We start from the raw sequence: 55,599 nt of genomic DNA on the forward strand, positions 1-55,599 counted from the left end.
GTGTGGAAGCGGGCGCCATCGAAGGCGGCGATGCCGCAGGCTTCCTGGCCGCGGTGCTGCAGGGCGTGCAGGCCCAGGGCCGCGATGGCCGCCGCGTCGCGCGTGCCGAACACGCCGAAGACGCCGCACTCCAGGCGCAGCGTATCGTCCTCGGGATCACGGACAGGCGAAGAGGAATAGCGGTCGGTCGATTGGCCCAGGAAGGTCATCGCGATTTCTCCACCAGGTCGTCGAGCTTACGACGCTGGTCATCATTATAGCCTTTTCCGGACGACTTCTCGCCGGACGTATTGTCGCCGCCCTCATGGACGGCCTCTTTGATCGCTGGGGCCAGCTTGCCGGCCAGGGCCTTGCCCTTCGGGGCGAAGACCTTGAGCACCGTGCCGCTGGCTTCCGAGAGCGGATAGAACATCGAATCCTCGACCCAGCGCGGCATGCGGTCCGGCGGCGTGGCCAGGTGCAGCAGCAGGTTGAAGACCCCCAGGATCACGCAGGCGCGGATCACGCCGAACGTCGCGCCGACCGCGCGGTCCAGCACGCCAGCTGAGGTCTCGTGCAGGCTGGCCGTCAGCCGGCCGCCAACCAGGCGGAAGATCAGGAAGAAGATCACGAACACCACCAGTACGGCGCACGCGGTGGCGGCCCAGTCGGGGTCCATGAGCTTGCGGAAGATCGGGCCGCTGATGCGCAGGCCGAAGAGGGCGATGGCGGCGGCGAAGATGAACGACAGCGCCGAGGTCAGCTCGCGCGAGGCGCCGCGAATCCAGCCCGTGACGCCGGACACCAGAAGCAGGAGACCGGCGATGATGTCGAAAGGCGTCACGTCAGGCTCGTCCAGATCTCGTCGCCGATGCGGCGCACGGCGTCGGCCACACGGGCGACCCCCGCGACCGGCAAGGCTCCGCCGCCCTCAGGAAGGCCGGTGAGCGGTCCTAGCGCCCGGCCAAATCCCAGTTTCGCGGCTTCCTTCAAACGCGACTCCATTCGACTGATCGGCCTGACCTCGCCTGAGAGGCTGAGCTCACCGAACACGACGCAGTCCTGGGGCAGGGCCACATCGAGAGCGGAGGAGGCCAGGGCCGCCGCCGCCGCGAGATCCGCCGCCGGTTCCGTGATGCGCAGGCCGCCAGCGACGTTCAGATAGACGTCCTTGTCGCCAAAACCAAGGCCGCATCGGGATTCAAGAATGGCCAGGACCATGGCCATGCGGCCGGAATCCCATCCGACCACGGCGCGTCTGGGTGTTCCGTACGCGGAGGGCGAGACCAGGGCCTGGAACTCCACCAGGACGGGCCGGGAGCCTTCGATGCCGGCGAAGACCGCCGCGCCTGCCGCGCGTTCGCCGCCCTCGTTCAGGAACAGGGCCGAGGGGTTCTTGACCTCGCGCAGGCCGATGTCGCCCATCTCGAAGACGCCGATCTCGTCGGTGGCCCCGAAGCGGTTCTTGGCGCCGCGCAGGATGCGGAACGGATAACCGCGCTCGCCCTCGAAGCTGAGGACGGCGTCGACCAGGTGTTCGACCACGCGCGGGCCGGCGATCTGGCCGTCCTTGGTGACGTGGCCGACCAGCAGAATCGCCACGCCCCTCTTCTTGGCCAGGCGGACCAGTTCGGTGGCGCAGGCGCGGACCTGGGTGACCGTGCCGGGGCCAGCCTCGTGGGCGTCGCTCCACATCGTCTGGATCGAGTCGATGACGACGAGGTCGAAGTTGTCGCGTTTCAGCCCGTCCAGGATGTCGCGCAGCGAACTCTCGGCCGCCAGGCTGACATTGGCCTTCGACAAGCCCATGCGCTCGGCGCGGCCCCGGATCTGCTCGACGGCCTCTTCGCCAGAGATGTAGGCACAGGACACGCCGCGCAGGGCGGCGCTGGCGCAGACCTGCAGCAGCAGGGTGGATTTGCCCACGCCCGGGTCGCCGCCGATCAGGATGGCCGAGCCGGGCACCACGCCGCCGCCGCAGACGCGGTCGAACTCGTCGACGCCGGTCATGATCCGGGGCGGCGGAGCGCTCTCGCTTTCAAGGCCGGTGAACTGCAGGCCACGCACGCGGGTGGCCTTGGTCGACGACAGCGCGCCGGGTGGCCTGGCCCCGACCTCTTCGGCCAGGGTGTTCCAGCTCTGGCAGGCGGGGCACTGGCCGGACCACTTGGTCTGGACCGCGCCGCAGGACTGGCAGGCGTAAACGGCGCCGTCGCGGGCCATGGGGGCTCCTGATTCTCGAATGTCTGGAGACTACAGGTTGGCGGCCCGGTGCGCCAAAGCCGGACGCAGCCAAGCCGCGTAACAGGCGTTAGGGTGGCAAGATCGCTGTGGAGGGTTTCATGGCCGGGAGCAAAGCGTGGCGTTGGGGCGTGGCGATCGCCGTTGTGGCGGTGCTGGCCGGGTGTGGTCGCGAGGGTGAACGCAAATCCTCCGGCCCGGTCGAGGTCAACGGCAAGTCGGTCGACCTGCGCCAGCTGGAACGTGAGTCCGAGCGCGCCGAGATAGCCGCCCAGACGGGGACGCGCGCCTTGAACCCTGCAGGTTTGAGGGACCTACTGCCCGCCAGCGTTGGCGGTTTCGCGCGGGGTCCTGTGGCCACCGCGACAGGGCCCGAGCCCAACCAGACCAAGGCCAGCGCCCGTTACGGGAAGGGGACGTCCGCCTTCCTGCTGGAAGTCACCGACCTGGGCGCGATCGGCAGCATCGGGGCTTCGGATGACGCCCAGGGCGCGGCCAGCACGCGGCGCACGGCCAGCGGCTACGAGACCATCACCACGGCTGGCGGGCGGATGGTGACCGAGACTTGGGATACGACGTCGAAGTCGGGCCGCTACAGCATCGTGGCGGCGGACCGCTTCGCGATCTCGGCCGAGGGTTCGGCGGATAATGTCGATGTGCTGAAGGCGGCCGTCGAGACGGTCAATGCCGCGCGGCTGCGGGCGCTGGCGGGCTAGCCGCCGACGACCACGGTGCGGGCGCGCGGCGCGATGCGGGTCAGGAGCTCATACGCGCTGGTGCCAGCGGCGTTGGCGGCGTCGTCGATCGGCAGGTTCGGACCGAACAGCTCGACCATCGCGCCGGGACGGGCGGCGTCGCAGTCGGTGATCTCGACGGCGATCAGGTCCATCGAGACGCGACCCAGTAGCCGGCGGCGCGCGCCGTCGAACCAGACCTGGCCGTTGGGATGGGTGGAGCGCAGCACGCCGTCGGCATAGCCGGCCGCGACGATCGCCACGCGGGTGGTGTCGGGCGCGGTCCAGCCTGCGCCATAGCCGACGCTCTCGCCGCGCGGCACGACGCGGACCTGCAGGATCGGCGCTTCCACCGTGGCGACGGCGCGGATCTCGGGATGCGGTACGCCTTCCGGCCCGCCGCCATAGAGGCTGACGCCGGGCCGGGCCTGATCGAAGCGGTAGGCGTCGCCCAGGAACAGGCCGGCGGAATTGGCGAGGCTGCGGCGCGCGTTCGGCAGCAGGGCCGTCGTTTCCTGGAAGCGCTCCAGCTGGAGCGCATTCAGCGGATGGGACGGGGTGTCGGCGCAGGCCAGGTGGCTGATGACCAGTTCGATGTCGAGGCGCTTGAGGCGGTCGAACGCCCCGACCAGCACCTTCACTTCTTCGGGGCGCAGGCCCAGGCGGTTCATGCCGGTGTCGACGTGCAGCGCGGCCTTCAGCCGGCCCGAGCGCGCCTGGGCGTTCCAGGCCTCGATCTGCGGCAGGCTGTTGAGCACGGGGGTGAGCCCCGCGCCCTCCAGCGTGTCGCCCGAGCCGGGCGTGGCGCCGTCCAGGACGTAGATGGTCGCGTCGCGATCGCCCAGCGCCTGGCGCAGGGCCACGCCCTCGGACAGGCGGGCGACATAAAAGGTCCGAGCGCCCTCGGCCCACAGGCGGTCGGCGATCACGGGCGCGCCCAGGCCGTAGCCGTCGGCCTTGACCGCCGGGGCCAGCTCCACGCCGCCCGCGCGTTTGCGCAAGGCCGCGAAGTTGGCGGCCAGGGCGTCGAGGTCGAGGGTGAGGCGGCTTTCGGTCACGGGCTCCGCGTAGCGGACGCGGCCTTCTGGTTCAACGGTTTAACCGTGGTGCGTGCTCATGAACTTGCCCACCAGGCTTTCGGCGCCCGAGGCGATGATCTGGACGCCGATGCACAGCAGCAGGAAGGCGACCAGCCGCGACAGCACGCGAGCGCCGGACGGACCCAAGAGGCGCATAACGCGGCCCGAGGCGCTGTAGAACAGCCAGACCATCACCGCCACCACGGCGGCTGCCAGGCCCGCGCCGATGAAGAACGGCGCCACGGCCGCGCCTTCGGTCGGGCGCTGGGACGACAGGGCGATGGCCACCGAGATCGAGCCGGGGCCGGTCGTGAACGGCATGGTCAGCGGGAAGAAGGCCACGTCCTCGTGGCTCTGGACCGGCTCGGTCTGGCTGGTCTTGCGGTCCTCGTGCTCCTGCGGGTCCATCAAGAGGCCCCAGGCCCGGATCGCCACGACCAGGCCGCCGGCCACCCGCAGGGCGCCCAGGCTGACGCCGAAGAAGTTCAGGATATAGCCGCCCAGCAGCAGCGAGCCCAGCAACACGAGGAAGGCGTAGAAGCCGATCTGCCCCGCCAGCTTGCGCCGCTCGCTGCGGCTGCGGCCGCCCATCGCCTGGTCGAAGATCAGCGAGGCCCCGACCGGATTGACGATCGAAAACAGCGCCGGGAACGCGAGCAGGAAGGCGCCGACCAGGCTGGAGGTGGGCAGGGGGCTGAAGTCCATGTGACTCGTCGGCTGGCGCGGCGGGAGGCCGACCCTGGCCCGACGAGTCCCGGTTCGTCAAACTGCCGCTTACTCTTCCGACGGAATGTTCCGCGCCTGGGCGAAGTAGTGGTCCTTGGCCAGGTTGCCGAAGCGGGTGGTGTCGCTGTTGAACGACAGGCGCACGGTGCCGATAGGGCCGTGACGCTGCTTGGCGATGATCACCTCGGCCAGGCCGTGCAGACGGTCCATGTCTTCCTGCCAGGTCAGGTGCTCGGGTGTGCCTTCGCGCGGCTCGGCGCGGCCCACATAATAGGCCTCGCGGTACACGAACCACACCATGTCGGCGTCCTGTTCGATCGAGCCCGATTCCCGAAGGTCGGAGAGCTGGGGCCGCTTGTCGTCGCGCTGTTCGACCTGACGCGACAGCTGCGAGAGGGCGATGACGGGGCAGGCCAGCTCCTTGGCCAGGGCCTTGAGGCCCATGGTGATCTGCGAGACTTCCTGCACGCGGCTGGCGTTGGACGACAGGTCCGAGCCGGTGACCAGCTGGAGGTAGTCCACCACGACCAGGTCCAGGCCGTGCTGGCGCTTCAGGCGACGGGCGCGGGCTGTCAGCTTGGCGATCGAGATACCACCGGTGGCGTCGATGAACAGCGGCGCTTCCTGCAGCTCCATGGCCGCGTCGCGGACGCGCCCGAACTCCGAAGCGTCGATCTCGCCCTTACGCAGCTTGTCGCCCGACACGCCGGACGCGTCGGCCAGCATACGCAGGGCCAGCTGTTCGGCGCTCATTTCCAGCGAGTAGAAGGCCACAACACCGCCCTGGACCGTCTTCTTGGTGCCGTCGGGCTGGATCTCGTAGGCGTACTTCTTGGCGATGTTGAAGGCGATGTTGGTCGCCAGCGCGGTCTTACCCATCGACGGACGACCGGCCAGGACGATCAAGTCGGAGGGGTGCAGGCCACCGATCTTCTGGTCGAGGTCGATCAGGTCGGTCGAGACGCCCGACATGCCGCCTTCGCGGCTGTAGGCCTCGGCGGTCATCTCGACGGCGCCGCGCAGGGCGTCGCCGAACGAGACGAAGCCCGACGAGGCGGTGCCGCTTTCGGCCAGGCTGTACAGCTGCTGTTCGGCCAGCTCGATCTGGTCGCGGGCGGGCTTCTTTTCCTCGTCCTTGCCGAGGCCGCTGTGCGCGGTCGTGGCGATGTCGCCGCCGATGCGGATCAACTCGCGACGCAGCGACAGGTCGAAGATCACCCGGGCGTAGTCGCCGGCATTGGCCGCCGGCGGGGCGCGGTCCACCAGGTCGGCCAGGTAGCGCAGCCCGCCCAGCTCCTCGAACGCGGCGTCCTTCTTGAACTCGTCCGACAGCAGGATCGGCTCGGCCAGCTGGCCCTTGCGGACGTGGGTCTCGATCGACTGGAACAGCCGCTGGTGGAAGGGCTCGTAGAAGCAGCGCGCCTGCAGGCTATCCGTCAGGCGCTCGTAGGCGGCGTTGTCATACAGCAGGATCCCGAGCAGCGCCTGCTCGGCCTCCATGTTGTGCGGGGCCACATTGATCACGGGCTCGGGAAGGACCGAGGGAAGCAGGTCGAGCGCTGGTACGAGGGACATCGGCGGATATTAACGGAAGGCGATTTTGGAAGCCCGTTCCGATGCCCGAAGAGGGCCAGATGAACGGGGATATTCTGTGTATGTTCCGGGCGCAAAAAAGTGCAAGAGCACGCGCCTCGGGTGGCGTCCGCTTCTGACGCCGGGCAAAAATAAGGGCCCGGAGATCGCTCTCCGGGCCCAAACGTTTGCGCGGTTTTCAGCCTACCAGTTGATGGCCAGGCGCGCGTAGACGAAGCGGCCGTTGAAGCCGAACGGCGAGAAGCTGGAGAACGGGTTCCCGCCGCTGGTGTTCAGGTTCGGCGGCACTTGGGCGGGGTACTGGTCGAACAGGTTGTCCGCGCCGACCGAGACGGTGGCGTGCTCGCCGAAGCGGTAGCGGCCTTCCAGGTCCACGATGCCCTGGTTGCCCGTGTACCAGTCGCCGCTGCCGTCGGCGGCGGTGCCGGGCGACAGGACGTTGCCATAGAAGGTGCTCCGCAGGGTCGCGCCCCACGGGCCCTTGCTCCAGTCGCCTTGCAGCGAGACCTTGGTGCGCGGCGTGCCCTTTTCGAAGCGCAGGGTGGCCTGGCGGGCGAACAGGGTGACCGGCGTCGGCAGGACGGTGGTGGTCGGGGTCCGCAGGACGTTGAAGTCGTTGACGTTGGCCGCGGCCGTCAGGTCGAAGGTGCCGGCCTGCTCGTCGACGATCCGGTAGCGGGCCACCACGTCGACGCCCTTGGTCTTGGTGTCGACGCCATTGGTGAAGTAGCGGGCCGCCGATGCGCCGTAAGGGGCCAGCAGGTCGAAGATCACTCGGGCATTGGTGCCGACCGCCGCCGTGGCCGTGCCCGTCAGGGTCTCGGTCAGGACGATGCGGTTGTCGACATCGATCTGATAGGCGTCGATCGTCAGCTCGAAGGCGCCCTTGTGATAGACCGCGCCCAGCGAGAAGTTCTTCGACTTCTCCGGCTCCAGCGGCTTGCCGCCCAGGGCCGTGCCGACCGGGCTCAGCGACGGATAGGTGCCGGTCTCGAACGGCACCGCCGTCGTCACGCCGCCGACGTTCTGGTTGATGTACAGGATCGAGGTCGAGGTGAAGTACTGCTGCTGCAGGCTCGGAGCCCGGAATCCGGTCGAGGCCGCGCCGCGGATGGCGAAGTTGTCGGTGAAGTCGTAGCGGGCCGACAGCTTCCAGCTCGTATTGGTGCCGAAGTCCGAATAGTCCTCGTAGCGGACGGCGGCCGAGCCGGTCAGCTTCTCGGTGATCTTGCCTTCCAGGTCGAGGTACACGCCGACGGCGTCACGATCGACATCGACCGCGTTGCTGGGCGTGAAGCCGGTGAAGCCGCGCGAGCCGAACGACAGGGTGGGGGACACCGTGCCGCGAGCGTACGAGGCCACTTCGCCGGCGTTGATCTTGTAGGTCTCGCGGCGGGCTTCGACGCCGAAGGCGACGTTCAGCGGGCCGGCCAGGCCGACCTCGAACTCCTGGCTGGCGTCCAGGCCGAACACCACCTGGTCATAGGTCAGGCCGCCGGCCTTGAAGCTGGTCGGCGAACCCGCGCCATACGACGGGTTGATGGTGTTCTTGACCCCGAAGTCGAGGTCGTTCTTGCCGTAGACCAGGTTGGTGTCCAGCTTCCAGCCGGCCAGCTCGCCGCGCAGGCCGACGGCGGCGGTGACGTCCTCGGTGTTGGTCGTGATCAGCGGCAGATAGCCGTTGGGATAGACGCTGGGGATGTTCTGGCTGGCGTCGGTGGGCAGGCGGTAGGTGGCCGAGGCCTCGGCGTCGCGCTGCTGATAGCCGTACCAGCCATAGGCCTCCCAATTGTCGCCGATGGGCTTGCCGGCGTTGGCGTAGAAGCTGACCTGCTCGACTTCGGGATCGCCAAAGCGCGAGGTCACGCGCTGCGGGGTCACGCGAGTGTCGGTGTCCGAACGGTTGGTGAAGTCGCGGTCGACATATTCGGCCGACAGCGTCAGGAAGCCGTCCGAGCCCAGTTTCAGGCCCTGCCAGCCGGCGACCGTCTTGGTCAGGCCGTCGCGGCGCTTCTGCTTCTGGCCGGTCTGCAGGCCGTCGAAGCTGGTGATGTACTTGCCGGTCGTGACCGTGACGCCGCCGCCGTGGTCGGCTTCGCGCAGGCGCAGGTTGACGACGCCGGCGATGGCGTCCGAGCCGTACTGGGCCGCGGCGCCGTCACGCAGGACTTCGATGCGGTCCAGGGCGACGGACGGGATGGCGTTCAGGTCGACGGCGGCCGAGCCGCGGCCCACCGAGCCGTTCAGGTTGACCAGCGCCGTGGCGTGGCGGCGGGTGCCGTTGACCAGCACCAGGGTCTGGTCGGGGCCTTGGCCGCGCAGGACGGCGGGGCGGACCGAGTCGGTGCCGTCGGTGTTGGACGGGCGCGGGAAGTTGATCGACGGCACCGTGGCGGCCAGGGCGGCGGCCAGTTCGGTGCTGCCACGCTGTTGCAGCGTCTTGGCGGTGACCACGTCGACCGGCGCCAGGCTGTCCAGGCGCGAGCGGCCGGCGGTGCGGGTGCCGGTGACGATGATCTCTTCGACATTGGTGTTGGCGTCTTCGCCGCCAGCAGGGGCGGCGGTCTGGGCGTGGGCCGTGGCGGCGAAGGCCGTCAGCGAAGCGGCGGCCAGCAGCAGGCTTCTGTAGCGCATGTGAGATATCCCCTCTCATTTTTGTCGGGGATGCCGGCCATTCGGCCTTACGCCCCCGAAGGGGTTTCAACCCCTACCGCGAACATGGGATTTGACACTTCTGCGAACAAGCTAAGCATTTCTGGAGCAAAGTGCAGAAAAAAACGGCGCGGATTGCTCCGCGCCGTTTCTCGATAAAACCTGTTATCCCGGAAGGGATTAGGCTTCGTAGTGGTCGCCTTCGAACGAACCGGCGCCGCCTTCCGCCATGTCTTGGGCGGCTTCGGCTTCGGCCGCGCGATCTTCCTCGAATTGCGAGTTGATCACGTTTTCGCCGCGCGCTTGGCGCTCGGCTTCGTCTTGGCTGCGCGCGATGTTGAGGGTGACCGTGATGGTCACTTCAGCGTGCAGGATCACCTTCACTTCGTGGACGCCCAGCGTCTTGATCGGCTTGTCCAGCACGACCATCGAGCGGTCGACCTTGCCGCCTTCGGCCTTGATGGCGTCGGCGACGTCGCGGCCCGCGACCGAACCGTACAGCTGACCGCTTTCGCCAGCCTGACGGATCAGGATGTATTGCGTGCCGTCGAGCTCTTCGCCGTTCTTGGCGGCGGATTCGCGGTTCTTCACGTTGCGGGCTTCGATCTCAGCGCGCTGAGCTTCGAAGGTGGCCAGGTTCGCCTTGGTGGCGCGCAGGGCCTTGCCGCGGGGCAGCAGGAAGTTGCGGGCGAAGCCGTCCTTCACGGTGACTTCGTCACCCAGGACGCCGGTGCCTTCAACGCGTTCGAGCAGAATGACTTTCATCGTGGTGTCTCCCTTACTTCACGACGTAGGGGAGCAGAGCCAGGAAGCGGGCGCGCTTGATGGCCTTGGCCAGTTCGCGTTGCTTCTTGGCCGACACCGCGGTGATGCGCGACGGAACGATCTTGCCGCGTTCCGAGACGTAACGCTGCAGCAGCTTCACGTCCTTGTAGTCGATCTTCGGCGCGTTGGCGCCCGAGAACGGGCAAACCTTGCGGCGACGGAAGAACGGGCGGCGAGCGCCGCCAGCGGCGGCGGCCGGAGCGCCGGCTTCGGGAGCAGTCGTATCGGTCATGATCTTTTTCTCCCTTACGCTTGGGCTTGCGCTTGCGGCGCGAAGTCTTCGCGCGGGCGCTCGGCGCGATCAGGACGATCACGACGGGCCAGAACCGGCGACAGTTCCAGGTCCAGCTCTTCGACGCGGATCGTCATGAAGCGCAGAACGTCTTCATTGATCAGCAGCTGGCGCTCCATTTCCTTCACGGCCGGCGCCGGGGCGTCGATCGCGAGCAGGGAATAGTGGCCCTTGCGGTTCTTCTTGATGCGGTAGGTGAGGTTGCGAAGGCCCCAGTACTCGATCTTGGCGATGTGGCCGCCATTCTCTTCGATGAGGGTCTTCAGTTGCTCGTTCAGAGCTTCGGCCTGTTGCGGCGAGATGTCCTGCCGCGCGATGACCACGTGTTCGTAGAACGCCATGTTTTCCTTCTTCCGTTGTGGAAGGCGGCGCGGTCGACGACGGAAGTCCGTCAACCACGATGGATCCGACACGCCGAGCGGGGTAAACCCCGGTCCCGGATGGGTGCGTGCAAGACCGCTCTTCCGTGAGAACGCGCGCTATTACAGAAGATGGGCGCGAAAGGCAAGCGCAGGGGCGCCGCCGAAGCAGGCATGCGGGAAATGTCGGGCTTTCGACGCCGAGCGGTCTTCATCCGCGCAAAGGCCTATGCTAGCAGGCGAACATGGAGATCGGACATCGCTTCATGATCGTGCTCGCCGCCGGCTTTGCCGTCGCCGCGCCCGCGCATGCCGAACTGATCCAGAAGCCCGTCACCTCGGTCTCGGCCCATGAAGGCCGTTTCGCCGGCTATTCGGCGGCCTTGCCGCTGGATCTGTCGACCGACACCGAGAAGGTCGCCCTGACGGTCAAGTCGTCGGGCATGCTGGACAATCCGACCTACGACTTCGACCTGAACCTGTCGAAGAAGCCCGATAGCGACCGCGTCGGCGAACGCTCGATGGCCCTGGGCGCGTCCTGGAACCAGAGCGAAGCCCGGCTGCGCTCTTCGATGTCCAAGCTGTTCGGCTTTGGCCTGCTGCCGCGCGCCAACTATGTCCGCGTCTCGATGGACATGGACGCCAGCCAGGCCATCGCCGTGCCGGGCAAAATCCCGGTGGCCCGCGCCAATATCCGCTCGTCCCTGACCCTGGACGGTCGCCCGGTCGGCTCGATCGCTTTCGGCGGCGGCTCGCAGGGCGAAGAGGGCGTCGACCTCAGCGTCATGCGCCCGTTCGACATCCCCGCCGAACTGACCGTCAGCGTGCGGGGCGTCAACAACCAGCGCGAGGCCTGGCGGCTGCAGGATGCCCGCGCCATGGTCAAGCTGGTGAAGGTCGGCTGGTAGCGTCCAGCGACTTGTCCTTGCGCGCCGTCACGGCCGCGAACCGCTTAAGATACTCCGGGTGCTCGGTGCCCATCAGCTTGTCCCACCAGGTGAAATAGAGCCCGTAGTTCCAGCCCGCCTGGGCGTGGTGCAGGTCGTGGTGGGTCACGGTCGTCAGGAACGGGATCAGCGGCCGGCCGTCCTTGCGGGCGGGGAACAGCTCGTAGCCCGAGTGGCCGATCGTGTTGCGCACGATCTGGTGCAGCATGAACAGCCCCACCACCGGCCACTGGGTCGGGATCAGGATCACCCACAGCGGCACGAAGACGCCATTGATGAAAGCCTCGCCCAGATCGAAGCTATAGGCCGTGAACGGCGAGGGATTGTTCGACCGGTGATGCCGGCGGTGGAAGCGCCGGAACAGCCGCCGGTCGTGGATCAACCGGTGCGTCCAGTAGAACCAGGCGTCGTGGGCGACGATCATCAGCACCAGGCTGCTCCAGAACCAGACCGGTCCCCAGCCCTTGGCGATGTAGGGGCCGGGCAGCCAGCCGGCGCGGAACAGGCCGAAGGTCAGCAGGCCCAGGGTCGAGAAGATCATGATGGAGCGGATCGAGGTCGCGAACTCGATCAGCAGCTGGCGCGCGGCAGGGCGGCTGTCGCGGATCTTGCGGCCGGCCAGCGGGATGGCCAGCACGACCCACAGCGCCAGCCAGACGCTGACGGAAAAGACCACATAGCGGGTGACGTCGACCTGCATCGAGGCCAGCCAGTTGCGAGCGAAGGGGAGGAGGGCGTCGAGCACGTCTTTGGGCTCCAGGACGGTGAGAGACGCCCTCAGGGAAGCGGCCAGTGCTCCGACCGTCGCGCCGAACTTGAAATCAGGCCCGTTTGTCGCCTTTCGGCGCGCCTTCGCCGGTTTCGACCAGCCGCAGATGTGGATGGGCGGGCGTGACGTCCTGGCGCCAGGCGGTCGGGGTGACGCCGGTGGCGGCCCGGAAGGCGCGGTTGAACGGCCCCAGCGAGGCGAAGCCCAGTTCGTAGGCGATGGTCGAGACCGACTTCAGCGCCTGTTCGGGATCAGACAGCGCGATCTTGGCGGCCTCGATCCGGCGGCCATTGACGTAGTCGGCGAAGTTGCGGTGCCCCAGCGTGCCGTTGATCAGCTTGCGCAGGCGGTGCTCGGGCGCGCCGACCAGGGCCGCCAGCGTGCCGATCGACAGGTCCTCGCCGCGCCAGACCTCGTTCTGGTTCATGGCCTTGTCCAGGCGCGCCAGCACCAGGCGGTCGGCCGGGGTGAGATCCAGGGTCTCGGCCGGCTTGACCACTGGAGGCTCGCCGGCGGCCGGCGAGGCCTGGACCAGCACCGGCTCGGCGCGCAGCAGGGCCAGGGCCGAGCCGACGCCCAGGGCGGCCAGGGCCACGGTCTGGACCATGCCGGGCAGCATCGGGCCATTGCCGAAGCTGAAATCGCACAGGGTCTGGATGAACATGTAGCCCGTGGCCGCCGCCGCGATCGGCGCCCGCAGGTGACGGCGGCGCTCGACGAGGTCGATCCGCCAGCCACGCCAGGCCATCAGCAGGATATGGGTATGCAGGACCACCGAATAGGCCGCGAACGACCACCAGACAGCGGCGCGGACTGGTGATGGCGGCAGAAACGCGCCGATGAGCCAGAAGGTGAAAGCCGCACCGGGAATGGCGTAGCGCCAGGGCGGAATTTTCGGCTCGTCCTCGAACAGCACCGAGCAGAACAGCCAGAAGACGCCCGCCGCCGAGGCCGCCAGCGCCCAGGTCACCGGGCTGAAATGCCGGCCTTCGGTGTAGTAGAAGTGGCTCTCGACGACGTGGGCGATCGAACAGATCATCACCAGCACGCCAACCCAGCGCGTCGGCGTCATCTTGCGACTGGCCGCCAGGGAAACGCCGGTGGCGGCGAAGGCGCCGACGGTCACGCCGCGAATGGCCAGTTCAAGCTGGGCGAGATCGGTCATGACCGAACATGGGCGCCAGCGCGCGCGGGGTTCAACCCGCGCGGCTGGTCGGAACCGCAAAAGGCTGGCTACTTCTTCTTATAAGCCTTCACCGCGTCCATCGTCTGGGTGACGTGGCCGGCGAAGTTGCCGTCCGTATAGGACATCAGGATCTTGCCGTTCGGGGCGATCACGTACGAGGTGCGGTTCGACCATTCGGGCTTCTGCGACAGCACCACGTCGTACTTCTTGACCAGGTCCGCGTTGGCGGCGGCGACCGCGAACTTGTCGCGGCAGTGCTCCTTGGAGAAGTCCTTGATGCGGTCGACGTTACCGGCCGTGACGCCGATCACCGTGGCGCCCAGCTTCTCGAACTCGGGCGTGGCCTCGGCGAACTCGTGGGCTTCGGCGGTGCAGCCGGCGGTGTAGGCGGCGGGGAAGAAGTACAGCACCACCGGACCCTTCTTCAGGGCCTTGGCCAGCTTGAAGTCGAAGTCCTTGCCGGCCAGGGCGGCCTTGGCGTCGAAGTCCGGCGCCTTGTCGCCGACCTTCAGGGCGGCCAGGGCGGGGGAAGCGGCGGCCACAGCGAGGGCGGCGGCGGCGATACCGGCGAGCAGACGGGACATCGGAAGCTCCAGGAGCAGGGCTGTTAACGGTCACGCCTTGGATAACCCCATTCCGCCATCTTCCAAACCGCTACCTTCGTCGTTACGTCGGTTGGGCGGATGGGGAGAAAGACATGGCGGACAACGTCCCGACCTTGGCGGAGTGGGCCGGTGGCCCCGAGCGGTTCAAGACGCTGTTCGAGACCTTCTACGCCTGTGTGCCGAACGATCCGGTGCTGGCCCCTGTGTTCGCGGGGATGGACCCGCATCACGCCCAGCACGTGGCGGCCTTCGTCGGTGAAGTGTTCGGCGGACCCAAGACCTATACCGAGGCCGGCGGCGGTCACGCGGCGATGATCCGCAAGCACATGGGGCGGCATCTGACCCAAGAGCAGCGCCGGGCCTGGGTGGCGTTGATGGTCGACACGGCCGACCAGGTGGGGATGCCCGACGACCCGGAGTTCCGCGCCGCCTTCGTTGGCTATCTGGAATGGGGCACGCGGCTGGCGGTGATCAACTCGGCCGAGGGCGTTCCCGAGCCCGAGGGCGAGCCGCCGATGCCAGTGTGGGGTTGGGGACCGCCTGGAGGCCCTTGGCTCGGGTAACAGGATTTGGGCTGACTTGCCGCCCGGCCGCCTTTGGCCTAACCCTCCCGGCCTTGAATCTACTTGAGACGGAGCGGGCCGCCATGAGCATCGCCTTCATTTTCCCGGGCCAGGGCAGCCAGTCGGTCGGCATGGGCGCCGATCTCGCCGAGGCCTTTGCCAGCGCCCGCGAGGTCTTCCAGGAAGTCGACGACGCCCTGGGCCAGAAGCTGTTTTCGCTGATGAAGGAAGGTCCCGAAGGCGACCTGACCCTGACCGAGAACGCTCAGCCGGCCCTGATGGCCGTCTCGCTGGCCGTGACCCGCACGCTGGAGAAGGAATTCGGCGTCGGCATCGATCGCGCCGCCTTCGTCGCCGGTCACAGCCTGGGTGAGTACTCGGCCCTGGCCGCCGCCGGCGCCATCAGCCTGGCCGACACCGCGCGCCTGCTGAAGCTGCGCGGTCAGGCCATGCAGCGCGCCGTGCCGGTGGGCGAGGGCGCTATGGCCTCGCTGATCGGTCCGAAGACGGATCTGGCCCTGGCCGAAGCGGCCGCCGCGGCCGGCTCGGAAGTCGGCGTCTGCGTCGTGGCCAACGACAACAACAACGGCAATGTCGTGATCTCGGGTTCGAAAGCCGCCGTCGACAAGGCCATCGAGAAGGCCAAGGAGCTGGGCGCGCGCGCCATTCCGCTGAACGTCTCGGCCCCGTTCCACTGCCCGCTGATGCAGCCGGCCGCCGACGAGATGGCCGAGGCGCTGGCTCGCACGACCATCATCGCTCCGCGCACCCCGCTGGTCGCCAACATCACCGCCGCCCCGGTCCATGACCCGGACGTCATCCGCAAGCTGCTGGTCGAGCAAGTCACCGGCCGCGTCCGCTGGCGCGAGAGCATGACCTGGCTGGCCACGGACGGCGGCGTCACGCGTTTCGCCGAAGCCGGCGCCGGCAAGGTGCTGTCGGGCATGGCCAAGCGCATCGCCCCGGACGCCGAGGCGACCCCGCTGAACACGCCTGCTGATCTCGAAGCCTTCGCGGCCTCGCTCTAATCCAAAGGAAGACCGACACATGTTCGATCTGACCGGCAAGACCGCTCTCGTCACCGGCGCCACGGGCGGCATCGGCGGCGCCATCGCCAAGGCTCTGCATGCACAGGGCGCCCACGTCGTCCTCTCGGGCACCCGCGAATCGGCTCTGCAGGAGCTGGCCGCCCAGTTCGGCGAGCGCGTCTCGTTCGTGGCCGCGAATCTCTCGGACGCCGCCGCCGTCGACGGCCTGGTCGCCAAGGCCGAGGAAGCCGCCGGCGCGCCTCTGGACATCGTGATCGCCAATGCCGGCGTCACCCGCGACGGCCTGATCGTCCGCATGAAGGACGAGGACTGGGAGACCGTGATCAAGGTCAACCTGGAAGGCTATTTCCGCCTGGCCCGCGCGGCCGCCAAGGGCATGATGAAGCGCCGAGCCGGCCGCATCATCGGCATCACCTCGGTCGTGGGCGTGACCGGCAACCCCGGCCAGACCAACTACGCGGCCTCCAAGGCCGGTATGATCGGCTTTTCCAAGGCTTTGGCTCAAGAACTGGCCAGCCGTGGCGTGACGGTCAACTGCGTGGCCCCCGGCTTCATCGCCAGCCCGATGACCGACGCGCTGAACGAAACCCAGAAGGCCGGCATCCTGTCGACGATTCCCGCCGGCAAGCTGGGCGAGGGGAGCGATATCGCCGCGGCGTGCGTTTTCCTGGCCAGCGATCAGGCCGGTTACGTCACCGGTCAGACCTTGCACGTCAACGGCGGCATGGCCATGATCTAAAACCGCTGTTCCTAAGTCGGTCTGCCGCTAGCAAGCCGAAAAGGAACGTGATAGGCGGAGCCCGACAATTCCTGCGAATAGCTTGGTTTTCGCCTGGCTGTTCATGGGCCGAAATTTTCTCAACGAGGGACTAACAGAATGTCCGACATTCTCGAGCGCGTGCGTAAGATCGTCATCGAACACCTGGATGCCGATCCCGAGAAGGTCACCGAGAAGGCTTCCTTCATCGACGACCTGGGCGCCGACAGCCTCGACAACGTCGAGCTGGTGATGGCGTTCGAAGAAGAGTTCGACATCGAAATCCCGGACGACGCCGCCGAGCACATCCAGACGGTTGGCGACGCCGTGAAGTTCATCACGGAAAAGACCGCCTAATAGGCGGTCGAGTTCGCTAGTCGAACCTGACCATTTCCGCCGCGTCGCACGGGCTCTTGCCATCGTGCGCGCGGCGGTTTTCGTTTGAGGCCAAGATTCGCGGCTGGCGCGCGTGGGGATAACTCCCCAAATGCTGCGTCCCGCATCGAAGGTTTGGGAGTGATCCATGCGTAGAGTTGTCGTCACGGGTATCGGCCTGCTGACCCCTCTGGGCCACGGTGTTGACGTGACCTGGAAGAACATCCTCGCCGGCAAGTCCGGCGCCAACCGCATCACGGCCTTCGATCCGACCGACTATGCCTGCAAGGTCGCTTGCGAGGTTCCGCGCGTCGATGGACGCGGCGGCGGCGGCCCGGACGTCGAAGGTAGCTTCGACCCCGACCAGACCATGAGCCCGCGCGACCAGAAGCGCGTGGACGACTTCATTCTCTACGGCATCGCCGCCGCGGACGAAGCCATCAAGGATTCGGGCTGGGTCCCGGAGACCGACGAGGACAAGTGGCGCACCGGCGTCATCCTGGGCTCGGGCATCGGCGGCCTGTCGACGATCGCCGACACCGCGCTTGAGCTGGAGGCCAAGGGCCCCCGCCGCGTCAGCCCGTTCTTCATCTCCTCGGCCCTGATCAACCTGATCTCGGGTCAGGTCTCGATCAAGTACGGCTTCAAGGGCCCCAACCACGCGGTCGTGACGGCCTGCGCCACCGGCGCCCACGCCATCGGCGACGCCATGCGCCTGATCAAGTACGGCGACGCCGACGTGATGATCGCCGGCGGCGCCGAAGCGGCCGTCTGCAAGGTCGGCGTGGCCGGCTTCATCGCCTGCCGCGCCATGTCCACCGAGTGGAACGACACCCCGGAAAAGGCCTCGCGTCCGTATGACAAGGACCGCGACGGCTTCGTCATGGGCGAGGGCGCCGGCGCCCTGGTCCTGGAAGAGTACGAGCACGCCAAGGCGCGCGGGGCCAAGATCTACGCCGAAGTGGTCGGTTACGGCCTGTCGGGCGACGCGCACCACATCACCGCCCCGTCGGAAGACGGCGAAGGCGGTGGCCGCGCCCTGGCGGCGGCGATGAAGGACGCGGGCCTCCAGCCCTCGGACATCGACTACGTCAACGCCCACGGCACCTCGACCATGGCCGACGGCCTGGAAGCCGGCGCCGTCGAACGCTTCCTGGGCGACCACGCCAAGAACGTCGTCATGTCGTCGACCAAGTCGATGACCGGCCACCTGCTGGGCGCGGCCGGCGCGATCGAAGGGATCTTCTCGATCCTGGCGATCCGCGACCAGATCGCCCCGCCGACGATCAACCTCGACAATCCGGACGTGAACGTCGCCATGAACCTGGCGCCGAACAAGGCCGTGCCGATGAAGATCGACGTGGCCGTGTCCAACAGCTTTGGCTTCGGCGGCACCAACGCCACCGTCGTGTTCAAGAAGGTCTCGTGAGCAAAAAGCCGTCGCCCCCCCGCAAAGCCCCCGCGCGCTCCGGCCGCCGGGAAACCGCCTCGGTGGGGCGACGGCTGATCCGCGCCCTGTTCGGCGCGTTCACGACCCTGGTCGTGATCGGGATGGTCGCCATCCTGGGTGTCGCCTTCGTCTATAACGGTCCCGGCCCGGCCGCGAAGATCGGCGACAAGACGACCGTCATCCTGCGCAAGGGCGCCAGCCTGCCCGAGATCGCCTCGGCGCTGGAGCAGGGCGGCGTGATCCGCTCCAACTCGATCTTCATGACCGCCGCCAAGCTCACGGGCGCGGCCCGCAGCCTGAAAGCCGGCGAGTACGAATTCGCCGACCGCGCCTCGATGGCCCAGGTGCTGGACGCCATCCGCCACGGCCGCATTGTGCGCCACTGGATCACCATCCCCGAGGGCCTGACCTCGGACATGGTCATGGACATTCTCAACAAGTCCGACCTGCTGGTCGGCGACGCCGCGACCCCGCCCGAAGGCGCGATCCTGCCCGAGACCTATGAGGTCCAGCGCGGCGAAGACCGCGCCGTGGTGCTCAAGCACATGATGGACGACCGCGACCAGCTGCTGAACAAGCTGTGGGCCACGCGCCAGTCGGGCCTGCCGTACCAGTCGAAGGAAGAGGCCGCGATCATGGCCTCGATCGTCGAGAAGGAGACGGGCGTGAAGGGCGAGCGTCCGCAGGTGGCGGCCGTGTTCGTCAACCGCCTGCGCACCGGCATGCGCCTGGATACCGACCCGACCGTGATCTACGGCATCACCCGTGGTCGTCCGCTGGGCCGCGGCCTGCGCCGGTCGGAACTGGACGCGTTCACGCCCTACAACACCTACAAGATCACCGGCCTGCCGCCGACGCCGATCGCCAATCCGGGCCGCGCAGCCCTGTCGGCGGCGCTGAACCCGGCCAAGACCAACGACCTCTATTTCGTCGCCGACGGCACGGGCGGCCACGTGTTCGCCTCCACCCTGGAGCAGCACAACGCCAACGTCGCCAAGTGGCGCCAGATCGAGCGTGACCGCGCGGGTGACGACAGCGTTCCGGTCGTGCCGGCCAAGCCGGCGGGGAACTAGGGCCATGCCGATCTCGGGGATGACGGGCTTCGCCCGGGTCGAAGGCGCTCACGGGGCCTGGACCTGGGCGGTCGAGGCGCGCAGCGTCAACGGCCGCAACCTCGAGACCCGCTTCCGGGGCCCGCCCGGCTTCGAGAGCCTGGAACGCGCCGCCCGCGAAGGTTCGCAAGGCCGCTTCCAGCGTGGCCAGTTGACCGTCAACGTCCAGGCCAAGCGCGCCGAGACCTCGGGCGAGACCCAGGTCAATGTCCAGGCCTTGGAGCGCTACCTGAAGGCCGGCGACCCCTATGTGGCCACCGGCATGGTCGCCAAGCCCACCCTGGACGGCCTGCTGGCCCTGAAGGGCGTCATCGAGGCCCGCGAGGACGAGGACGACGCCGAGACCCGCGCCGCCGTCGAAACGGCCATGGCTGCCTCAATCGCCCAGGCGCTGGACGGCCTGAAGACCGCCAGGCAGGAGGAGGGCGCGGCCCTCGACCCCGTCCTGAACGGCCTGGTCGACCGCATCGAAGGCCTGACCGCCGACGCCGAGCGTGAGGCCGCTGGCCAACCGGCTGTGCTGAAGGAGCGCTTTTCCCGTCGCATGGCCGAGCTGGTCGGCGAGGCCGCCAGCGAAGAACGCATCGTCCAGGAAGCCGCCGCCCAGGCCGTGAAGGCCGACGTGCGCGAGGAGCTGGACCGCCTGGCCAGCCACGTCGTGGCCGCGCGCGGTCTGCTGTCGGGCGAGGGCGCGTCGGGCCGCCGGCTCGACTTCCTCTCCCAGGAATTCATGCGAGAATCCAATACCCTCTGCTCGAAATCGGCCCTGACCGCCCTGACCGCGATCGGTCTGGAGCTGAAGGCCGTGATCGAGCAGTTCCGCGAGCAGGTCCAGAACGTTGAATAAGCCCCACCATAACACCCGCGGCCTGCTCTTGATGGTCGTCGCCCCCTCGGGCGTCGGCAAGACCTCGCTGACCCGCCGCCTGGTGGCCGACCACAACGACCTGCACCTGTCGATCAGCTACACGACGCGTGAGCCGCGTCCGGGCGAGCATCACGGCCGCGACTATCACTTCACGACGCGTGAGGAATTCCAGGCGCTGATCGACCAGGACGCCTTCCTGGAGTGGGCCGAGGTCTACGGGAACTTCTACGGCAGCCCCAAGCCGCCGATCATGGCCGCGCTGGAGCGCGGCGAGAGCGCGCTGTTCGACATCGACTTCCAGGGCGCCATGAAGGTGCACGCCCAGGCTCAGCAGGACAGCGTGCTGGTCTACATCCTGCCGCCGTCGCTGGCCGAGATGAGTCGCCGCCTGCACGCGCGCAGCCAGGACAGCGAAGAGGTGATTCACCGCCGCCTGTCGCGCGCCAAGGACGAGGTCGCTGCCTGGGAGCAGTTCGACTACGTCATTCTGAATGATGATTTCGACCGCGCCTACGCGGACCTGGCCCACATCTATCATGCCGAACGTCTGAAGCGGGCGCGTAACCCGTGGATCGGCAACCTGGTGGGCGATCTCTTGAAAGAAGAGACCTGAAGAGCAGCGGGACCGAAAACCTCGTCCTTCGACAAGCTCAGGATGAGGTTTTCTAGTGCCGCGCTCCAGTAAGTCCTCATCCTGAGCTTGTCGAAGGACGAGGACGGGCCCTCAGCGCCTTAAAGCGCGCGACGGCCGAAGATCAGGTGGTACAGCGCCAGGATGACGACGGCGCCGATGGTGGCCACCAGCAGGCTGTAGAGATTGAAGCCGGACACGCCGCTGTTACCGAACTGGTTGAACAGCCAGCCGCCGACGAACGCGCCGACGATGCCGAGCACGATATCCAGCAGCACGCCGCTGCCAGAGCGGTTGACGAGCTTGCTGGCGATGAAGCCGGCGATCAGGCCCAGAAGAAGCCAGGCGAGAATGGACATCGTAGGGACTCCATGAGCGATGGGCCGCCCTGCGCGGCCTTGCCCAATCAAGTCCCAAATAGTCCAGTTAGTTCCCGCGCATACGTTCCTGGACGTAGGCGATCAGCTTCTCGGCCGGCGGACGGCCGAACGCGATGAACAGGCCCGAGCCCAGAACGGCTCCGATCAGGAAGGTCAAATCCATCACGCAAATCCCCTAAGACGCTGATGGAGCTATTGCAGATGCTTCGTGGCCGAGCCAAGGCGACACGGGGGCGCTGCGACGATCGGTCTTGGCCTCGCCTGCTTAGGCGGCGCCGCGCGACGGTGCCAGTAGCGCCAGGGTGCAGGTCAGGCCCTCGGGCGCGTAGTCGAAGTCGGCCGCGCCGGCCAGGTCGCCCTTCAAGCTGGAGGCGATTAGGCGCGAGCCGAAGCCTGTGCGAGTAGGCGGCTTCACGAGCGGGCCGCCGCGCTCCTTCCACTCGACCACCAGCTTGGTGCGGCCGTCCAGGCGCCAGTCCACCGTGACGCGGCCGGTGTCCTGGGCCAGGGCGCCGTACTTCGAGGCGTTGGTCGCCAGTTCGTGGAAGATCATCGCCAGGGCCACAGCGACATTGGGCGCCAGGGGTACGGGCGGGCCGTCCAGGCGGACCTGGGTGGAGTAGGGCTGCAGCGCCTCGGCCAGCAGTTCGCCCAGATCGGCGCCCTCCCAGCTGCGGCGGGTGAGGAGGTCGTGGGCTTGGGCCAGGGCGTAGATGCGGTCGTTGAACTGGGCCAGGCCCTGCGGGCCGCCTTCGCGCAGGCTGTGGCGGGCCAGGGACTGGACGACCACCAGGGTGTTCTTCACCCGATGGTTCAGCTCGTTGATCATCAGCTGCTGCCGCTCGGCCGCTGCCTGGGCCTCTTCCTCGCGAGCGCGCAGGATGTCGGCGGCGGCCTGCAGCGAGCCGCGCACCTCGGCGATCTCCTGCAGGTGCGAGGGGGCGGGGTCCAGCGGCGCGCCGGCGGCCAGGGCCTCGGCCTCGGCGACCAGGCCGCGCACGTCGCGCGAGATGGGGCGGGCGAAGGCCAGGGCGGCTGTGACGCCCAGGGCGATCAGCAGGGCGGCCCCAGCGACCGCCGGACCCAGCGAGGTCATGACGGCGCGGTTCAGCTCCTCGCGCGGCACGCCGACGATGAAGGTCCAGCCATAGGTCGGCGAGCGGCTGAAGGCCGACAGGGTCTGGACGCCGTCCAGGGTGTGGGTGCGCACGACGCCGTCATTGGCGCGGGCCATGGCCTTCTGCATGTCCTTGCTGGCGTGCTTGCCCAGCATCTTGTCCTGGTCGCGCGAGCGGGCCACCAGGGCGGCGTTGCGGTCGACGATGCTGGCGGTCCAGCTGTCGGGGAAGGCCTGGCCGGTCATCAGGGCGTGGAAGGCGGCCGGATGCTGCATGTAGGCCAGCACCAGCAGCTTGCCTTTGACCAGCACCGGCACGTTGGTGCCAATCAGCGGGCTGAGCCCGTGGCGCGGAATCAGGTTGCTGACGTTTGACTTGCCCGTGGTCATCTCGGCCCAGGACTGAGGCGTGACCGGCGCGTACGGCGTCGGGACACCCGGCGGGATGCGGGTGTTGATCAGCTGACGATCCATGGTCATCAGCACGATCCAGCCTTCGCGGCCCTTCACGGCCTGGCGGGCCTGCGTCTCGAAGGTCGCCAGGTCGCCCTCGGCCAGGGCGGGGGACACGGCCAGGCCCTGCAGCACGCTCTGGCCCTGGCCGATCTGGCGGTCGGTCGCCAGGGACAGGGCGCGGGTCATGGCGACCAGCTGGGTCGAGAACCGCCGCTGGCCCTCGCCATACTGCATGGCCACCAGCGCGCCCATCAGCAGGATCGCCGGCGCCGCCAGGGTCAAGGCCATGAAAAGAAGGCGTCGGGCGACCGTCGAGGGCGCCTTCGCCGCACTAGTGGTGGTCACATTCGCCCCGCTCAGCCCTTGGTTAGGCTGGAGGGGGGCAGGCTTAGCGTCAATAGCCTTTCACGCAAGGGGTTACGCGTGTGGGCTCGCCAACATCCACAGGCCCATGGCGACCATGAAAAGGTTCTCGGTCAGGGACACGAAACCCAGCGGCACATTGCTGTCGCCGCCGACGCAGGCGCACTTGAGGTCACGCTTGTCGACATAGACCGCCTTGAACACCGACACCGCCCCGATGCCGCCGATGACGAGGCCCAAGGGCGCGGCGAACCAGGTCAGGACGCCCGCCGCCATCAGCACCCCGGCCGCCAGCTCGGCGAACGGATAGATGTAGCCGTACGGGACCCAGCGGCGGGCCAGGAGGTCGTAGTTCAGGAACATGGTCGAGAAGGTCTCGACGTCGCGCAGCTTCAGCATGGCCAGCAGGCTCATGGAAAAGGCCACGAACCATTCGGCCGCCTGGACCGTCAGGGGCGTGTGGAAGGCCGCCTGAGAGGCCGCCAGGGCCATCAGGGCGGCCACGGCGAAGACGGCGATCACCGGCGTGTAGGTCCGGGCCTTGGGATCGCGCGCGCCGAAGTGGAGGCGCAGGTCGCTGTAGCCGCCGATCCGCTGGCCATTGATGAAGACCTGGGGCGTGGTCTTGACGTCGTGCTCTGCCTTGAAGGCGTCGGTCTCGGCGCGGGTCTTCAGCCAATGGTCCTCGACCGCATAGCCCTTGGCCTTCAGCAGGTGCAGCGCCTTCAGGCCGGACGGGCACAGGTGCTCGGGCATGACCATGCGGTACAGCACGGCGGTCTTGTTGGGACGCATCGCTTGAACTCCTTGGCTCGCGATCGGACCCTCCCCATGTAGGTTCCGTACCATGGTACGGAGTCAAGGCATGGCCAATACGATCGCGAACTTGGCCCGCGAGGGCGGCGTCGGCGTCGAGACGGTGCGTTACTACCAGCGTCGCGGACTGCTTCGAACGCCCGACAAGTCCGGTGGTTCGGCGATCTCGGGCGGGGTGCGGCGCTACGAGGCCGAGGACGTCCGCCGCCTGAAGTTCATCCGCCAGGCCCAGGTGGCCGGCTTCACCCTGGAACAGATCAGCGAGCTCCTGGAGCTCGACGCCGGCCAGGACCGGGCGCGGGCCAGGGCGCTGGCGCGGGAGCGCATCACGGCGCTGGATGCGAAGATCGCCGAGCTGCAGACGGCGCGGGCTTCGCTAGCCAAGCTGGCGCATGCGTGCGCGGCCTCGGACAACGGCCCGTGCCCGATCATCGAGGCGTTCGAGGCCTAGTCCTGGGCGCCCCGCTTGCGCAGTGCGCGGGCAAAGGTTTCGCCGGTCTGCTCGAAGCCCGTGGCGAGGCCGAAGGCGCGCAGATCGTTGGCCTCCGCGGGTGCTTCGAGGATCAGTTCGCCACATCCCGCCGACCGCGCCGCTTGCGAGGCGGCCTTCAGCAGCAGGCGGGCAATGCCGTTGCGGCGTCGCTCGGGATCGACCAGCAGGGCCGAGATCGTCCCGACCTTCAGATCGGCCGTCAGCACGGCATGCCAGTGCACGGCGATGACGCCCGAGGGCGGTCCCCATTCGTCGGCGATCAGCAGGGCGCCGGGCTGCTCCAGGAGGGCGGCGAGGCGGTGCGCCAGCCGATCCTTGCCGACGATCTCGCCTGCGGTGGACAGCAGTTCGGCCAGGCCCTCCGCATCACTGATCTGGGCGGCTCTGATCGAGAGGCCGTAACGGTTCGACATGCGCTCAGGAGGTGGGCGCGTTCGTCAGGTCTCGCAACAGCGCGAGGGAGAATTCCGCGAAGCTGGGCGCGATCACCGTGTCGTCGGCTTCCAGGTCGACGCCGGGAAAATGCAGCAGGATCTGTCCGTGGGCGCCGTTGCGGCCAGGATGCAGGTCCAGGATCAGCCGAGGACTGCCGTCGAAGGCCGCGAACGGGACCCAGAGCCTGTCCCACAGCACCGGCTGGATCCGATTCTCGGCAATGTGCGCGACGGGTTCCTCGTCGCCGAAGAGGTCCTCCATCAGATCCATCGTCTCGAGGATCTCGTCGATGGGCAGGAAGCGGTTGTCTTCGAAGAGCGCGTGCTCGGCGCCCAGATCGTTCTGGCCATTGGCGATGGCGAGGTACTGCTTGAAGGCTTCCGGCAGGGGCGCGCCGACGCGCTGCTCGAGGACGGCGATCTCCTCGGGCGAGGCCGCAGGATTAAGGGTGGGAAAGACGTCCGGTGACCGCGCCGCGATCCGCTCGATGATCTCTGCCCACATGGCGGTCTCTCCTAGTCCAGCGTGGCCCGCGCCAAGGCCAGGAACCCCGCCAGGTCGATGACCTCGGCGCGGGCGTCGGGGCTGATGCCGGCCTTTTCGCACAGCTCGCCGCCGCCCAGGGCCTTGAGGCTGGAGCGCAGCATCTTGCGGCGCTGGCCGAAGGCGGCGGCGGTGACGCGTTCCAGGGCGGTGATCACTTCGACAGGCGGCGGATCGGCCTTCGGGACCAGGCGCACCACGGCCGATGCGACCTTGGGCGGCGGCGTGAAGGCCTTGGCCGGCAGGTCCATGACCGTCTTGGCGTCGCACAGCACCTGCGAGATCACGGCCAGGCGGCCGTAGGCGTCGTCGTCGGTCGTGGCGACGATGCGGTCGGCGACTTCCTTCTGGAACATCAGGGTCATCGACAGCGGCTTGAAGGGACCCGTTAGCCAGTTGATCAGCAGCTGGGTGCCGACATTGTAGGGCAGGTTGGAGACCACGTGCGCCGGGACATTACCGGCGGCCTTGGCGCCGTCGACCTTCAGGGCGTCGCCCTCGACCAGTTCCAGGCGACCGTCGGCGGCCTCGGACAGTTCGGCCAGCAGGGGCAGGAAGCGGCTGTCCTTCTCGATGGCCACGACGCGGGCGCCGGTCTCGAGCAGGGCGCGGGTCAGGCCGCCGGGACCGGGACCGACCTCGACCACGGTGTCACCCTCATGGACGTCGGCCAGCCGGGCGATCTTCCGCGTGATGTTCAGGTCCAGCAGGAAGTGCTGGCCAAAGCTCTTGCGCGCCATCAGGTCGTGGCGCTCCAGGGCCTCGCGCAGGGGCGGCAGGTCGGCCAGGCTCATCGTATGTTCTCTCAGGCGCCGCGACGGGCGGCGATGTCGGCCGCCAGCTTGATGGCGGCGATCAGGCTATCGGGACGAGCAATGCCGCGTCCAGCGATGTCGAAGCCGGTGCCGTGGTCGGGCGAGGTGCGCACGATCGGCAGGCCCAGGGTGATGTTCACCCCGCCCCAGAAGTCCAGCATCTTGACCGGGATCAGGGCCTGGTCGTGATACATGCACAGCACCCCGTCGTAACGGACGCGGGCTTCCGGGTGGAACAGGGTGTCGGCCGGAGCAGGGCCGAAGCAGTCGACGCCCAGATCCTGCAAGGCGCGGACGGCCGGGGTGATGATCTCGATCTCTTCGCGGCCCAGCGCCCCGCCTTCGCCAGCGTGCGGGTTCAGGGCGGCGATGGCCAGGCGCGGGGACGCGATCCCGAAGTCGCGGCGCAGGGCCTGGGCGGTGACGAGGCCGCTATTGACGATGCTCTCGACATCTAGGGCGCCCGGGACCTTGGCGATGGACGTGTGGATGGTGACGAGCGTGGCGCGCAGGTCGGCGGCGGCCAGCATCATCACCGGCCCGCGCGCGCCTTCGAAGCGCTCGGCGGCGGTCAGTTCGGCCAGGAACTCGGTGTGGCCGGGAAACTTGAAGCCGGCCTCGTACAGCGGGGCCTTGGCGATCGGGGCGGTGACCAGTCCCGACACGCCGCCCGATAGCGCCAGGCCGACGCCGGTCTCGATCCAGCGGATCACCTGCGGCGCATAGGCCGGCGACGGCTGGCCCGCGACGACGGGCGAGAGCAGGGGGATGTCGATGACGGGCAGGGCGTCGGGAAAGACGCCCGCCACGTCCTGCGGCCGGGTCACGGTGCGGACCTTCACCCCGCCGCCGGCCGAGGCCAGCAGCTGGGCGTCGCCGATCACGACGAAGGGCGGGCCGTCCTGGCGCAGCGCGGCCCAAGCCTTGGCGATGATCTCCGCGCCGACGCCGGCGGGATCACCGGCGCTGAGGGCGAGGGGACGCATACGCCTATCGGGTCTCGATGGTGGCCTGGTTGCGCAGGTCGCGCAGGTAGCGCTTGGCGATCAGCGCCAGTTGCTGGCCGCGCAGGCGGTTCTCGATCTGGTCGTGGCTGGGCGCATTGGCGCCGCCCTGGCGCTTACCGCAGACGGCGATCAGGTGCATGCCGGCGTCGGTGCGGATCGGATCCGAGATCTGGCCGACGTCCAGCTTGTTGGCCGCGTCTTGGAAGGCGGGAGCCAGATCGGTGATCTCGGCCTCGCCCAGGTCGCCGGCGACCAGGCCGTCCACCTTGCCGGCGGCGCTTTCCAGCGTCTCGCAGCTGGTGATCTTGGGCTTCAGGTCGGTCAGCAGCTTGGTCGCCGCGGCGATCTGGGCCTCGTTGGCGTCGGCGGCCAGCGGGGCGGCGACCTGCTTGAGGTCGACGATCGCGGTCTTGGAGCCGGCGCGCTTGTCGCGCAGATAGATGATGTAGACGCCGTCCTTGACCTGGATGGGCTTGGACAGCTGGCCGGGGCGCAGCTGCTCCAGCGCGGCGTCGACCTCGGCCGGCATCTCGCCCTGGCTGACCCAGCCGATGTCGCCGCCGTTGGCCGCGGTGGCCGAGCCGGAGAACTGGCGAGCCACGGCCGCGAACGGCGCGCCCTGCTGCATCTGGTTGATCAGCTGGCCGGCGCCGTTGATGGCGACTTCCATGCCGCCCACGCGGCCGGCGTCCAGGAAGACTTCGCTGAGCTGGTACTGCGGCTTGGCGGCCGACTCGGCCAGGCGGCGCTGATAGGCCTTGATCTGGTCTTCGCCGATGCGCAGGCGCGAGCCGTAGCGGCCCTGGATCCAGGACTGCCAGCTCGAATCGGCGCGCAGCTGGGCGCGCCAGGTGTCCAGGCCGATTCCCTGCTGCACCAGCGACTGCTTCAGCTGGTCGGCGCTCATCTTGTTGGACGAGGCGATGTCGGCGATCTGCTCGTCGACTTCCTTGTCGGTCGAGATGATCGTGATCTTCTGCTGCTTCTCGACGCGGCGCAGCTCCTGCATCTGCAGGTGCTCGTCGACCAGCGAGCGCAGGGCTTCCTGCTCGATCTGCGGCAGGTTCTCCTGGGTCGGCTGCATGCCCGACGTGGCCATCAGCAGGCGCATGCGCTGCATCAGGTCATAGCTGGAGACGATTTCGTCGTTGATGACGGCGGCGACGCTTTCCTGCAGCGGCTGCGGCGCAGCCGGCTGCGCCGGCGCGGCGGCCGGAGGCGCGTCGACCTGAGGCGGCGCGGCCTCCTGGATTCGAGCGAAGGCGGGCAGGCCAAGGCTCGCCACGGTCAGGGCGAGAATGGACGCGGCGCCGGCCGCGAAAGTCGTCACGCTACGCGCAGACCGCATGGATAGTGTCGTTCCTCTAGACCGGGTCCGCCCCCTTGCGGAAGCGCGGTCGATTATCATGTTTTCAGGGGCGGCGTCGCCGGTCCGGCGATTTCCTTTCGGCCGTCGCCCCCAAGACACGCCTGTCTGACATGCGGGTTCGCCCCGCACGCCCCCCAGGCGCGGTCACTCAGTACCCTGTATCACCTAATGTGGCGAGCGTTAGGCGGAAGACGACCGTACGGTCAGGCTGCAGCCGCAGACCGGTGGCCGTCGAGGCGTAACGGTCTTCCTGTTGGTAGATCACATCGATGCGAATGCAGTCGTCCTGGTAGGCCACGCCGACGTCGCGACGACGCCACACGTCCTGCACCATGTCGCGCTGGCCGAAGGTGGTCAGCGAGATTTTTTTGGTCAGCTTCAGTTCGCCGCGGGCTTCGAAGCTCTCCTGGCGCGCGCCGTTCGAGTCGATCTCGTCCTTCAGGTAGCGGATCGAGCCCCAACCGCGCTTGGTGTAGGCGTCGACGCCCGTTTCGATCCGGTGGATCTCCTGGGTCTGCGCGTCGAGTCGCGTGCGGACGAAGGCGTTGATGCCCTGGACCGGCGTGACCGTGGCGGCCACGATCCAGTCGGACGACTTGCTCTGCAGGCCGGTGCGGGCCGGCAGCAGCGGGTCGAACTCCGAGCGGAAGCTGCGGCCGATCAGGATGCTGCCGCTGCGGCCGCCCGGCAGGCTGTAGGTGGCCCGGCCGCCGACGTTCAGGCGCTGGCCGCCCTCATAGAGGTCGAAGCCCGGCGACTTGTTGGCCTGGAACAGGTTGGTCTCGTCGAACTCCAGCGTCGCGCTGTCCTCGTTGTAGAGGTAGGTCGTCGTCCCGTTGCGGGCGACGACGGTCGGCACGCGCGAGCTGTCCGAGCCGGCGGCGATCTGGGCCAGGGGCTCCAGCACGATGTTGCCGCCGTTCTTGAGCGGCTTGAAGAAGGGCAGGCTGAAGTCGACGCCGCCCACGCCCAAGGCGCGGGTGTAGGTGTCCTTGTCCTCGTCGCCCAGCGCGGCGGCGGCGGGCGAGACGTAGGTCTTGATCGAATAGGCGTCGCCGCGGGCCTGGGCGAACGGCGAGATCTTCAGGCCGTTGCCGACGATCTTGCTGGTGCGCCAGTCGGCCTTGAAGCTGGCGCGGCTGGAATCGACCCCGTCCTGGCCCTTGTAGGTCGGCAGGTAGTAGGGGGCTTCGCCGTACGGCGACTCAGAGCGGTTCAGCATGACGCCCGTGCCCTGCAGGCGCAGGCGGCCGCCCAGTACGGGGCTGTCGGGCTCCCAGCGGGCCTCGACCAGCGGACCGATCAGCGGGAAGGCGCCGCTGTTCTCGAAGGCGTTGGCCGTGCCCGCCGTGGTGGTGCCGACGACGCGAAGGCCTTGGACCGAAACGGCCGAGACCGAGAACCACGAGCGAGTGTCCTGGCGCGTGGCGTACAGCTGCGAGACCAGGCGATGGTCGTCGCTCGTGAACAGGCCGCGCTGCTGGTAGACGTCGTTGACCTTGTACTTGTCGAACAGCAGGGCGTCCGAGACGCGCTCGGCCGAGAAGCCCCACTTCCACTTGTTGTCGATGTCGAACTTGCCGTTCGCCAGGATGTAGCTGCGGGCGGTCGCCTTGCCGAAGCGGTCGCCCCGGATGTCGAAGTCCTTGTCGTAGGTGAAGCCGCCGCGCGCCTCGAGCACGCCCGAGTAGAAGCGCTTGCGGTAGTTCACGTTCAGGAACGGATTGACGTCCGTGTTGATCTGCGGGGACAGGATGATGTCCGACGAGGGCGAGATCACGTACAGGTAGGGCTGGTTGTACGAGATGCCCCGGCCCTTGGAGAAGTCGATCTTGGGCGCCAGGAAGCCCGAGCTGCGCTTGGCCGACGGATCGGGGTGCCAGAACAGCGGCATGTACAGGATCGGCGCGCCCCACAGGTGGATGACGGCGTTCTTGTAGTAGATCAGCTGCTTCTGCTTATCCTGCACGATCTTGTCGGCCGAGACCGACCAGGTCGGGCGGGGCTTTTCGGCGCAGACCTCGCAGGGCGTGTAGATCGCCTTGTTCAGTTCCTGGATATTCTCGTTGCGGCGCACGGCCGTGACCGAGGCCACCTTGATGTTCTGGCTCAGGCGGGCGGCGAAATTCTGGGCGAAGCCGGCCTTGAAGTCCTTGTCGACTTCCATGTGGTCGGCGAATTCGGCCGTGCCGTCCGGATTGAGCATCTGCACGTGGCCGTCGGCGACCACCGAGCCGGTCTTGGCGTCGTAGACAACCTTGTCGGCGCGCAGGGTGCGACCCTGGTAGCGCGCCTGCACCGAGCCCTGGGCCGTCATGATCTGGTTCTTGTCGTCCCGGATCAGCAGGTCCGACTCCAGATAATAGCCCTCGTCGCCCAGGCCGTCGGCCGGAGCGGCGGGGACCACCGGGGTCGGCGGAATATTGACGAAGCTCTGCTGGGCTTGGGCCGCGCAGGCGAACGCCATCCACGCCGCGCCGCTGAGGAGCAGCTTGCGGCAGACGGACGCGGCGCTGACGCGCGTTTCAGTCATGGTCATCCCTGCAAACAATGACTCACCCATCTTCCGTATAGCAAAGCAAAGTGAAGCCCGCCAAAATCGCGACGGTCGGCGGCGTCCATGCGGCGATGAACGGGGCCAGAACGTCGGCCTTGCCCAATGTGCTGCACAGCTCGTTGAAGAAAAAGAACCCGAAACCCAGGGCGACGCCAGAGCCCGCCAGAGCGGCCAGGCCGCCCAGGCGCATCAGGCGCAGCGAGAAGGCCGCGGCCAGCACCGACATGGCGGCGAACAGCAGCGGCGTGGCCAGATCCTGCTGCAGGCGCAGCTTGAACGGCGCGGCCGAGAAGCCGGCGTCCTCGGTGCGCTGGATCGTGGCCGGCAGGCGCCACAGCGCCACGGCCGACGGCGTGTTGAAACGCTCGGACGCCGTGCGGTCGTCCAGGTTCGACGGGATCGACAGGCTGTCGGAGCGGATGGCCCCGGCGCCGGGCGTGGCCTCGCGCACGCCCGACAGGCGCCAGAAGCCAGGCTCCAGCCGCGCCTCGTTGGCCTCGATGCGGCGGGTGAAGTCCATGACGCCCTTGCTGTTCAGGGCATAGACGAACAGCGACACGCCCTTCAGGCGCACCGAGCCGTCGACCGTTTCGCGGGCCCGGGCGCGGATGACAATCTGGGTCTTGTCGTCGCCCTGGCGCAGCCAGGTGCCCTTGGGCGCTTCCTTCAGATAGCCGTTCATCACGGCGTCGCGCTCGCTCTCGAACTTGGCCGTCATGGCCGTCGTCAGCGGGTTGAGCAGGGTGATGGTCAGGAGGCCGATCACGAACGACGACAGGGCCGCCGGCATGATGAACCGCCAGGCCGAGACGCCCGCCGCGCGCATGGCGATCAGCTCGCTGCGCCGGTTCAGCTCGACGAAGGCCCACATGGTGCCGAACAGGAACACGAACGGCGCCAGCACCAGGATGGTCGCCGGAGCCTGCAGGACGGTCAGGTACAGCAGTTGGAAGAAGGTCGCGTCCGCCCGCGTGCCCACGTTGCGGGCGATGTCGACGAAGGCGATCAGCATCACCATCGCGCCCAGCACCGCCAGGGCGCCGATCAGCGCGCTCATGGTGCGCTTGAGGACGTAGCGTTCCAGCATGCCCATGGTCATCAGGCGGCTCCCGTCCAGGCGGGGGCGGACTTGACCGACTTTGGCGCGCGGCGGGCGGAGACCTTCTGGCGGAAGATCTGGGCCATGCCCCACCACATGGCGCTGAGCGGCACCAGGTACTGCAGGACGTTCAGCCAGGCGCTGTCCTCGCAGGCGGCCTGCACGCCGAAGCCGACGATGCGCACGATGCCGGCCGCGGCGCCGACGGCGGCGATCCGCTTGCCATAGCCCATGCGGCTGAAAGAGCCGCCCAGCACGGCCGCCAGGGCCATGGTCATCAGGGCGATGTTGTAGAGCGGCCCCGCGAAGCGCGAGTGGCCCTCGGCCAGCATCTTGCCCTTGTTCCGCTGCTCCCATTCCTGGGTCATGTCCGGAAAGAACAGCTCGTGCGGATAGCGGTCGGCGATCTTGTAGTGCAGCAGCTCGTCGGTCTTGAACAGGCTGGACAGGTCGAAGGTGTACTCGTCGAACGAGGTGTACTGCAGCACGCCCTGGCGCGAGAACTGCTGGTTGCTGCCATGGCGCATGACCAGCACCGGCTGGCCCTTGCGGGTGGCGATCTCGGCCTCGCGCGACGAATAGGTCGAGGCCGCGCCGTTGGGCAGTTCCTGGTGGATGAACAGGTTCTGGATCTTGTTGTCGCGGTCGATCGACTGGGCATAGACCGTCAGGCCCGGACCCGGCTCGGTGAACTGGCCCGGCTGCACCAGGGTCGAGGCGACGTCGGTCTTGATCTCGAAGGCCGTCTCGCGGATCTGGCGGGCGCTCCAGGGCTGCAGCCACAGGCCCGAGATCAGCGAGATCAGGGCCGCGAACACCGCCAGGCGCATGGCCGGCGAGATGACGCTCCAGCGACTCATGCCGCCGGCGAAGCACACGACGATCTCCTGCTCGGTATGCAGACGATTCAGCGCTACCAGCGCGGCCACGAACAGGGCCAGCGGCATCATGATGCTGAACAGCTGCGGCAGGGCCAGCATGATGATCTTCAGGAACACCAGCGCGCTCTGGCGCTGCTCCACCAGCACGTCGAACTCCGACAGGCTGCGCGCCAGCAGGGCAAGCGCCACCAGGGCCGCCGTCGCCAGCAGCGTCGGACCCAGCAACTGGCGGAAAAGATACCGTTCTATGAGGCGCATGCAGAGACGTTCGGGGCGGTTGGATTCGTGGGACGAACCCCGAAGATGGGTCGTTCTACACGGGGGCTTCGCGTCGGCACAACCGGTGAGCTGACTTGACTGTGCGCAGTGGGGCCGAACGGAGCCTTTTCTATGGCGCGGCATTGGACTATGCCGCCTAGTTCAGACAAGCGGCTGCGCCGTCGCGACGCGCCGTTCAGAAGTCGCCCAGATGCAGGAGCGCGGCATGCGTATCGAGTTCGTCCCCGTCGACACCCAGGCTGGCGCCACGGCCGCCCTCGCGGTCCTGGCCCATGAGGGCGCGGCCCTCTCGCCGGAAGCCAAGGCGGCCAACGAGGCCACGGGCGGCGCCCTGGCGCGCGCCATCGCCGGCGGCCGCTTCACCGGCGCCAAGGGCCAGACCCTGGACGTCGTCGCCCCGCACGGCCTGGAAGCCGCCCGCCTGGTGCTGGTCGGCGTCGACGGCTCGGGCGCCGTCGAGCCCGAAGCGGTCGAGACCGCCGCCGCCTCGGCCTATCAGGCCGTGAAGACCACGGGCGTCACCGAGCTGGTTCTGAAGCTGGGCGCCGATGCCGAGAGCGCCGCCCGCGCCGCTTTCGGCGCCCGCCTGGCCGCCTACCGCTTCGACAAGTACCGCACCACCGAGAAGGCCGAGAAGAAGCCCTCGATCCAGGTGGTGAAGGTCGCCGCCGCCGACCCGGTCAAGGCGCAGAAGGCCTATGAACCGCTCTCGGCCCTGGCGGACGCGATCCTCTTCAGCCGTGACCTGGTCTCCGAGCCGGCCAACATCCTGCACCCCGAAGAGTTCGCCGCGCGCGCCAAGAGCCTGGAAAGCCTGGGCCTGGAAGTCGAGATCCTGGGCGAGGCCCAGATGGCCGAGCTGGGCATGGGCAGCCTGCTGGGCGTGGGGCAGGGCAGCCGCCGCGAGAGCCAGCTGGTGATCATGAAGTGGCTGGGCGGCGCCGATAAGTCAGCTCAGCCGATCGCCTTCGTCGGCAAGGGCGTGACCTTCGACACCGGCGGCATCAGCCTGAAGCCCGCCGACGGCATGGAAGACATGAAGTGGGACATGGGCGGCGCGGCCGCCGTGACCGGCGTCATGCACGCCCTGGCCGGCCGCAAGGCCAAGGTCAACGCCATCGGCATTCTGGGTCTGGTCGAGAACATGCCCGACGGCAACGCCCAGCGTCCGGGCGACGTGGTCACCTCGATGTCGGGCCAGACCATCGAGGTCATCAACACCGACGCCGAAGGCCGCCTCGTGCTGGCCGACGCCCTCTGGTACTGCCAGGACCGCTTCAAGCCGCAGTTCATGATCAACCTGGCCACCCTGACCGGCGCGATCATTATCTCGCTGGGTCATGACTACGCCGGCTTGTTCAGCAATAACGACGGCTTGTCGGAGAAAATTCTCAGCGCCGGCAAGGCCGAGCGCGAGCCGCTGTGGCGCCTGCCGCTGCCGGCCGCCTACGAGAAGCAGATCGAAAGCCCGATCGCCGACATGAAGAACATCGGCGGCCGCCCGGCCGGTTCGATCACCGCCGGCCTGTTCCTGCAGAAGTTCGTCAACGGCGTGCCGTGGGCGCACCTCGACATTGCTTCTGTCGCCTGGAAGAAGCCCTCGGCCGATCCGACCGTGCCCGACGGCGCGGCCGGCTACGGCGTGCGTCTGCTCAACCGCCTCGTCGCCGACGCCTACGAAGGCTGAGCATGACGGCGGGTCCCTGCGAGGTCTGGTTCTACCACCTGGAGCGCTCGCCGCTCGAGGCGGTGCTGCCTGAGCTGCTGGAGAAGACCCTGGGCCGGGGCTGGAAAGCCCTGGTCCGCGGGGGCGATCCCGGCCGCATCGAGGCGCTGGACCAGCACCTGTGGACCTTCCGCGAGGACAGCTTCCTGCCGCACGGCCTGGCCTCCGAGCCGATGGCCGAGCGGCAGCCGGTGCTGCTGACAAACGACGACGGGAACCCCAATGCCGGGGATGCGCTGTTCCTGATCGACGGGGCAGAACCTGGAGATCTTTCAGGGGTTTCGCGCTGCATCCTGCTGTTCGACGGCAGGGACGAGCAGGCCCTGTCGCAGGCGCGCGGACGCTGGTCCGTCTTTAAGAAGGCCGGGCATCCGGTGTCCTACTGGCGCCAAGGCGCCGAACGCGGTTGGGAGAAGCAGGCATGAAGCGCGTACTGTCCGCCCTGGCCTTGGGCCTGGTCCTGGCCTCGTGCTCCAGCGCCCCCGAGCCGGCGCCGCCTCCGCCGCCCAGCACGCCCACCGCGCCGCCGGCCATCGCCCTGCCGGCCAAGCCGCCGGCCTCGGAGGCGGACAAGGACCAGTGCGGCCTGAAGGACGCCCAAGCCTTCGTCGGCAAGCCGCGCACCAGCCTGCCGGCTCCGGTCGACCCCTCGCGCTGGCGTGTGGCCTGCACGACCTGTCCGGTGACCATGGACTACCGCGCTGATCGGCTGAACATCCTGTTCAACGCCGACACGGGTGTCGTCCAGGAAGTCAAATGCGGCTAAGGACCGCGCTTTCCCAAGCTCTTCTGGCTTCCGTGCGATTGAGATGAAATAACTCGAAAGCCGGAGATTCCCGCCCGGCTGGTTCAGAGCATGGTCGACCAACCGACGATCGGACCCAGAACCCGAGACGACTTGGCGGCCACGCTCCTGACGGCGTTGGGCGTCGCGTTCGGCTTTGCGTTTCTCGCCTATCTCTGCGTCGAGATCCCGCGCTCCTATAACCACGTTACGCCGATCTGGCTGTCGAACGGCTTCCTGGCCGCGTGCCTGCTGTCGTCGCCGTCGCGACGCTGGCCGGCCCTGATCGTCGGCGCCGCGCTGGGCGCGCTGACGGCCGGAGCGCATGCTGGCGACAGCCCGCTGGTCAATGTCATCCTGGTCAGCCTGAACATCACCGAAGGCGCCCTGGCGGCCTATGCCGTGCGGCGGGTTACCGGCGAGTCGATCGACCTTGGCCGGCCGCGCGATATGCTGGCCTTTGTCCTGCTGGGCGGCTTCATGGCCCCGACGGTCGCCGGAACCGCGGCTGCGTCGATCCACACCGTCCTGCGTGGCGGGGCGCTGGTTCCGAACGTCATCGGCTGGGTGCTGAACGACATCCTGGGCATGCTGACCATCGGGCCGTGCCTGCTGGTGTTCTTCAAGGCCGGGCTTTACCTGCGCGAACGGCCGCTGACCCGCGACGGCGTGCTGTCGATGGTGATCTGCTGCCTGATGACCACCGTGGTCTTCGCCCAGGGCAAGTATCCGCTGCTGTTCCTGGTGCCGCCGGTCATGCTGTTCGTCGCCTGGCGCCAGGAGGTGCTGGGCGCGGCGCTGAGCGCGGTGCTGGTCGCGGCCATCGCCCTGGTCCTTACCATCGCCGGGCGAGGGCCGATCCACCTGATCCTGGCCGGCACGGGCACGCAGTCGACCGTGCTGCAGCTGTTCCTGGCCGTCTCGATCTTCGTCAGCCTGCCGGTCGCGGCCTTCCAGCGCCAGCGCCGCGCCATCCTGGCCAAGGTCGAGGAGGCGCGGGCCGAGGCCGAACGCAGCGAGGCCCGCTATCGCCTGCTGGCCGAGAGCGCCCTGGACATCATCGCCCACAGCGACCTGCACGGGCAGATGACCTACATCTCGCCCGCCGCCCGCACGATCTTGGGCTACGAGCCCGAAGAGCTGCTGGGCACGGCCTATCTGAAGATCCTGCACGAGGACGACCGCGCCGCGATCCGCCGCGTGGTCGAGATCCAGCGCGACTGTCCGCAGGGCGTCACCGCGCCGCCCGCCGAGACGGTCGAGTATCGCGCTTTCCGCCAGGACGGCCGGATGATCTGGCTGGAATCGCGTCCGACCCTGGCCTGCGATCCCGTCACCGGCGCGCCGACCGGCATCACCGACATCATCCGCGACATCACCGCCCGCAAGACGCTGGAGATGGATCTTCGCGCCGCCCGCGCCGAGGCCGAGACCGCCGCCGCGGTGAAGGGCGAGTTCCTGGCCAATATGAGCCACGAGCTGCGCACGCCTCTGACCGCCGTGATCGGCTTCGCCAACCTGCTGGCCGACGAGCCGGGCCTGAGCCAGCGCGGCAAGCGCTACGTCGATCGCATCACCACCGGCGGCCGCACCCTGCTGGCGACGATCAACGACATCCTGGATTTCTCGCGCCTGGAGCAGGGGCGCATCACCCTGGACCCCCGCGTCGTGGCCATCACTGGCGTGGTGTCCGAGGTGCTGGAGATGCTGGCTCCCGACGCGGCGGCCAAGAACCTGGTGCTGCGTTCGGTGGGCGACGACGCCGCGCCGCCCGAGCTGTTCATCGATCCCGAGCGCGTGCGTCAGGTGCTGCTGAACCTGATCGGCAACGCCGTGAAGTTCACCGAGGTCGGCGAGGTGCGGCTGGAGACCGACTACGACATCCAGACCGGCCGGCTGCGCATGAGCGTGACCGACACCGGACCGGGTGTGGCGCAGGCCGACCAGGCCCTGATCTTCGCCCGCTTCTCGCAGATCGACGAGGCGCTGAACCGCGAGCACGGCGGCACGGGCCTGGGCCTGGCCATCTCGCGCGGCCTGGTCGAGCTGATGGGCGGCGACATCGGCGTCGAGAGCACGCTGGGGGAGGGCGCGCGCTTCTGGTTCGAGATTCCCGCCCAGACCGGTCCCTCGCACGACGCGGCGGTCGACGAGGTCGAAGAGACCGAGCTGCCCCTGCCGCCGCCCGGTGTCCGGGTGCTGGTGGTCGACGACAACGCCGGCAATCGGGAGCTGGTGCGCTCGGTGCTGGAGGCGGTCGGCGTGCATGTCGCCGAGGCCGTCGATGGCGAGGAGGGCGTCGCCGCGGCTGCCGCCGACGCCTTCGACGCCATCCTGATGGACCTGCGGATGCCAAAGCTGGACGGCGTCTCGGCCGCCCAGCGGATCCGGGCCGAGGCGGGGCCCAGCGCCGGCTCGCCGATCATCGCCTTCTCGGCCGATGTCCGCCTGGGGCCGCTGGATCCGGTGTTCGACGGCGCGACGCCCAAGCCGCTGACGGTGGCCTCGCTGCTGTCGACCCTGTCGGACGCCTTGACCGGATCGCCGAGGGAGACGGTCTAGACAACGTTGTCATTCTGCGCCAGGAATTGGTCATACCAGTAAGCGTCGCCCGGTTAGAGGCGACCTCATAGGGAGGCCGCTTGATGAAGTCCTGGCTCGTATTGGGCGCTGCCGCTCTCGCGCTTCTCTCCACATCCGCTCACGCCGAAGGTTGGCTGAAGGCCAAGGACGCCCGCATCGTCGACGAGGCCGGCCAGCCGGTGATCCTGCGCGGCATGGGCTTGGGCGGCTGGATGCTGCAGGAGGGCTACATGCTGCGCCTGTCCAAGCTGGGCCAGCAGCACGTCATCCAGGGCAAGATCGCCGATCTCGTGGGCCCCGCGCGCCAGCAGGCGATCCACAAGGCCTGGCTCGACAACCACACCACCAAGGCCGACATCGACGCCATGGCCGCCTGGGGTTTCAACTCCGTACGCCTGCCGATGCACTACGACCTGCTGACCCTGCCGGTCGATAAAGAGCCCAAAGCCGGCGTCGACACCTGGCATGAGGACGGCTTCAAGCGGATCGACGACCTGCTGGCCTGGAGCAAGGCCAATGGCATCTACCTGATCCTGGACCTGCACGCCGCGCCCAGCGGGCAGGGCAACGACCTGCCGATCGCCGATCGCGACCCGAACAAGCCCTCGCTGTGGGACAGCCCCGAGGCTCGCCGCAAGACCATCGCGCTCTGGAAGAAGCTGGCCGCCCGCTACAAGGACGAGCCGATGATCGGGGCCTATGACCTGCTAAACGAGCCGAACTGGGACTTCGATGGTTCGGGCAACAAGAACGGCTGCAAGGACGAGAAGCAGGAAGCCCTGTGGTCGTTCTATCGCGAAGCCACGGCGGCCATCCGCGCGATCGATCCGCGCCACATGATCATCATCGAGGGCAACTGCTGGGGCAACAACTACAAGGGCATGCCAAAGCCCTGGGACGCCAACATGGCGCTCAGCTTCCACAAGTATTGGAACGTCAATGACGACGCCTCGATCGCGGCCCACCTGAAGCTGCGCGAGGAGACGGGCCTGCCGCTGTGGCTGGGCGAGAGCGGCGAGAACTCCAACGTCTGGTTCGCCGACGCCATCCGCCTGATCGAGAAGCACGAGATCGGCTGGGCGTTCTGGCCGCTGAAGAAGATCGGCTTCAACCAGCCGCTCGAGATCAAGGTCGACCCGGCCTATGACGACGTGGTCGCCACCCTGACCGGCGACGCCAAGACGCCGGTGAGCGCGGACAAGGCCTATTCGGTGCTGATGAAGGTGGCCTCGCACGATGTGCGGTTCGAGAGCAACGAGGCTCATCCGGACGTCATCGACGCCATGTTCCGCCAGCCGCACGATGCGTCGACGCGGCCGTTCAGGAAGCACCTGGTCGGGGCCAAGGGCGCGACGATCCCGGCCTGGCAGTACGACCTGGGCGTGGTCGGCGCGGCCTATGTCGACGGCGACGTGGCCAACTATCACGTCTCGACCGGCGGCCAGCGCACGCCCTGGAACAAGGGACGGACGGGCCGTAACGACGGCGTCGACCTGGAGCGGGCGGCGGACGGGTCGCTGAAAGTCACCGACTTCGCGGCCGGCGAATGGCTGCGCTACACGGTCTCGGCGACGGCGGGGCGCTATGCGGTCAGCGTCGTGGGCGAGGGGCCGATGAAGGTTGCGGTCAACGGCGGCGCGGCGGTCAAGAGCGGCGCGGTCGTCAGCCTGATGGCCGGGACTAATACGCTGGTGGTGAAGTCGACGGGGGCGACGCAGATCTCCGCCCTGAAAATCACCCCTGCAAAATGACGTGTCATCCCGGCCGTAGCGAAGCGGAGAGCCGGGACCCAGGGGCAACCGCAGTGCGCCGGCCCCTGGGTCCCGGGTCGGCTACGCCGCCCGGGATGACACGGTTTGTTTTGCTACAGATCAGAGCGTACTCATCCCGCCATCGATGATCAGCTCGCTGCCCACCGTGAAGCGGCTCTCGTCCGAGGCCAGGAAGATCACCGCGTCGGCGATCTCCTTGGGCTCGCCGAAGCGGCCGGCCGGCAGGTTGGCCAGGATGCCGGCCGACATGGCGTCCAGTTGGGCGCTATCCAGGCCCAGCTTGCCGTAGAGCGGCGTGCTCACCGGTCCGGGGCTGATGACATTGACCCGGACGCCGCGACCGATCAGCTCGCCCGACAGGGTGCGGGCCAGCGAGATTAGGCCGGCCTTGCTGGCGGCGTAGACGCTGGAATTGGGCATGCCGATATGGGCGTTGATCGAGCCGTTGAAGACGATCGAAGCCGGGTTGCTCAGGATCGGGGCCAGGGCCTGGACCAGGAACAGCGGGCCCTTCAGGTTGACGCCGATGGCGCGGTCGAAGGTCTCTTCGGTCCAGCTTTCCAGTGGGCCGAACGGGGCGATGCCGGCGTTGACGAAGACGGCGTCCAGCTTGCCGAAGGCGGCTTCGACGGTCTTGGCGATGGTGGCCTGAGCCGCCACATCGCCGGCGTCGGCCAGGATGGCGACGACGTCGCCGCCCAGAGCAGTCTTGGCTTCCTCGAGGCGCTGAGCGTTGGCGCCGGTGATGGCGACCTTGGCGCCTTCTTCCAGCGCGCGCTGGGCGGCGGCGAAGCCGATGCCGGTGGTGCCGCCGGTGATCAGGATGGTCTTGTTGGCGAGACGGGACATGGTGGTGATCCTTCCGTTTGACGGGCCGGCGCACCGCGCGTCGGTCAGTGAGGGTGATTTAGGCTGAGCATCCGACTTGAGCGATGGGCAGAAACGCGATCTATCATTCAGCTTAAGTGAATGATGGGGCGGCCATGGATCGGCTACGTGCGTTCGAGGTCTTCACCACCGTCGTCAGCCGCGGCGGCTTCGCCAAGGCGGCCGAGGCGCTGGACACCTCGCCGGCCAACGTCACCCGCTATGTCGCCGAGCTGGAGACGCATCTCGGCGCGCGACTGCTGAACCGCACCTCGCGCCGCCTGTCCCTGACCGAGGCCGGAGAGGCGCTCTACGAACGCGCCCGCGCCATCCTGGACGAGATCGCCGAAGCCGAGGCGGCGGCCTCCGCCAACGTCGCCGAGCCGCGCGGGCGGTTGCGGATCAACGCGCCGCTGAGCTTCGGCGTCCGCCACCTGGCGGGACTGTGGCCGCAATTCATGGCTCGCCATCCGAAGGTCGAGCTGGAGATCAGCCTGTCGGATCGCGTCGTCGACTTGGTGGAGGAAGGCTACGACCTGGCCATCCGCATCTCGCGGGGCGGCTCCCAGGCGCATGTGGCGCGTAAGCTGGCGACCTCACGCAACATCGTCTGCGCCTCGCCGGACTATCTGAAGGCCCACGGGACGCCGACCACGCCGGACGAGCTCGCGACCCACCGGTGTCTGGCCTACAGCTACACCGCCATGGCCGAGGACTGGCGGCTGACCAATACCGACGGCCGCGAGGCCGGCGTGCGGATGCGGCCGGTGATGTACTCCAACAACGGCGACACCACCCGCGCGGCGGCGCTGGCGGGGCAGGGCGTGATCTGGCAACCGACCTTCATCATCGGAGACGATCTGCGCAGCGGAGCGCTGGTGCGGCTGCTGCCCGACTGGAGCCTGCCCGAAATCGACGTGCTGGCGGTCTATCCCAGCCGCCGGCACTTGAGCGCCAAGGTGCGCCTGATGGTGGATTTCCTGGCCGAGGCGTTCAAGGGAACGCCGCCCTGGGATCGGTAGTGGTTACTTGCGGTTCCCGACGCCCGGGAACATCGCCACGCCGTCCTCGAACACGCCGAGATAGCCCAGCTCGCCCAGCAGGGGCGTCAGGTCTTCGACGAGGTCGCCCGACTGCGGCAGGTGCGCGGGGCGGCCGTCCTGGGCGTGCAGGCGGTAGACCGTCCACATCTTGCCCTTGGGCGCGGGCGCGCCGGGCTGGATGAACTTGGCTTCCCAGCCGACCAGGGCGGGTGTGCGGCCGACCACGACGTCGAACGGACGGTCGCGGAAGGCCAGGTCCATCTCGATCCGCATGGCCTCGCCGATCCGGTCGTTCACCCACTCGGCGAAGGCCTCGAGGACGACGGACGAAGACAATCCTTCCGGATTGGCCACGACGTGGTTGCGGGGATGGGCGCTACTCATGAGCGTACCATGCGCCCCGAGGTGTCGCGGAAGCGCTAAACGACATGGTTTAGGGCGCGTTCACCCTAAACCTTGCCGATCAATGGCCTAGCTTACGCTTCGGCCTCCGCCAGTTCCTCGGCCAGGGCCATCCAGGCCTCTTCTGCCTCGTCCAGCTTGGACTTGGCGTTGTCGCGGCGCTTGGTCAGTTCGGCGACCTTGGCCGGGTTCTTCACATAGAGGTCCGGATCCTCGAGCTGGGCGTCCAGTTCGGCGAGGTTGCGCGTGCAGCGGGTCATGACCTGCTCGGCGGCCTCGACCTTGCGGCGCAGGGGCTCGACGGCGGCCTTCTTCTTCGGCGCTTCGGCAGCGACCACCGGCTCGCGGTCCACCTGGGTCGGCTTCACGGCCTGCTTGGCGCGGTCCAGCACGAACTTGGCGTAGTCGTCCATGTCGCCCTCGAAGGGCTTCACGGTGCCGTCGGCGGCCAGCCACAGGCGGTCGGCGACCAGTTCCATCAGCGAGCGGTCGTGGGTGATCAGGATCACCGCGCCGCTGTAGTCGTTCAGCGCGTCCAGCAGGGCGCGGCGGCTGTCGATGTCCAGGTGGTTGGTCGGTTCGTCCAGGATCAGCAGGTGCGGCGCGTCCATCGCCACCATGTTGAGCAGCAGGCGAGCGCGCTCGCCGCCCGACAGGTTGGCGACCGTGGTCTCCTGCTTCTCGAAGCCCAGACCGAACTGCGCCAGCTTGGAGCGGCGCGAGCTTTCCGACGCGTCCGGCATGGCCCGGCGGATGATCTCCAGCGGGGTGTCCGCCGGATCCATGGCCTCGATCTGATGCTGGTGGAACCAGCCGACCTTCATCTTCTTGTCGCGGTGCAGCTCGCCCTTCTGAACCGTCAGGGCCCCGGCGATCATCTTGGCGAAGGTCGACTTGCCCGCGCCGTTGACGCCCAGGAGACCGATGCGGTCATCCAGGTCCATGCGCAGGTTCAGGTTCTTGAGGATCGGGCGATCGGCCTCGTAGCCCACGTTCGCCTTTTCCAGGCGGATCAGCGGCGGCGCCAGCGGGCGCGGCGGCGAGGGCAGGGTGAAGGGCGCGACGCGCTCCTCGATCGTGGTCGCCACCGGCTGCATCTTGGCCAGGCGCTTCATGCGGGACTGCGCTTGCGCGGCCTTCGAGGCCTTGGCCTTGAAGCGATCGACGAAGGCCTGCAGGTGGGCGCGCTCGGCGTCCTGCTTGGCCTTGGCCGAGAGCTGCAGGCGAGCCTTCTCGGCGCGGCGCTCCTCGAAGTCGTCGTAGCCGCCGGTGTAGAGCTCCAGCTTGCCGCCGGCCAGGTGCAGCATGTGCGTACAGCTGTTGTTGAGCAGCTCGCGGTCGTGGCTGACGATCAGGGCGGTGTGCGGATACTTCTGGAGCCTCGCCTCCAGCCACAGCGCGCCTTCCAGGTCGAGATAGTTGGTCGGTTCGTCCAGCAGCAGCATGTCGGGCTCGGCGAACAGCGCCGCGGCCAGGGCCACGCGCATCCGCCAGCCGCCCGAGAACTCGCTCATCGGCCGCGCCAGGTCTTCCTGTGTGAAGCCCAGGCCGACCAGGATTTCGGAGGCCTTGGCCGGGGCGGCGTCGGAATCGATCTCGATCAGCCGGCCCCAGATCTCGCCCATCTCCTCGGGATCGGCGGTCTCCAGGCGGGTCAGCAGGCCGTGGCGCTCCTCGTCGGCCTCCAGCACCGTTTCCAGCAGGGTGAAGGGCGTGGCCGGGTGCTCCTGGTCCACCGAGCCGATGCGGGCGGTCTTGGGCAGGCTGATTTCGTCGTCGCCGGCGTGCAGCTGACCCAGGATCAGCTTGAACAGGGTGGACTTGCCCACGCCATTGCGTCCGATCAGGCCGACCTTGGCGCCCGGGGGCAGGCTGACGCTGGCATGGTCGAAGAACTTCCGACCCCAGGCGTTGAAGGTCAGGTCACGGATCTGAAGCATTTTATGAAGGTTACGCGGCGGGGTTGGCGGGGAGGAGGCGCACGGCTATAAGCCCGCAACCTTCTAATTCACAACTCTTCTGTGAGACCTCCCGTGACCGAACGCACCTTCTCGATCATCAAGCCGGACGCCACGCGTCGCAACCTGACCGGCTCGGTCAACGCCGTGATCGAGGCCGCTGGCCTGCGCATCGTCGCTCAGCGTCGCGTGAAGCTGACCGAAGCCCAAGCCAAGAAGTTCTACGAAGTGCACGCCGAGCGTCCGTTCTACGGCGAACTCGTCGGCCAGATGACCGCCGAGCCGGTCGTCGTCCAAGTGCTGCAAGGCGACAACGCCGTGGCCAAGTACCGTGAAGTCATGGGCGCCACGAACCCGGAAAACGCCGACGAAGGCACGATCCGCAAGCTGTTCGCCCTGTCGATCGGCGAAAACTCGGTCCACGGCTCGGACAGCCTGGAGAACGCGGGCATCGAAATCGCCCAGTTCTTCACCGAAGAAGAAATCGTCGGCTAAGGCTCACGCCTTACTGATCGGAAGAGGCCGGGGCGGAAGCTCCGGCCTTTTTCTTTGCGCGCTTGTTGTTCGAGACGCTTAAGATTGCGGTATGCGGTTAGCTTGCCTTGCAGTCCTGTTCCTGGCGATGGCGTCCTCCGCCGCGCGCGCTCAGGCCGTCGAGCCGGTCCCGGCGCCGGCTTGCACCGCGGCGATCGCCCAGGCGGCCACCGTGCGAACCGTGGCGGGCGACCAGACGGCCTGGCGAGGGCGCTGCGTGAAGATCAGCGGCGTCGCTGTCGGCTATCTCCTGTTCGACGGCAATGCCGACGCCGATCGTTTCCGTCCGCGTCTGGACCCGTCCGAAACGGGCCGCGTGCTGGGCATCGATGGCTGGCGCACCGGCAAGGACCTCTCGAAACGGCGCCGCCTGACGGTGGTCGGTCGGATCGGAGACTGCGAGCAGACGCGCGCCGAGATCCATTCGGCGGATACGCCGGACATGATCATGTTCGTCCGGGGCTACTGTCATGGCCATGACGGTGGCTACATCCAGGTCACCGAAGCGCGCGAGCGCTGAATTCGCGTTTTGCGCCCCCGACATACCTGGCGGCCGGCGTGACCCTATTCTGCGTTTCCGACGAGTCGCCGGGGAGGGGCGGGTTTGGCGAGAAGAAGAACTCTGGCGATTGGCCTGGCGGCGCTGGGCCTGTTGAGCGTCGCGCCGGCCGCAGCCCAGTCCGTCGACGACGTGGTCGTCTCGCCTCAGGCCAGTGGGCGGTGGCTGCGGGCTGAGAGCCAGCATGTCATCGTCTATTCCGACGAGAACGCCGAGGTCCTGCGCAAGACGGTCGCCGACCTGGAGGCGCTGGATCGGGTGCTGCGAGGCCTCTACGGCCGCCAGGAGGGGCCGCCGCCGCGCAAGTTTCCGATCTACATGGTCCGCACGCCCGAGATTGGGGCCAACTCCAATCCGGCCTATCGCCGGTTCATGCCCGGGGCGGCGGTCACCGCGTTGTCGCTGGACGTGGCCGAGGTCGAGGACATCTTCGCCGTGGTGGTGCGTGACGACTTCGCCTTCTTCGGCGTGGTCGATCACACGGCGGGCGACGACGTGGTGTTGGGCGCCTATGGCTTTCACTTCTTCAGCGAGAACTTCCCGTTCCGCCAGCCGCGCTGGCTGACCAAGGGCGCGGCGATCTACTACAGCAGTATCGATATCCAGCCGCAGGCCGTGACGATCGGCCGGACTCCGGCGCTGTTCGACGACGCCCTGGCCATGCGCGGCCTGGAGCGGATCCCCGACATTATCACCGAAAGCGGCGACGGCTGGAGCCTGCCCGAGCGCCAGCGCTTCGACGCCCAGTCGGCCCTGCTGGTTCGTTATCTGTGGGCCGATCCGGACCGCAAGGCGCGGCTGGCGACCTATCTGGATCGCGTTGCGGAAGGCGGGGCCGATCCGAAGGCCATCTGGGCGCAGGTGTTCGGCCAGCCGCTGGAGGCCTTGCCCGACGCGTTGCGGGCCTTCGTGCGCAAGGAGCCGGTGGTCACGACCTTGGCTCGGGCCAGCGGCCCGACAGCGCCAATCAAAGTACGTCGCATGCCGGCCGGGGCCGACGACCTGATCCTGGAACTGCAGCAGATGAAGACCGGGGCCGTCCCCGATCGCGGCGAGCTGCTGCGCAAGATCCGCAAGGCCGCCGAGCGCCGGCCGACCGAGCGCTACAGCCGCCAGGCCCTGGCGCGGGCCGAGATCACCTTGGGCGACCGCGACAAGGGCGAGCGGCTGCTGGAGCAACTGCTGTCCGAGGACGGCGATAACCTGGAAGCCTTGCGGCTGATGGGAACCAGCAAGTTGTACCGAGCGGCGGCCGACAAGGCGCATCGCCCTGAGCTGCTGGCGGCGTCGCAGGTCTATCTGCGCCGGGCCGACGCGGCCGAGCCGAACGACTACCAGACCCTGTTCCTGCTGGCCCAGACCATGACCGAGGGCGACAGGCCGTCGGCGGAGCGGCTGGCGTTGCTGCGCCGGGCCGTGACCCTGGCGCCGGAAGTGACGAAGATCCGTCTCGTGACGGCGATGGCCTTCCTCTACGCCGACGATGCGGCGACGGCCTATCAACTGCTGAAGTCGATCTCGGCCGATCCCAATGGCGGGCTGGCGGCGAGCCAGGCCAAGCAGGTGCTGGAAGCGATGGCGCGGGTGGGCGTGAAGCCCTAGGCGGCCAGGCGCAGGCGCTGGCCGCGCTTGAAACCCATGACCACCAGGCCGACGGCCAGGATCACGGCCAGCACGATGCCGCTGGCCAGGGCCGGGTTGCTGCCGAACATCTGCAGGTTCCGGGCGGCCAGATAGCCGGGAGCCAGCAGCGACACGACCCACAGCGGGGCCGACAGGATGTTGGCGACCTGGAAGCTCCAGGGACGCGAGCGCGAGATGCCAGCCAGGATCGGGATGAACGGGCGGGCAGGGCCCAGATACCGGGCGGCGGCGATGGCCAGCACGCCGTGGCGGCGGGTCAGCAGCTTGGCGCGAGCCAGCAGGCGGCGCTTGCCGCCGAACAGCAGCTGGGTGGCGCGACGGCCGCCCAGGCCGCGGCCCATCAGGTAGGAGACGGCGTCACCGGCGGCCGCGCCGGCGCTGCACCACAGGATGGCTTCGACGGGGTGCAGCACGCCTTGGGCGATCAGCGCCCCGGCGGCCAGCATGACGCCCAGGATCGGGATCAGCAGGCCGACGACCAGCAGCGCCTCCAGCAGCGTGAAGACGAACAGCGCCACGCCGGCGAAACCGGCGTTGTCGGCGGCGACTCGGAAGAGATCGGCGATCCAGGCGTCCATGAAGTGCATCATGGCGACACATAATGACGAAGTTCTGACCCGTTAGGCTTTATCGACCGTTAGGGCCTGCGACACGCGGTCCCAGAGCTTGCTTACGAAAGCGGCCAAGGTGGCGGCGTAGAGCTTGTGCTCCTGCTCCAGCACCCGGGCCGACAGGGTGTGGTCGTCGTCGCCGGGCAGGATCGGCACGCGGGCCTGGCCCAGGATTGGACCCTCGTCGACGCCGGCGGTGACCAGGTGGACGGTGCAGCCGGCCTCGGGGTCACCGGCCGCGATGGCGCGGGCGTGGGTGTCCAGGCCGGGATAGGCGGGCAGCAGGGACGGGTGGATGTTCAGCATCCGGCCTTCCCAGGCGTCGACCAGGAAGGGCGTCAGGATCCGCATATAGCCGGCCAGGGCGATGACCTGGATCCCGCGCTCGCGCAGGGCCGCGTCGATGGCCCGCTCATGGGCCTCGCGGTCCTTGCCGAAGGGCTTCTGGTCGACGCACAGGGCTTCGATGCCCTCGGCCGCCGCCGTGGCCAGGCCGCCGGCGTCGGGCTTGTTGGCCAGAACGAGGGCGATCTCGAACGGGCAGTCGACCGCCTTCGCCGCACGGACCAGGGCCTCCATGTTGGAGCCCCGGCCCGAGATCAGGACGGCGACCTTAGTGCGTTGGGTCATTGCGGATCCCCCACGCCCTGCGTCCTTCGAGGCTCGCTGCGCGAGCACCTCAGGATGAGGACGTCTGTACTGAATTCCTCATGCTGAGGCGCCCCGAAGGGGCCTCGAAGCACGCAGGGCCTAAGCCTTGACCAGCTGGCCGCAGATGAAGGCGTCCTCGCCGGCGTTCAGCAGGGCGGCCAGGACCGGCTCGGCGTCGGCTTGCGCCACGATGACGATGAAGCCGACACCGCAGTTGAAGGTGCGGCGCATCTCGTGTTCGGAGACGCCGCCGACCTGGGCCAGCCAGTCGAACACGGGCGGCTGCGCCCAGCTGTTCCAGTCGAACTCGGCGGCCAGGCCTTCGGCGATGGCGCGCGGCGGGTTTTCGATCAGGCCGCCGCCGGTGATGTGGGCGCCGCCCTTGACGCGACCCGACTGCAGCAGGGGCAGCAGCGACTTCACATAGATGCGGGTCGGAGCCATCAGGGCCTCGGCCAGGGTCTTGCCGTCTTCAAACGGGCAGGGGGCGTCCCAGGCCAGGCCCGAGCGCTCGACCACGCGGCGCACCAGCGAATAGCCGTTCGAGTGCGGACCCGACGAGCCCAAGCCGATGATGATGTCGCCGGCGCGCTGCTTGTCCAGCTTGGGCAGGACGTCTTCGCGGTCCACCGCGCCGACCGAGAAGCCGGCCAGGTCATACTCGCCGTCGCTGTACATGCCCGGCATCTCGGCGGTCTCGCCGCCCACCAGGGCCGCGCCGGCCAGCTTGCAGCCCTCGGCGATGCCGGCGACGACGCTCTTGGCGACTTCGATGTCCAGCTTGCCGGTCGCGAAATAGTCCAGGAACATCAGCGGCTCGGCGCCTTGCGCCAAGAGGTCGTTGACGCACATGGCCACCAGGTCGATGCCGACCGTGGCGTGCATGCCAGCGTCGATGGCGATGCGCAGCTTGGTGCCGACGCCGTCGGTCGTGGTGACCAGCAGCGGATCTTCGTAGCCGGCCGCCTTCAGGTCGAACAGGGCGCCGAAACCGCCCAGGCTGGCTTCCGCGCCGGGGCGGCGGGTGGCCTTGGCCAGGGGTTTGATGGCGTCCACCAGGGCGTTGCCCGCGTCGATATCAACGCCTGCCTGGGCGTAGGTAAGGCCGTTCGGCTGATCGCTCATGGTCGCTCTGGCGCTCGCTCTGGATCTATCGGAGGACGGTAAGATCCTCCGAACACGCGGAAAATTTGCTTTCCCGGTACGCTGAGCGCGTCTTGACGCTTGCAGACTCGGGGGTGCGCGAGGCTATTAGCAGCCGATGAAGCCGATCACCACTACCGCCGAGCTGGCGGCGTTCTGTAATGCGCTCGCGGGCGAGCCTTTCGTCGCCGTCGACACCGAGTTCATGCGCGAGACGACCTACTGGCCAAAACTGTGCCTGATCCAGGTCGCGTCGCCGACGCACGAAGCCGTTATCGACCCGCTGGCCGAGGGCATCGACCTGGAGCCGTTGCTGGCCGTCATGCGTGACACCAGCATCCTCAAGGTGTTCCACGCCGCGCGTCAGGACGTCGAGATCTTCAACAATCTCAAGGCCATGCCGCGGCCGCTGTTCGACACCCAGGTCGCCGGCATGGCGGCGGGCTTCGGCGAGCAGATCGCCTATGACGCCCTGGTCCGCCAGATGCTGCGCATCGAGCTGGACAAGTCCAGCCGGTTCACCGACTGGGCCCGCCGGCCGCTGACCGACGCCCAGCTGACCTACGCCCTGGCCGACGTCACGCACCTAGCGGCGCTGTTCCCGATCCTGCGCGAGCGACTCGAAACCTCGGGCCGCCTGGCCTGGGTCGAGGAGGAGATGACCGCGATCTCGGATCCGGCCGCCTATGACGTCGATCCGGAAAAGGCCTGGCGTCGTCTGCGTCCGCGCAAGACGGCGCCGAAGTATCTGGCCGTGTTCAAGGCCGTCGCCGCCTGGCGCGAGCGCACCGCCCAGAACCGCGACCAGCCGCGCGGCCGCATCCTGAAGGACGAGGCCATCGACGAGTTGGCCACTCAGGCCCCGACCTCGCTGGACGCCCTGAACAACCTGCGCGGCGTGCCCAAGGGCTTCGGCGGCAGCAAGTTCGGCCCCGATCTGCTGGCCGCGATCAAGTCGGCCCTGGCCGATCCGGAAGGCTACGCCCCCGTCGTCGACAAACCCGGCCCGCCGCCGCCCCAGAACGCCGGCGCCGTCGTCGAGCTGCTCAAGGTGCTGCTGAAGGCCCGCGCCGAAGAGGCCGGCGTGGCGTCCAAGCTGATCGCCACGGTCTCGGACCTGGAAAAGATCGCCGCCGACGACAACGCCACCACGCCGGCCCTGGCCGGCTGGCGCCGCGACGCCTTCGGGGCCGACGCCCTGAAGATCAAGCGCGGCGAACTGGCTCTGGTGCTGGACGGCGCCAAGGTCCGCGTCGTCGAAGTGCGCCGCGCGCCCAAGGCTGAATAAGAACGCCTCTCAAAGCCCTATGACCTTAAGAGAAGTAGGGCTTTTCCTACCCGTATCGGGTCCTGTACAAGGCCACGCAAAGGTTTGCTGGCGTACAAGGCGTCGCGCCCGGGGCTTCACGGAGACCGGACGCGCCGAGTAGGGGGTTGCGTTGAGTGCTTTCTGGGGAAATCTGGCGGCCGCCTACCGCCCCGCGGCCTTTTCACGCCGCAAGCAGGTTCCCCTTCGCCTCTTCGTCGTCCTGGTGCTGGCCGCCCTGGCGATCGCCAAACCGGGCCTGGAATTCGTCCTGCCCTGGTCGAGCCTGTACGTCGTGGCCCAGGTCGCCGAAGTGCTGGCGCTGAACCACTTCCTCAAGCAGCCCGATCCGCGTCGGGTCGTGGCGCTGAACCTGACGGCCGACATTGCCCTGGCGCTGGTCTTCGGCTGGCTGGCCATTCCCGTCTGGGCTACGGGCACGCCCGTCGGCGCGGCCGGGGCCATCCTGCTGCTGTCCGGCTCAATCATCACCGCCTTGATGGGCGCACAAGGCTGCCTGGCCGCCTTCGTCGCCGCCGTCACGCCGCATGTCAGCTATCTGGTCGTCACGCCCCTGGTGTCCGGCGCGGTCCACGACCCGATCTGGCCGTTCTTCCTGGCTGGCGTCGGCCTGTTCTGCCTGACCCTGTCGATGGTCTTCCTGTGGTCGCAGCGGACCCTGGCCGCCGAGCGCGCCGCGCGCCGCGCCGCCGAGGCCCAGACCGCCGCCAAGTCGGCCTTCATCGCCATGGTCAGCCACGAGCTGCGCACGCCCATCAACGCCATCCTGAACGGCGCCGAGGCCCTGGAGCGCGACAAGTCCGGGGCCTCGCTGATCGCCGACGCCGGCGCGATGATGCGCACCCTGCTGAACGACCTCTTGGACCTCTCCAAGATCGAAGCCGGGCGCATGGGCGTCGAGGTCGTCGACCACGACCTGCGCGCCCTGGTGGGCGACACGGTCGGCTTCTGGCGCACGGCCGCCGAGGCCAAGGGCGTCTGCCTGGTCCTGAACGGCGCCGAGGACTTGCCGCAGTGGGTGCGCGGCGACCCGATGCGCGTGCGCCAGGTGCTGAACAACCTGCTCAGCAACGCCATCAAGTTCACTGCCGAGGGTGCGGTGACGGTCGGCGTGCGGGTCGACAGCCAGCCGTCGCGCATGGTCTCGATCGAGGTGCGCGACACCGGGCCGGGCCTCGCCGACGACCAGATCGAGCGCCTGTTCAGCCCCTACGAACAGGCCGGGACCGACACCGCGCGATCGTTCGGCGGCACGGGCCTGGGCCTGTCGATCAGCCGCGACCTGACCCGGCTGATGGGCGGCGAGCTGTCGGCCGCCAATGCCGAGGACGGCGGCGCCCGCTTCACCTTGCGCCTGCCCGCGCCCGAGGGCGCCGAGCCGCCCGCGCCGACGGCGGACGAGGCCCTGGAGACCCGCAGCGAGGCCCCGCTGATCCTGGTGGTCGACGACCACGACATCAACCGCCGGGCTCTCCGCCAGATGCTGGAGGCCTTCGGCGCCCGCGTCGAGACCGCCGATGACGCCCTGACCGCCCTGGCCATGGCCGAACGCCAGGTGTTCGACGCCATCCTGATGGACGTGCGTATGCCCGGCGTCGACGGTCTGGAGGCCACCCGCCGCCTGCGCGCCAGCCGCGCCAATCGCGCTACCCCGGTGATCGCCGTCACCGGGGCGGTCTCGCCCGAAGAGGTCGCCGCCTGCCGCGAGGCGGGCATGACCGGCTGGGTCGAGAAGCCGGTCAACGCCAAGGACCTCTACGCGGCGCTTTTCGGCTGAAGACTTCCTATTTTCGCCCCACATGAGGGGCGATCCTGCGTAGAAGTCTCGCAGGTGATTCAAGGTTCTATCGGTAGTGTCTGAGGTCGGGGTCCTAAGCCGGAAACGGCATCTCCAGTGGCTGATCGCCGGAGGCGTTCTGCTGGTCATCGTCGGGGCGGTGCTGCTGCCGCGCGCCCGCGACAAGGCGCCCAAGACCGGCGCGCAGGCGACGGCGGAGCAGTCCGTCAACCTGCCGCAGACGCCCGCCGACTGGCACGGCACCATCGACTACAAGGCCTTCGACGCCCGCATCAACGCCATGATGACCGACCCCTCGATGGAGGGCCTGGGCGTCGCCGTGGTCGAGAAGGGCCGGCTGTCGTTCGTGAAGGGCTATGGCGTCACCGCCAGCCAGCACGGCGAGCGGGTCACGCCCCAGACCGTGTTCCGCTGGGCGTCACTCTCCAAGACCATCGCCGGTACGCTGTCGGCCCGGCTGGCGGCCGATGGGACCTTCTCGCTGCACGACCCGCTGGGCATCTTCGACACCAGCCTGCGCCTGCCGGGCGAAGCCCAGAACAGCCTGACGATCGAGCAGTTGCTGTCCCAGCGCACGGGCCTGGGCAAGAACGCCTATGACGGCCAGCTGGAAGACGGTCAGGACCCGGCCAAGATCCGCAGCAGCTTCGGGGCGCTGAAGACCGTCTGCCCGCCCGGCACCTGCCACAGCTACCAGAACATCGCCTACGACACGATTAGCGAGGTCATCCGCGAACGCACCGGCGCGCCCTATGCCGACACGGTGCGCCGCCGCATCTTCCAGCCGCTGGGCATGAGCGGGGCCACCATCGGCATGGCGGGCCTGACCTCGTCCGCCCACTGGGCCAGGCCACACCGCCACGGTAACGAGCTGAAGCTGTCGGAGGCCTATTACCGCGTCCCCGCCGCCGCCGGGGTCAACTCGACCATCGTCGACCTGGCCGCCTGGATGCAGGCCCAGATGGGCCTGCGCCCCGACGTCCTGCCGTCGGCGGTGCTGGACGAGGTGCAGCGCGCCCGCGTCGCCACCGGCCGGCCCTATGGCCGCCTGAACATCGCCCGCGAGCTGAAGTCGCCCGGCTACGGCCTGGGCATGCGCAGCTTCGACTACAAGGGCCACCACCTGATCGGCCACAGCGGCGGGGTCTCGGGCTATCGCTCGACCATGATGTTCGACCCGGCGACCAAGACCGGCATCGTCATGCTGTGGAACAGCGACGCCAACCTGCCTTTCCGTTTCCAGGCCGAATTCTTCGATCGCGCCTTCCAGTTGCCGTTCACCGACTACCTGGACCTGGACAGCGGCGCGCCGGCGACGACCAGCGCAGCCGAGGTGTCGGGGTAGGGGTCTTCACCCCGGATTGAACCTCAAGGGCGACTGAGCCACCTTGGCTGTCGACCGATGCGCGCCGAGTCACGAGCGCGCCCGGCCAGGGGGACATCGATGCTGACCCAACTCTTCGGGGATCGCCGCCACGGCTGGGCCTTCTGGCTGGGCTGCCTCTTGGTGACGGCCGGTGTCGTCCTGCACCTGCCGATGTACTGGATGGGACGGAACATGGGCTTCCGCCTGGTCGGCATGCCGATGGACGCCGAGATGCTGTGGGGCATGCTGGTCATCATCGCCGGTATCGGCCTGGCCGCCTTCGGCCTGCTGCCGCGCGTCGATGACGACACCAGCATCGCCGGCGAGATCGCGCCGCCCGAGGACGCGCCCCTGACCAAGGCGCACTGGTTGATGTGCGCGCTGCTGGCCCTGGCCCTGATCATCGACATCATGAAGCCCGCCAGCCTGGGCTTCGTCGTGCCGGGCATGAAGGCCGAGTACGGCGTGACCGGCGCCATCGCCTCGGCCCTGCCGTTCGCGGCGCTGTCGGGCACCGTCGTCGGCTCGTTCCTGTGGGGCTGGCTGGCCGACCTCTACGGACGGCGAGCGTCGATCCTGCTGTCGTCGGTGATGTTCGTCGGCACCTCGATCTGTGGGGCCATGCCGGACTTCTGGTGGAACGTCGGCATGTGTTTCCTGATGGGCGCGGCCGCCGGCGGCATGCTGCCCGTCGCCTACGCCCTGCTGGCCGAGATCATGCCGACCAAGCATCGCGGCTGGAGCCTGGTCCTGGTCGGCGGTATCGGCGCGGTCGGCGGCTATTTCGCCGCCAGCGCCTTGTCGGCCTGGCTGCAGCCCGTCTGGAGCTGGCGGGTCATGTGGTTCCTGAACCTGCCCACGGGCCTGATCCTGATCGCCCTGAGCCCGCTGCTGCCGGAGTCGGCGCGCTTCCTGCTGCACACCGGCCGCAAGGCCGAGGCCCTGGCCATGCTCAGCCGCTTCGGCGCCGCCATTCGCACCGATACGCCCAAGGTCGAGCCCGATCACTCGCACCTGCCGCCGATCGATCACCGCTATCGCGGGGTGACCGCCGCCCTGACTCTGGCCGCCCTGGCCTGGGGGCTGGTCAATTTCGGCATCCTGCTGTGGCTGCCCAGCGCCCTGGTGGCCGAGGGCGTCAGCGTCCAGGCCGCCTCGGGCCTGATCGCCAAGTCGACCCTGATCGCCGCGCCGACCGTGGCGGTGTCGGTCTGGCTCTACAGCGCCTGGAGCACGCGCGGCGCTCTGGCGCTGATGCTGGGCCTGACCGCGCTGGGGCTGTTCGGCCTGCTGCTGCGCAGCCTGGGTGTGGCGGCCTTGGCCAATCCGATCGCACCGTTGGCCCTGCTGATCGTCGGCTCCAGCGGCGTCATCTCGATCATCCTGCCCTATACGGCCGAGAACTTCCCGCTACGCATCCGTGGCCGCG

At 68.2% G+C, this 55,599-nt stretch carries 55 protein-coding genes (2 of these 55 only partly in view); 25 read left to right on the forward strand and 30 right to left on the reverse strand.

Annotated elements, in window-relative coordinates:
* The 3 genes in view from purF to radA are tightly spaced (each overlapping or abutting the next) and all read right to left on the reverse strand, a layout consistent with a single transcriptional unit that may run on beyond the window.
* Positions 1-209, reverse strand: partial view of an amidophosphoribosyltransferase gene (gene purF / locus AC07NF_RS02700; RefSeq protein WP_454716450.1) — the 5' portion only. The gene continues 1,291 nt to the left of window position 1, outside the view; only the first 209 of its 1,500 coding nucleotides appear in the window; it begins with the start codon at positions 207-209; the stop codon falls past the left edge of the window.
* A complete protein-coding gene (locus AC07NF_RS02705; RefSeq protein ID WP_492811065.1) occupies positions 206-823 on the reverse strand; it encodes a CvpA family protein in 618 nt (205 codons plus the stop codon). The genes purF and AC07NF_RS02705 overlap by 4 nt, the downstream gene beginning before the upstream one ends.
* Positions 820-2,202 carry a DNA repair protein RadA gene (radA, locus tag AC07NF_RS02710; RefSeq protein ID WP_494631267.1) on the reverse strand — a complete coding sequence of 461 codons (1,383 nt, stop codon included), beginning with the start codon at positions 2,200-2,202 and terminating at the stop codon, positions 820-822. The genes AC07NF_RS02705 and radA overlap by 4 nt, the downstream gene beginning before the upstream one ends.
* Before the next feature lie 119 nt (positions 2,203-2,321).
* Between radA and AC07NF_RS02715 the strand changes: the two genes are divergently transcribed.
* The gene (locus tag AC07NF_RS02715; protein ID WP_494631264.1) at positions 2,322-2,936 is read left to right on the forward strand and encodes a hypothetical protein; all 615 of its coding nucleotides are present in this window, start codon (positions 2,322-2,324) and stop codon (positions 2,934-2,936) included.
* Here the strand turns inward: AC07NF_RS02715 and alr are convergent.
* From alr to rpsF, 7 genes are all read right to left on the reverse strand, one after another.
* The gene (gene alr / locus AC07NF_RS02720) at positions 2,933-4,012 is read right to left on the reverse strand and encodes an alanine racemase (RefSeq protein WP_494631262.1); all 1,080 of its coding nucleotides are present in this window, start codon (positions 4,010-4,012) and stop codon (positions 2,933-2,935) included. The genes AC07NF_RS02715 and alr overlap by 4 nt on opposite strands.
* Positions 4,013-4,051: 39 nt before the next feature.
* The gene (locus AC07NF_RS02725) at positions 4,052-4,738 is read right to left on the reverse strand and encodes a MarC family protein (RefSeq protein ID WP_494631258.1); all 687 of its coding nucleotides are present in this window, start codon (positions 4,736-4,738) and stop codon (positions 4,052-4,054) included.
* A gap of 69 nt (positions 4,739-4,807) precedes the next feature.
* Positions 4,808-6,334, reverse strand: coding sequence for a replicative DNA helicase (locus AC07NF_RS02730; RefSeq protein ID WP_494631256.1), 1,527 nt, complete (start codon positions 6,332-6,334; stop codon positions 4,808-4,810).
* A gap of 201 nt (positions 6,335-6,535) precedes the next feature.
* Positions 6,536-8,986, reverse strand: a complete 2,451-nt coding sequence (locus AC07NF_RS02735) for a TonB-dependent receptor plug domain-containing protein (protein ID WP_494631253.1) — start codon at positions 8,984-8,986, stop codon at positions 6,536-6,538.
* A gap of 198 nt (positions 8,987-9,184) precedes the next feature.
* The gene (gene rplI / locus AC07NF_RS02740; protein ID WP_454716439.1) at positions 9,185-9,769 is read right to left on the reverse strand and encodes a 50S ribosomal protein L9; all 585 of its coding nucleotides are present in this window, start codon (positions 9,767-9,769) and stop codon (positions 9,185-9,187) included.
* 13 nt (positions 9,770-9,782) lie between these two features.
* Positions 9,783-10,061, reverse strand: coding sequence for a 30S ribosomal protein S18 (gene rpsR / locus AC07NF_RS02745; RefSeq protein WP_004615089.1), 279 nt, complete (start codon positions 10,059-10,061; stop codon positions 9,783-9,785).
* Between the two features lie 14 nt (positions 10,062-10,075).
* A complete protein-coding gene (gene rpsF, locus AC07NF_RS02750; protein WP_454716438.1) occupies positions 10,076-10,462 on the reverse strand; it encodes a 30S ribosomal protein S6 in 387 nt (128 codons plus the stop codon).
* 263 nt (positions 10,463-10,725) lie between these two features.
* On the opposite strand from rpsF, the gene AC07NF_RS02755 reads away from it, so the two are divergent.
* Positions 10,726-11,388: a hypothetical protein gene (locus tag AC07NF_RS02755; RefSeq protein WP_494631246.1), complete on the forward strand. Its 663-nt coding sequence runs from the start codon at positions 10,726-10,728 to the stop codon at positions 11,386-11,388.
* Here AC07NF_RS02755 and AC07NF_RS02760 read toward each other — a convergent pair.
* From AC07NF_RS02760 to AC07NF_RS02770, 3 genes are all read right to left on the reverse strand, one after another.
* Positions 11,363-12,172, reverse strand: a complete 810-nt coding sequence (locus tag AC07NF_RS02760; RefSeq protein ID WP_494631242.1) for a sterol desaturase family protein — start codon at positions 12,170-12,172, stop codon at positions 11,363-11,365. The two genes, AC07NF_RS02755 and AC07NF_RS02760, sit on opposite strands and share 26 nt — an antisense overlap.
* A gap of 76 nt (positions 12,173-12,248) precedes the next feature.
* Entirely contained in the window at positions 12,249-13,361 is a 1,113-nt protein-coding gene (locus AC07NF_RS02765; protein ID WP_494631236.1) for a helix-turn-helix domain-containing protein, read from the reverse strand.
* A 68-nt stretch (positions 13,362-13,429) separates the two neighbouring features.
* Positions 13,430-13,966 (reverse strand): peroxiredoxin, encoded by a 537-nt coding sequence (locus AC07NF_RS02770; RefSeq protein ID WP_492811051.1) that lies wholly within the window; start codon positions 13,964-13,966, stop codon positions 13,430-13,432.
* Between the two features lie 113 nt (positions 13,967-14,079).
* Here AC07NF_RS02770 and AC07NF_RS02775 point away from each other — a divergent pair, with 113 nt between their 5' ends.
* The 8 genes from AC07NF_RS02775 to gmk all read left to right on the forward strand — a co-directional run bounded on the left by AC07NF_RS02775 (position 14,080) and on the right by gmk (position 20,774).
* Positions 14,080-14,550 (forward strand): group II truncated hemoglobin, encoded by a 471-nt coding sequence (locus AC07NF_RS02775; protein ID WP_494631227.1) that lies wholly within the window; start codon positions 14,080-14,082, stop codon positions 14,548-14,550.
* Between the two features lie 83 nt (positions 14,551-14,633).
* Entirely contained in the window at positions 14,634-15,578 is a 945-nt protein-coding gene (gene fabD / locus AC07NF_RS02780) for an ACP S-malonyltransferase (protein ID WP_494631224.1), read from the forward strand.
* Positions 15,579-15,597: 19 nt separating this feature from the next.
* Entirely contained in the window at positions 15,598-16,338 is a 741-nt protein-coding gene (gene fabG / locus AC07NF_RS02785; protein ID WP_492811046.1) for a 3-oxoacyl-[acyl-carrier-protein] reductase, read from the forward strand.
* A gap of 138 nt (positions 16,339-16,476) precedes the next feature.
* Positions 16,477-16,713, forward strand: a complete 237-nt coding sequence (locus AC07NF_RS02790) for an acyl carrier protein (RefSeq protein ID WP_004615098.1) — start codon at positions 16,477-16,479, stop codon at positions 16,711-16,713.
* Positions 16,714-16,879: 166 nt separating this feature from the next.
* Entirely contained in the window at positions 16,880-18,160 is a 1,281-nt protein-coding gene (gene fabF / locus AC07NF_RS02795; protein WP_492811043.1) for a beta-ketoacyl-ACP synthase II, read from the forward strand.
* Positions 18,157-19,254: an endolytic transglycosylase MltG gene (gene mltG, locus AC07NF_RS02800; protein ID WP_494631221.1), complete on the forward strand. Its 1,098-nt coding sequence runs from the start codon at positions 18,157-18,159 to the stop codon at positions 19,252-19,254. Before fabF ends, mltG begins: the two co-directional genes overlap by 4 nt.
* Positions 19,255-19,258: 4 nt before the next feature.
* A complete protein-coding gene (locus tag AC07NF_RS02805) occupies positions 19,259-20,140 on the forward strand; it encodes a YicC/YloC family endoribonuclease (RefSeq protein WP_494631218.1) in 882 nt (293 codons plus the stop codon).
* Positions 20,133-20,774 (forward strand): guanylate kinase, encoded by a 642-nt coding sequence (gene gmk / locus AC07NF_RS02810; RefSeq protein WP_494631215.1) that lies wholly within the window; start codon positions 20,133-20,135, stop codon positions 20,772-20,774. The genes AC07NF_RS02805 and gmk overlap by 8 nt, the downstream gene beginning before the upstream one ends.
* Before the next feature lie 119 nt (positions 20,775-20,893).
* Here the strand turns inward: gmk and AC07NF_RS02815 are convergent, their stop codons facing one another.
* The 3 genes from AC07NF_RS02815 to AC07NF_RS02825 all read right to left on the reverse strand — a co-directional run bounded on the left by AC07NF_RS02815 (position 20,894) and on the right by AC07NF_RS02825 (position 23,903).
* Complete coding sequence (locus tag AC07NF_RS02815; RefSeq protein ID WP_291878538.1) at positions 20,894-21,151, reverse strand: GlsB/YeaQ/YmgE family stress response membrane protein; 258 nt, start codon at positions 21,149-21,151, stop codon at positions 20,894-20,896.
* 286 nt (positions 21,152-21,437) lie between these two features.
* Positions 21,438-23,090, reverse strand: a complete 1,653-nt coding sequence (locus AC07NF_RS02820; protein WP_492811034.1) for a sensor histidine kinase — start codon at positions 23,088-23,090, stop codon at positions 21,438-21,440.
* 72 nt (positions 23,091-23,162) lie between these two features.
* On the reverse strand, positions 23,163-23,903 hold the full coding sequence (locus AC07NF_RS02825) for a MauE/DoxX family redox-associated membrane protein (RefSeq protein WP_494631208.1): 741 nt from the start codon (positions 23,901-23,903) through the stop codon (positions 23,163-23,165).
* A gap of 70 nt (positions 23,904-23,973) precedes the next feature.
* Here AC07NF_RS02825 and AC07NF_RS02830 point away from each other — a divergent pair, with 70 nt between their 5' ends.
* A complete protein-coding gene (locus tag AC07NF_RS02830) occupies positions 23,974-24,375 on the forward strand; it encodes a MerR family DNA-binding protein (protein WP_494631206.1) in 402 nt (133 codons plus the stop codon).
* Here the strand turns inward: AC07NF_RS02830 and AC07NF_RS02835 are convergent.
* From AC07NF_RS02835 to lptF, 8 genes are all read right to left on the reverse strand, one after another.
* The gene (locus AC07NF_RS02835) at positions 24,372-24,830 is read right to left on the reverse strand and encodes a GNAT family N-acetyltransferase (protein ID WP_494631204.1); all 459 of its coding nucleotides are present in this window, start codon (positions 24,828-24,830) and stop codon (positions 24,372-24,374) included. The two genes, AC07NF_RS02830 and AC07NF_RS02835, sit on opposite strands and share 4 nt — an antisense overlap.
* A 4-nt stretch (positions 24,831-24,834) precedes the next feature.
* Positions 24,835-25,356 carry an SMI1/KNR4 family protein gene (locus tag AC07NF_RS02840; protein WP_494631202.1) on the reverse strand — a complete coding sequence of 174 codons (522 nt, stop codon included), beginning with the start codon at positions 25,354-25,356 and terminating at the stop codon, positions 24,835-24,837.
* Between the two features lie 11 nt (positions 25,357-25,367).
* Positions 25,368-26,189 carry a 16S rRNA (adenine(1518)-N(6)/adenine(1519)-N(6))-dimethyltransferase RsmA gene (gene rsmA, locus AC07NF_RS02845; RefSeq protein WP_494631199.1) on the reverse strand — a complete coding sequence of 274 codons (822 nt, stop codon included), beginning with the start codon at positions 26,187-26,189 and terminating at the stop codon, positions 25,368-25,370.
* An 11-nt stretch (positions 26,190-26,200) separates the two neighbouring features.
* Positions 26,201-27,196, reverse strand: coding sequence for a 4-hydroxythreonine-4-phosphate dehydrogenase PdxA (gene pdxA / locus AC07NF_RS02850; protein ID WP_494631197.1), 996 nt, complete (start codon positions 27,194-27,196; stop codon positions 26,201-26,203).
* Between the two features lie 4 nt (positions 27,197-27,200).
* Positions 27,201-28,547, reverse strand: a complete 1,347-nt coding sequence (locus AC07NF_RS02855) for a peptidylprolyl isomerase (RefSeq protein ID WP_494631195.1) — start codon at positions 28,545-28,547, stop codon at positions 27,201-27,203.
* Between the two features lie 187 nt (positions 28,548-28,734).
* Positions 28,735-31,149 carry an LPS-assembly protein LptD gene (locus tag AC07NF_RS02860; protein WP_494631193.1) on the reverse strand — a complete coding sequence of 805 codons (2,415 nt, stop codon included), beginning with the start codon at positions 31,147-31,149 and terminating at the stop codon, positions 28,735-28,737.
* Complete coding sequence (gene lptG / locus AC07NF_RS02865; protein WP_492811019.1) at positions 31,142-32,242, reverse strand: LPS export ABC transporter permease LptG; 1,101 nt, start codon at positions 32,240-32,242, stop codon at positions 31,142-31,144. Before lptG ends, AC07NF_RS02860 begins: the two co-directional genes overlap by 8 nt.
* The gene (gene lptF, locus AC07NF_RS02870) at positions 32,242-33,381 is read right to left on the reverse strand and encodes an LPS export ABC transporter permease LptF (protein WP_494631190.1); all 1,140 of its coding nucleotides are present in this window, start codon (positions 33,379-33,381) and stop codon (positions 32,242-32,244) included. Before lptF ends, lptG begins: the two co-directional genes overlap by 1 nt.
* A 226-nt stretch (positions 33,382-33,607) precedes the next feature.
* Here lptF and AC07NF_RS02875 point away from each other — a divergent pair, with 226 nt between their 5' ends.
* From AC07NF_RS02875 to AC07NF_RS02900, 6 genes are all read left to right on the forward strand, one after another.
* Positions 33,608-35,089: a leucyl aminopeptidase gene (locus AC07NF_RS02875; protein ID WP_494631189.1), complete on the forward strand. Its 1,482-nt coding sequence runs from the start codon at positions 33,608-33,610 to the stop codon at positions 35,087-35,089.
* Positions 35,090-35,091: 2 nt separating this feature from the next.
* Entirely contained in the window at positions 35,092-35,553 is a 462-nt protein-coding gene (locus AC07NF_RS02880) for a DNA polymerase III subunit chi (RefSeq protein WP_494631187.1), read from the forward strand.
* Complete coding sequence (locus AC07NF_RS02885) at positions 35,550-35,894, forward strand: peptidase inhibitor I78 (protein ID WP_454716412.1); 345 nt, start codon at positions 35,550-35,552, stop codon at positions 35,892-35,894. The genes AC07NF_RS02880 and AC07NF_RS02885 overlap by 4 nt, the downstream gene beginning before the upstream one ends.
* Before the next feature lie 132 nt (positions 35,895-36,026).
* Complete coding sequence (locus tag AC07NF_RS02890) at positions 36,027-38,474, forward strand: MASE1 domain-containing protein (RefSeq protein ID WP_494631184.1); 2,448 nt, start codon at positions 36,027-36,029, stop codon at positions 38,472-38,474.
* A gap of 83 nt (positions 38,475-38,557) precedes the next feature.
* Positions 38,558-40,246, forward strand: a complete 1,689-nt coding sequence (locus AC07NF_RS02895) for a cellulase family glycosylhydrolase (RefSeq protein WP_494631182.1) — start codon at positions 38,558-38,560, stop codon at positions 40,244-40,246.
* Entirely contained in the window at positions 40,243-40,395 is a 153-nt protein-coding gene (locus AC07NF_RS02900; RefSeq protein ID WP_494631180.1) for a hypothetical protein, read from the forward strand. Before AC07NF_RS02895 ends, AC07NF_RS02900 begins: the two co-directional genes overlap by 4 nt.
* Here AC07NF_RS02900 and AC07NF_RS02905 read toward each other — a convergent pair.
* Positions 40,367-41,116 carry an SDR family oxidoreductase gene (locus AC07NF_RS02905; protein WP_494631177.1) on the reverse strand — a complete coding sequence of 250 codons (750 nt, stop codon included), beginning with the start codon at positions 41,114-41,116 and terminating at the stop codon, positions 40,367-40,369. The genes AC07NF_RS02900 and AC07NF_RS02905 overlap by 29 nt on opposite strands.
* 134 nt (positions 41,117-41,250) lie before the next feature.
* Between AC07NF_RS02905 and AC07NF_RS02910 the strand changes: the two genes are divergently transcribed.
* Positions 41,251-42,156: a LysR family transcriptional regulator gene (locus tag AC07NF_RS02910; RefSeq protein WP_494631174.1), complete on the forward strand. Its 906-nt coding sequence runs from the start codon at positions 41,251-41,253 to the stop codon at positions 42,154-42,156.
* A gap of 3 nt (positions 42,157-42,159) precedes the next feature.
* Here AC07NF_RS02910 and AC07NF_RS02915 read toward each other — a convergent pair whose 3' ends face one another.
* Together AC07NF_RS02915 and AC07NF_RS02920 are read right to left on the reverse strand one after the other, a co-directional pair.
* Positions 42,160-42,561 (reverse strand): hypothetical protein, encoded by a 402-nt coding sequence (locus tag AC07NF_RS02915; protein WP_492811003.1) that lies wholly within the window; start codon positions 42,559-42,561, stop codon positions 42,160-42,162.
* Positions 42,562-42,653: 92 nt separating this feature from the next.
* Positions 42,654-44,519 (reverse strand): ABC-F family ATP-binding cassette domain-containing protein, encoded by a 1,866-nt coding sequence (locus AC07NF_RS02920; RefSeq protein ID WP_494631172.1) that lies wholly within the window; start codon positions 44,517-44,519, stop codon positions 42,654-42,656.
* 93 nt (positions 44,520-44,612) lie between these two features.
* Here AC07NF_RS02920 and ndk point away from each other — a divergent pair, with 93 nt between their 5' ends.
* The 3 genes from ndk to AC07NF_RS02935 all read left to right on the forward strand — a co-directional run bounded on the left by ndk (position 44,613) and on the right by AC07NF_RS02935 (position 47,232).
* Positions 44,613-45,032, forward strand: a complete 420-nt coding sequence (gene ndk / locus AC07NF_RS02925; protein ID WP_454716404.1) for a nucleoside-diphosphate kinase — start codon at positions 44,613-44,615, stop codon at positions 45,030-45,032.
* Positions 45,033-45,159: 127 nt separating this feature from the next.
* The gene (locus AC07NF_RS02930) at positions 45,160-45,591 is read left to right on the forward strand and encodes a hypothetical protein (protein ID WP_494631166.1); all 432 of its coding nucleotides are present in this window, start codon (positions 45,160-45,162) and stop codon (positions 45,589-45,591) included.
* 84 nt (positions 45,592-45,675) lie between these two features.
* A complete protein-coding gene (locus tag AC07NF_RS02935) occupies positions 45,676-47,232 on the forward strand; it encodes a tetratricopeptide repeat protein (RefSeq protein WP_494631161.1) in 1,557 nt (518 codons plus the stop codon).
* On the opposite strand, the gene AC07NF_RS02940 is transcribed toward AC07NF_RS02935, so the two are convergent.
* From AC07NF_RS02940 to purM, 3 genes are all read right to left on the reverse strand, one after another.
* Positions 47,229-47,852, reverse strand: coding sequence for a DedA family protein (locus AC07NF_RS02940; RefSeq protein ID WP_492810995.1), 624 nt, complete (start codon positions 47,850-47,852; stop codon positions 47,229-47,231). The two genes, AC07NF_RS02935 and AC07NF_RS02940, sit on opposite strands and share 4 nt — an antisense overlap.
* Positions 47,853-47,894: 42 nt before the next feature.
* The gene (gene purN, locus AC07NF_RS02945) at positions 47,895-48,515 is read right to left on the reverse strand and encodes a phosphoribosylglycinamide formyltransferase (protein ID WP_494631154.1); all 621 of its coding nucleotides are present in this window, start codon (positions 48,513-48,515) and stop codon (positions 47,895-47,897) included.
* Positions 48,516-48,635: 120 nt separating this feature from the next.
* On the reverse strand, positions 48,636-49,661 hold the full coding sequence (gene purM, locus AC07NF_RS02950) for a phosphoribosylformylglycinamidine cyclo-ligase (protein WP_494631153.1): 1,026 nt from the start codon (positions 49,659-49,661) through the stop codon (positions 48,636-48,638).
* 136 nt (positions 49,662-49,797) lie between these two features.
* On the opposite strand from purM, the gene rnd reads away from it, so the two are divergent.
* From rnd to AC07NF_RS02970, 4 genes are all read left to right on the forward strand, one after another.
* Positions 49,798-50,967 (forward strand): ribonuclease D, encoded by a 1,170-nt coding sequence (gene rnd / locus AC07NF_RS02955; RefSeq protein WP_492810991.1) that lies wholly within the window; start codon positions 49,798-49,800, stop codon positions 50,965-50,967.
* Between the two features lie 151 nt (positions 50,968-51,118).
* A complete protein-coding gene (locus tag AC07NF_RS02960; protein ID WP_494631149.1) occupies positions 51,119-52,783 on the forward strand; it encodes an ATP-binding protein in 1,665 nt (554 codons plus the stop codon).
* Between the two features lie 76 nt (positions 52,784-52,859).
* The gene (locus tag AC07NF_RS02965) at positions 52,860-54,149 is read left to right on the forward strand and encodes a serine hydrolase domain-containing protein (RefSeq protein ID WP_494631147.1); all 1,290 of its coding nucleotides are present in this window, start codon (positions 52,860-52,862) and stop codon (positions 54,147-54,149) included.
* Positions 54,150-54,248: 99 nt separating this feature from the next.
* Positions 54,249-55,599, forward strand: the 5' portion of a protein-coding gene (locus AC07NF_RS02970; protein WP_494631145.1) for an MFS transporter. Its footprint extends 188 nt past the window's final position; only the first 1,351 of its 1,539 coding nucleotides appear in the window; it begins with the start codon at positions 54,249-54,251; the stop codon falls past the right edge of the window.

The sequence above is a fragment of the Caulobacter sp. GW821-FHT10A06 genome (assembly GCF_059415805.1).

Excerpts from the sequence above, each read along its gene's own strand:
- AC07NF_RS02860 (WP_494631193.1), bottom strand. The coding sequence starts at position 31,149 with ATGGGTGAGTCATTGTTTGCAGGGATGACCATGACTGAAACGCGCGTC.
- AC07NF_RS02835 (WP_494631204.1), bottom strand. The coding sequence starts at position 24,830 with ATGTCGAACCGTTACGGCCTCTCGATCAGAGCCGCCCAGATCAGTGAT.
- AC07NF_RS02790 (WP_004615098.1), top strand. The coding sequence starts at position 16,477 with ATGTCCGACATTCTCGAGCGCGTGCGTAAGATCGTCATCGAACACCTG.
- pdxA (WP_494631197.1), bottom strand. The coding sequence starts at position 27,196 with ATGCGTCCCCTCGCCCTCAGCGCCGGTGATCCCGCCGGCGTCGGCGCG.
- AC07NF_RS02930 (WP_494631166.1), top strand. The coding sequence starts at position 45,160 with ATGGCGTCCTCCGCCGCGCGCGCTCAGGCCGTCGAGCCGGTCCCGGCG.
- AC07NF_RS02905 (WP_494631177.1), bottom strand. The coding sequence starts at position 41,116 with ATGTCCCGTCTCGCCAACAAGACCATCCTGATCACCGGCGGCACCACC.
- fabD (WP_494631224.1), top strand. The coding sequence starts at position 14,634 with ATGAGCATCGCCTTCATTTTCCCGGGCCAGGGCAGCCAGTCGGTCGGC.
- AC07NF_RS02730 (WP_494631256.1), bottom strand. The coding sequence starts at position 6,334 with ATGTCCCTCGTACCAGCGCTCGACCTGCTTCCCTCGGTCCTTCCCGAG.
- AC07NF_RS02765 (WP_494631236.1), bottom strand. The coding sequence starts at position 13,361 with ATGACCGATCTCGCCCAGCTTGAACTGGCCATTCGCGGCGTGACCGTC.
- AC07NF_RS02910 (WP_494631174.1), top strand. The coding sequence starts at position 41,251 with ATGGATCGGCTACGTGCGTTCGAGGTCTTCACCACCGTCGTCAGCCGC.
- rnd (WP_492810991.1), top strand. The coding sequence starts at position 49,798 with ATGAAGCCGATCACCACTACCGCCGAGCTGGCGGCGTTCTGTAATGCG.
- AC07NF_RS02840 (WP_494631202.1), bottom strand. The coding sequence starts at position 25,356 with ATGTGGGCAGAGATCATCGAGCGGATCGCGGCGCGGTCACCGGACGTC.
- AC07NF_RS02895 (WP_494631182.1), top strand. The coding sequence starts at position 38,558 with ATGAAGTCCTGGCTCGTATTGGGCGCTGCCGCTCTCGCGCTTCTCTCC.
- rpsF (WP_454716438.1), bottom strand. The coding sequence starts at position 10,462 with ATGGCGTTCTACGAACACGTGGTCATCGCGCGGCAGGACATCTCGCCG.
- AC07NF_RS02805 (WP_494631218.1), top strand. The coding sequence starts at position 19,259 with ATGCCGATCTCGGGGATGACGGGCTTCGCCCGGGTCGAAGGCGCTCAC.
- AC07NF_RS02920 (WP_494631172.1), bottom strand. The coding sequence starts at position 44,519 with ATGCTTCAGATCCGTGACCTGACCTTCAACGCCTGGGGTCGGAAGTTC.
- AC07NF_RS02825 (WP_494631208.1), bottom strand. The coding sequence starts at position 23,903 with ATGCGTCCCAACAAGACCGCCGTGCTGTACCGCATGGTCATGCCCGAG.
- rpsR (WP_004615089.1), bottom strand. The coding sequence starts at position 10,061 with ATGACCGATACGACTGCTCCCGAAGCCGGCGCTCCGGCCGCCGCCGCT.
- AC07NF_RS02715 (WP_494631264.1), top strand. The coding sequence starts at position 2,322 with ATGGCCGGGAGCAAAGCGTGGCGTTGGGGCGTGGCGATCGCCGTTGTG.
- AC07NF_RS02815 (WP_291878538.1), bottom strand. The coding sequence starts at position 21,151 with ATGTCCATTCTCGCCTGGCTTCTTCTGGGCCTGATCGCCGGCTTCATC.
- lptG (WP_492811019.1), bottom strand. The coding sequence starts at position 32,242 with ATGACCATGGGCATGCTGGAACGCTACGTCCTCAAGCGCACCATGAGC.
- AC07NF_RS02915 (WP_492811003.1), bottom strand. The coding sequence starts at position 42,561 with ATGAGTAGCGCCCATCCCCGCAACCACGTCGTGGCCAATCCGGAAGGA.
- purN (WP_494631154.1), bottom strand. The coding sequence starts at position 48,515 with ATGACCCAACGCACTAAGGTCGCCGTCCTGATCTCGGGCCGGGGCTCC.
- radA (WP_494631267.1), bottom strand. The coding sequence starts at position 2,202 with ATGGCCCGCGACGGCGCCGTTTACGCCTGCCAGTCCTGCGGCGCGGTC.
- AC07NF_RS02770 (WP_492811051.1), bottom strand. The coding sequence starts at position 13,966 with ATGTCCCGTCTGCTCGCCGGTATCGCCGCCGCCGCCCTCGCTGTGGCC.
- AC07NF_RS02940 (WP_492810995.1), bottom strand. The coding sequence starts at position 47,852 with ATGGACGCCTGGATCGCCGATCTCTTCCGAGTCGCCGCCGACAACGCC.
- AC07NF_RS02900 (WP_494631180.1), top strand. The coding sequence starts at position 40,243 with ATGACGTGTCATCCCGGCCGTAGCGAAGCGGAGAGCCGGGACCCAGGG.
- rsmA (WP_494631199.1), bottom strand. The coding sequence starts at position 26,189 with ATGAGCCTGGCCGACCTGCCGCCCCTGCGCGAGGCCCTGGAGCGCCAC.
- AC07NF_RS02755 (WP_494631246.1), top strand. The coding sequence starts at position 10,726 with ATGGAGATCGGACATCGCTTCATGATCGTGCTCGCCGCCGGCTTTGCC.
- rplI (WP_454716439.1), bottom strand. The coding sequence starts at position 9,769 with ATGAAAGTCATTCTGCTCGAACGCGTTGAAGGCACCGGCGTCCTGGGT.
- lptF (WP_494631190.1), bottom strand. The coding sequence starts at position 33,381 with ATGCGCCTCATAGAACGGTATCTTTTCCGCCAGTTGCTGGGTCCGACG.
- AC07NF_RS02875 (WP_494631189.1), top strand. The coding sequence starts at position 33,608 with ATGCGTATCGAGTTCGTCCCCGTCGACACCCAGGCTGGCGCCACGGCC.
- AC07NF_RS02735 (WP_494631253.1), bottom strand. The coding sequence starts at position 8,986 with ATGCGCTACAGAAGCCTGCTGCTGGCCGCCGCTTCGCTGACGGCCTTC.
- AC07NF_RS02885 (WP_454716412.1), top strand. The coding sequence starts at position 35,550 with ATGAAGCGCGTACTGTCCGCCCTGGCCTTGGGCCTGGTCCTGGCCTCG.
- fabF (WP_492811043.1), top strand. The coding sequence starts at position 16,880 with ATGCGTAGAGTTGTCGTCACGGGTATCGGCCTGCTGACCCCTCTGGGC.
- AC07NF_RS02830 (WP_494631206.1), top strand. The coding sequence starts at position 23,974 with ATGGCCAATACGATCGCGAACTTGGCCCGCGAGGGCGGCGTCGGCGTC.
- AC07NF_RS02725 (WP_494631258.1), bottom strand. The coding sequence starts at position 4,738 with ATGGACTTCAGCCCCCTGCCCACCTCCAGCCTGGTCGGCGCCTTCCTG.
- AC07NF_RS02880 (WP_494631187.1), top strand. The coding sequence starts at position 35,092 with ATGACGGCGGGTCCCTGCGAGGTCTGGTTCTACCACCTGGAGCGCTCG.
- purM (WP_494631153.1), bottom strand. The coding sequence starts at position 49,661 with ATGAGCGATCAGCCGAACGGCCTTACCTACGCCCAGGCAGGCGTTGAT.
- fabG (WP_492811046.1), top strand. The coding sequence starts at position 15,598 with ATGTTCGATCTGACCGGCAAGACCGCTCTCGTCACCGGCGCCACGGGC.
- AC07NF_RS02775 (WP_494631227.1), top strand. The coding sequence starts at position 14,080 with ATGGCGGACAACGTCCCGACCTTGGCGGAGTGGGCCGGTGGCCCCGAG.